The 57,671-nt window shown below is 39.9% G+C and carries 49 protein-coding genes and 1 tRNA gene (2 of these 50 only partly in view); 25 read left to right on the top strand and 25 right to left on the bottom strand.

The genetic code is table 11. The features are described from left to right. On the bottom strand, positions 1-710 hold the 5' portion of the coding sequence (locus D2V08_RS12555) for a DHH family phosphoesterase (protein WP_119608508.1). Its footprint begins 307 nt before the window's first position; only the first 710 of its 1,017 coding nucleotides appear in the window; its start codon is at positions 708-710; its stop codon lies off the left edge, out of view. Positions 711-784: 74 nt separating this feature from the next. Here D2V08_RS12555 and D2V08_RS12560 point away from each other — a divergent pair, with 74 nt between their 5' ends. Next, a complete protein-coding gene (locus D2V08_RS12560) occupies positions 785-1,819 on the top strand; it encodes an alkaline phosphatase D family protein (protein WP_119608509.1) in 1,035 nt (344 codons plus the stop codon). A 49-nt stretch (positions 1,820-1,868) separates the two neighbouring features. Continuing rightward, positions 1,869-2,288 carry a nucleoside-diphosphate kinase gene (locus D2V08_RS12565; RefSeq protein ID WP_119608510.1) on the top strand — a complete coding sequence of 140 codons (420 nt, stop codon included), beginning with the start codon at positions 1,869-1,871 and terminating at the stop codon, positions 2,286-2,288. A 254-nt stretch (positions 2,289-2,542) separates the two neighbouring features. Here D2V08_RS12565 and D2V08_RS12570 read toward each other — a convergent pair whose 3' ends face one another. From D2V08_RS12570 to recF, 3 genes are read right to left on the bottom strand one after another with little or no spacing between them, the layout of a single operon-like run. Further along, on the bottom strand, positions 2,543-2,839 hold the full coding sequence (locus tag D2V08_RS12570; protein ID WP_119608511.1) for a DciA family protein: 297 nt from the start codon (positions 2,837-2,839) through the stop codon (positions 2,543-2,545). Then, a complete protein-coding gene (locus tag D2V08_RS12575) occupies positions 2,839-3,261 on the bottom strand; it encodes a hypothetical protein (protein WP_119608512.1) in 423 nt (140 codons plus the stop codon). The genes D2V08_RS12570 and D2V08_RS12575 overlap by 1 nt, the downstream gene beginning before the upstream one ends. A 4-nt stretch (positions 3,262-3,265) precedes the next feature. Beyond that, positions 3,266-4,345, bottom strand: a complete 1,080-nt coding sequence (recF, locus tag D2V08_RS12580) for a DNA replication/repair protein RecF (RefSeq protein ID WP_119608513.1) — start codon at positions 4,343-4,345, stop codon at positions 3,266-3,268. A 127-nt stretch (positions 4,346-4,472) separates the two neighbouring features. Here recF and D2V08_RS12585 point away from each other — a divergent pair, with 127 nt between their 5' ends. From D2V08_RS12585 to D2V08_RS12615, 7 genes are all read left to right on the top strand, one after another. Then, positions 4,473-5,234, top strand: a complete 762-nt coding sequence (locus D2V08_RS12585; RefSeq protein WP_100815886.1) for a tetratricopeptide repeat protein — start codon at positions 4,473-4,475, stop codon at positions 5,232-5,234. A gap of 3 nt (positions 5,235-5,237) precedes the next feature. Further along, complete coding sequence (gene ribH, locus D2V08_RS12590) at positions 5,238-5,720, top strand: 6,7-dimethyl-8-ribityllumazine synthase (protein WP_119608514.1); 483 nt, start codon at positions 5,238-5,240, stop codon at positions 5,718-5,720. Positions 5,721-5,896: 176 nt separating this feature from the next. Beyond that, a complete protein-coding gene (locus D2V08_RS12595; protein WP_119608515.1) occupies positions 5,897-6,181 on the top strand; it encodes a riboflavin synthase subunit beta in 285 nt (94 codons plus the stop codon). After that, positions 6,181-8,028: a DNA mismatch repair endonuclease MutL gene (gene mutL, locus D2V08_RS12600; protein WP_119608516.1), complete on the top strand. Its 1,848-nt coding sequence runs from the start codon at positions 6,181-6,183 to the stop codon at positions 8,026-8,028. The genes D2V08_RS12595 and mutL overlap by 1 nt, the downstream gene beginning before the upstream one ends. Then, positions 8,029-8,763 (top strand): rhomboid family intramembrane serine protease, encoded by a 735-nt coding sequence (locus D2V08_RS12605; RefSeq protein WP_119608517.1) that lies wholly within the window; start codon positions 8,029-8,031, stop codon positions 8,761-8,763. A gap of 3 nt (positions 8,764-8,766) precedes the next feature. Beyond that, positions 8,767-9,630, top strand: coding sequence for a rhomboid family intramembrane serine protease (locus D2V08_RS12610; RefSeq protein WP_119608518.1), 864 nt, complete (start codon positions 8,767-8,769; stop codon positions 9,628-9,630). Positions 9,631-9,633: 3 nt separating this feature from the next. Next, on the top strand, positions 9,634-10,680 hold the full coding sequence (locus tag D2V08_RS12615; RefSeq protein WP_119608519.1) for an endonuclease/exonuclease/phosphatase family protein: 1,047 nt from the start codon (positions 9,634-9,636) through the stop codon (positions 10,678-10,680). Here D2V08_RS12615 and D2V08_RS17505 read toward each other — a convergent pair. The 11 genes from D2V08_RS17505 to udk form a co-directional block, all read right to left on the bottom strand. Further along, positions 10,669-10,977 carry a DUF6122 family protein gene (locus D2V08_RS17505; RefSeq protein WP_119608520.1) on the bottom strand — a complete coding sequence of 103 codons (309 nt, stop codon included), beginning with the start codon at positions 10,975-10,977 and terminating at the stop codon, positions 10,669-10,671. The two genes, D2V08_RS12615 and D2V08_RS17505, sit on opposite strands and share 12 nt — an antisense overlap. After that, positions 10,970-11,602, bottom strand: coding sequence for a WbqC family protein (locus tag D2V08_RS12625; RefSeq protein ID WP_119608521.1), 633 nt, complete (start codon positions 11,600-11,602; stop codon positions 10,970-10,972). The genes D2V08_RS17505 and D2V08_RS12625 overlap by 8 nt, the downstream gene beginning before the upstream one ends. An 11-nt stretch (positions 11,603-11,613) precedes the next feature. Beyond that, positions 11,614-13,356 carry a signal peptidase I gene (lepB, locus tag D2V08_RS12630; RefSeq protein WP_119608522.1) on the bottom strand — a complete coding sequence of 581 codons (1,743 nt, stop codon included), beginning with the start codon at positions 13,354-13,356 and terminating at the stop codon, positions 11,614-11,616. A gap of 50 nt (positions 13,357-13,406) precedes the next feature. Beyond that, positions 13,407-14,108 carry a 4-hydroxy-tetrahydrodipicolinate reductase gene (dapB, locus tag D2V08_RS12635; protein ID WP_119608523.1) on the bottom strand — a complete coding sequence of 234 codons (702 nt, stop codon included), beginning with the start codon at positions 14,106-14,108 and terminating at the stop codon, positions 13,407-13,409. 3 nt (positions 14,109-14,111) lie between these two features. After that, positions 14,112-14,768, bottom strand: coding sequence for a DUF5683 domain-containing protein (locus tag D2V08_RS12640; RefSeq protein ID WP_245980583.1), 657 nt, complete (start codon positions 14,766-14,768; stop codon positions 14,112-14,114). Next, positions 14,761-15,666: a ParB/RepB/Spo0J family partition protein gene (locus tag D2V08_RS12645; RefSeq protein ID WP_119608524.1), complete on the bottom strand. Its 906-nt coding sequence runs from the start codon at positions 15,664-15,666 to the stop codon at positions 14,761-14,763. Before D2V08_RS12645 ends, D2V08_RS12640 begins: the two co-directional genes overlap by 8 nt. Continuing rightward, the gene (locus D2V08_RS12650) at positions 15,667-16,440 is read right to left on the bottom strand and encodes a ParA family protein (RefSeq protein WP_119608525.1); all 774 of its coding nucleotides are present in this window, start codon (positions 16,438-16,440) and stop codon (positions 15,667-15,669) included. A 134-nt stretch (positions 16,441-16,574) separates the two neighbouring features. After that, a complete protein-coding gene (gene scpA, locus D2V08_RS12655; protein ID WP_439108280.1) occupies positions 16,575-18,623 on the bottom strand; it encodes a methylmalonyl-CoA mutase in 2,049 nt (682 codons plus the stop codon). A gap of 16 nt (positions 18,624-18,639) precedes the next feature. Further along, positions 18,640-20,022 carry a methylmalonyl-CoA mutase subunit beta gene (locus tag D2V08_RS12660; RefSeq protein ID WP_119608527.1) on the bottom strand — a complete coding sequence of 461 codons (1,383 nt, stop codon included), beginning with the start codon at positions 20,020-20,022 and terminating at the stop codon, positions 18,640-18,642. Beyond that, entirely contained in the window at positions 20,015-20,347 is a 333-nt protein-coding gene (locus tag D2V08_RS12665) for an FtsB family cell division protein (protein WP_119608528.1), read from the bottom strand. The genes D2V08_RS12660 and D2V08_RS12665 overlap by 8 nt, the downstream gene beginning before the upstream one ends. A gap of 1 nt (position 20,348) precedes the next feature. Continuing rightward, positions 20,349-20,957 (bottom strand): uridine kinase, encoded by a 609-nt coding sequence (gene udk, locus D2V08_RS12670; RefSeq protein ID WP_119608529.1) that lies wholly within the window; start codon positions 20,955-20,957, stop codon positions 20,349-20,351. A 180-nt stretch (positions 20,958-21,137) separates the two neighbouring features. Here udk and D2V08_RS12675 point away from each other — a divergent pair, with 180 nt between their 5' ends. From D2V08_RS12675 to D2V08_RS12685, 3 genes are read left to right on the top strand one after another with little or no spacing between them, the layout of a single operon-like run. After that, on the top strand, positions 21,138-21,638 hold the full coding sequence (locus D2V08_RS12675) for an acyl-CoA carboxylase biotin carboxyl carrier protein subunit (RefSeq protein ID WP_119608530.1): 501 nt from the start codon (positions 21,138-21,140) through the stop codon (positions 21,636-21,638). A gap of 6 nt (positions 21,639-21,644) precedes the next feature. Further along, entirely contained in the window at positions 21,645-23,087 is a 1,443-nt protein-coding gene (accC, locus tag D2V08_RS12680; RefSeq protein ID WP_119608531.1) for an acetyl-CoA carboxylase biotin carboxylase subunit, read from the top strand. Between the two features lie 5 nt (positions 23,088-23,092). Next, positions 23,093-24,634 carry an acyl-CoA carboxylase subunit beta gene (locus D2V08_RS12685; protein WP_119608532.1) on the top strand — a complete coding sequence of 514 codons (1,542 nt, stop codon included), beginning with the start codon at positions 23,093-23,095 and terminating at the stop codon, positions 24,632-24,634. 306 nt (positions 24,635-24,940) lie between these two features. Here D2V08_RS12685 and D2V08_RS12690 read toward each other — a convergent pair whose 3' ends face one another. Then, the gene (locus tag D2V08_RS12690) at positions 24,941-26,002 is read right to left on the bottom strand and encodes a Gfo/Idh/MocA family protein (RefSeq protein ID WP_119608533.1); all 1,062 of its coding nucleotides are present in this window, start codon (positions 26,000-26,002) and stop codon (positions 24,941-24,943) included. Between the two features lie 176 nt (positions 26,003-26,178). Between D2V08_RS12690 and D2V08_RS12695 the strand changes: the two genes are divergently transcribed. Beyond that, positions 26,179-27,393, top strand: a complete 1,215-nt coding sequence (locus D2V08_RS12695) for a multidrug effflux MFS transporter (RefSeq protein WP_119608534.1) — start codon at positions 26,179-26,181, stop codon at positions 27,391-27,393. Here the strand turns inward: D2V08_RS12695 and D2V08_RS12700 are convergent. The 4 genes from D2V08_RS12700 to nagB all read right to left on the bottom strand — a co-directional run bounded on the left by D2V08_RS12700 (position 27,390) and on the right by nagB (position 33,490). Further along, a complete protein-coding gene (locus D2V08_RS12700) occupies positions 27,390-28,478 on the bottom strand; it encodes an anhydro-N-acetylmuramic acid kinase (RefSeq protein WP_119608535.1) in 1,089 nt (362 codons plus the stop codon). The genes D2V08_RS12695 and D2V08_RS12700 overlap by 4 nt on opposite strands. Continuing rightward, positions 28,475-30,061, bottom strand: coding sequence for a glycoside hydrolase family 3 protein (locus D2V08_RS12705; protein ID WP_119608536.1), 1,587 nt, complete (start codon positions 30,059-30,061; stop codon positions 28,475-28,477). The genes D2V08_RS12700 and D2V08_RS12705 overlap by 4 nt, the downstream gene beginning before the upstream one ends. After that, on the bottom strand, positions 30,054-31,334 hold the full coding sequence (locus D2V08_RS12710; protein WP_119608537.1) for an MFS transporter: 1,281 nt from the start codon (positions 31,332-31,334) through the stop codon (positions 30,054-30,056). Before D2V08_RS12710 ends, D2V08_RS12705 begins: the two co-directional genes overlap by 8 nt. 218 nt (positions 31,335-31,552) lie before the next feature. Beyond that, positions 31,553-33,490, bottom strand: coding sequence for a glucosamine-6-phosphate deaminase (gene nagB, locus D2V08_RS12715; protein WP_119608557.1), 1,938 nt, complete (start codon positions 33,488-33,490; stop codon positions 31,553-31,555). A gap of 184 nt (positions 33,491-33,674) precedes the next feature. Here nagB and D2V08_RS12720 point away from each other — a divergent pair, with 184 nt between their 5' ends. Together D2V08_RS12720 and murQ are read left to right on the top strand one after the other, a co-directional pair. Further along, positions 33,675-34,424: a DeoR/GlpR family DNA-binding transcription regulator gene (locus D2V08_RS12720; protein WP_119608538.1), complete on the top strand. Its 750-nt coding sequence runs from the start codon at positions 33,675-33,677 to the stop codon at positions 34,422-34,424. A 4-nt stretch (positions 34,425-34,428) separates the two neighbouring features. Beyond that, positions 34,429-35,244, top strand: a complete 816-nt coding sequence (gene murQ / locus D2V08_RS12725) for an N-acetylmuramic acid 6-phosphate etherase (protein WP_119608539.1) — start codon at positions 34,429-34,431, stop codon at positions 35,242-35,244. 6 nt (positions 35,245-35,250) lie between these two features. Here murQ and D2V08_RS12730 read toward each other — a convergent pair whose 3' ends face one another. Continuing rightward, positions 35,251-36,369, bottom strand: a complete 1,119-nt coding sequence (locus tag D2V08_RS12730) for a PQQ-dependent sugar dehydrogenase (RefSeq protein WP_119608540.1) — start codon at positions 36,367-36,369, stop codon at positions 35,251-35,253. Between the two features lie 153 nt (positions 36,370-36,522). Between D2V08_RS12730 and D2V08_RS12735 the strand changes: the two genes are divergently transcribed. The 3 genes from D2V08_RS12735 to D2V08_RS12745 all read left to right on the top strand — a co-directional run bounded on the left by D2V08_RS12735 (position 36,523) and on the right by D2V08_RS12745 (position 45,805). Beyond that, positions 36,523-44,829 carry a T9SS type B sorting domain-containing protein gene (locus D2V08_RS12735; RefSeq protein WP_119608541.1) on the top strand — a complete coding sequence of 2,769 codons (8,307 nt, stop codon included), beginning with the start codon at positions 36,523-36,525 and terminating at the stop codon, positions 44,827-44,829. Positions 44,830-45,042: 213 nt separating this feature from the next. Beyond that, positions 45,043-45,552: a nicotinate-nucleotide adenylyltransferase gene (locus D2V08_RS12740; RefSeq protein ID WP_182835538.1), complete on the top strand. Its 510-nt coding sequence runs from the start codon at positions 45,043-45,045 to the stop codon at positions 45,550-45,552. Positions 45,553-45,598: 46 nt separating this feature from the next. Next, positions 45,599-45,805 (top strand): dodecin family protein, encoded by a 207-nt coding sequence (locus D2V08_RS12745; protein ID WP_119608542.1) that lies wholly within the window; start codon positions 45,599-45,601, stop codon positions 45,803-45,805. Between the two features lie 107 nt (positions 45,806-45,912). On the opposite strand, the gene D2V08_RS12750 is transcribed toward D2V08_RS12745, so the two are convergent. Together D2V08_RS12750 and D2V08_RS12755 are read right to left on the bottom strand one after the other, a co-directional pair. After that, positions 45,913-46,548, bottom strand: coding sequence for a phosphoribosyltransferase (locus D2V08_RS12750; RefSeq protein WP_119608543.1), 636 nt, complete (start codon positions 46,546-46,548; stop codon positions 45,913-45,915). Then, positions 46,541-47,191, bottom strand: a complete 651-nt coding sequence (locus D2V08_RS12755) for a dienelactone hydrolase family protein (RefSeq protein ID WP_119608544.1) — start codon at positions 47,189-47,191, stop codon at positions 46,541-46,543. Before D2V08_RS12755 ends, D2V08_RS12750 begins: the two co-directional genes overlap by 8 nt. Before the next feature lie 251 nt (positions 47,192-47,442). Between D2V08_RS12755 and D2V08_RS12760 the strand changes: the two genes are divergently transcribed. The 7 genes from D2V08_RS12760 (at position 47,443) to D2V08_RS12790 (ending at position 55,839) form a co-directional block, all read left to right on the top strand. Beyond that, positions 47,443-47,516 (top strand) — tRNA-Pro (locus tag D2V08_RS12760). Between the two features lie 226 nt (positions 47,517-47,742). Then, positions 47,743-48,990 (top strand): site-specific integrase, encoded by a 1,248-nt coding sequence (locus D2V08_RS12765; RefSeq protein ID WP_119608545.1) that lies wholly within the window; start codon positions 47,743-47,745, stop codon positions 48,988-48,990. A 108-nt stretch (positions 48,991-49,098) separates the two neighbouring features. After that, entirely contained in the window at positions 49,099-50,367 is a 1,269-nt protein-coding gene (locus D2V08_RS12770; protein ID WP_119608546.1) for a DoxX family protein, read from the top strand. A gap of 339 nt (positions 50,368-50,706) precedes the next feature. After that, positions 50,707-51,276, top strand: a complete 570-nt coding sequence (locus tag D2V08_RS12775; protein WP_119608547.1) for a BfmA/BtgA family mobilization protein — start codon at positions 50,707-50,709, stop codon at positions 51,274-51,276. A gap of 528 nt (positions 51,277-51,804) precedes the next feature. Beyond that, positions 51,805-54,108 carry a TonB-dependent receptor gene (locus D2V08_RS12780; RefSeq protein ID WP_119608548.1) on the top strand — a complete coding sequence of 768 codons (2,304 nt, stop codon included), beginning with the start codon at positions 51,805-51,807 and terminating at the stop codon, positions 54,106-54,108. A gap of 4 nt (positions 54,109-54,112) precedes the next feature. Next, a complete protein-coding gene (locus tag D2V08_RS12785) occupies positions 54,113-55,153 on the top strand; it encodes a sensor histidine kinase (RefSeq protein WP_147374111.1) in 1,041 nt (346 codons plus the stop codon). Beyond that, positions 55,150-55,839 (top strand): LytR/AlgR family response regulator transcription factor, encoded by a 690-nt coding sequence (locus D2V08_RS12790; RefSeq protein WP_119608550.1) that lies wholly within the window; start codon positions 55,150-55,152, stop codon positions 55,837-55,839. The genes D2V08_RS12785 and D2V08_RS12790 overlap by 4 nt, the downstream gene beginning before the upstream one ends. A 679-nt stretch (positions 55,840-56,518) precedes the next feature. Here the strand turns inward: D2V08_RS12790 and D2V08_RS12795 are convergent. Together D2V08_RS12795 and D2V08_RS12800 are read right to left on the bottom strand one after the other, a co-directional pair. Then, positions 56,519-57,409 (bottom strand): PorP/SprF family type IX secretion system membrane protein, encoded by an 891-nt coding sequence (locus D2V08_RS12795; RefSeq protein ID WP_119608551.1) that lies wholly within the window; start codon positions 57,407-57,409, stop codon positions 56,519-56,521. A gap of 33 nt (positions 57,410-57,442) precedes the next feature. After that, positions 57,443-57,671, bottom strand: part of the annotated coding region (locus tag D2V08_RS12800; RefSeq protein ID WP_147374113.1) for a T9SS type B sorting domain-containing protein (this coding region is incomplete at its 5' end). 638 nt of the annotated region lie beyond the right edge of the window; 229 of its 867 annotated nt are in view.

Genomic DNA, 57,671 nt, shown 5'->3' on the forward strand with positions numbered 1-57,671 from the left:
GTAATGTATGCTGTTTTATACTCAGGCAGAATCACCATATTACTCAGGGCAACACCTAGCAAATGCAGGCGAGATGGCGAATTGGTATCGAAAACATTTTGATGAATTTCCATATTGTTCGCACCCTTATCAATAAGTTCGGCCACCACGCGATGTGTTTTACTCGATGTTGAACGGTACTTGAAAGACCCTGTATCCGTCAAAATACCTGTGTATAGATTCGTGGCGATATCGGCATCAATAAGACTCGTTTCCTCTAAAAAGTCGATGAAGTTGTACACCATTTCACAGGTGGAGCTCATGGTTACATCAGAATAAGTCACCTTAGCATAATCACCGGGTTGTTGGTGATGGTCTATCATGATAAAATCAGCTGTTGCTTCTTGCAAGGCAGATTCCATTTGTCCAACACGGGAGAGGTCGTTAAAGTCCAAGGTGAAAATTAACGTAGCTTCATTTATGGTTGCTTTTGCTTTAGGGTTTTCCCTTTCAAAATTGATAACGGTATTATTCCATGGCATCCATTTCAGGAATTTAGGATAGTCGTTGGGTGCAACAACCTTAACTGTGTGCCCTTTCGCTTTTAAAAAACCATAGAGCGCCAAACAGGAACCCATAGCATCACCGTCGGGGTTTCTGTGGGGTATAATTGCTATCTTCTGAGGTTGGGAAAGTATCGACTTTACTGTCTTGATATCCGCTGAATTCATGCGGCCAAATATACAATAATATAATATAGAGGTAACTCGGTTTATCCGTATTTTTGACGCAATAATCATACAAGATGAAGCAATTTTACCTATTTCTAGCAACCTTGATTCTGTTTTCCGCCTGTAAAAAGAAGATAGAAAAAACCCAGGAGGTCCCTGTGAAGCCTACTCCCGATTTTGTAGTGGCCTTTGGGTCGTGCAATATGTCGCAAGAACCCAACCCTTTTTGGGATGATATTTTGGCAGAAAGTCCAGATGTCTGGATATGGGGCGGTGATATTGTCTATGCTGATACAGACGATGTTGAAAAATTAAGGGCCATTTATGCCATGCAGGATACGGTTGCCGAATATGCCAAATTGAGGGCCGAAGTACCCATTATCGGAACATGGGACGATCATGATTTTGGTTTAAATGACGGTGGCTCCGACTTTTCCATTAAAGAAGAAAGCCAACAAGTGTTTTTGGATTTTATGGGCATTCCCGAGGATAGCGAAAGAAGAAACCGCGAGGGGGTGTATGCCTCCCACGAATATGAGGTTCCTGCAGGAAAAGTAAAGGTCATTGTTTTAGATACCCGCTACTTTAGAAGTGAACTTGTTAAAGATGAGGGGTCCAAAAAAAGATATAAACCTACAACGGATTCCACCGCCACTGTCCTTGGTGAAGCACAATGGCAATGGTTGGAGAACGAACTCAACCAATCTGATGCTGATTTCAATTTGATTATGTCCAGCATTCAGGTGCTTTCTGGGGAGCATGGTTTTGAAACTTGGGGCAATTTTCCTTTGGAAGTAGATAAATTGGAAAACCTAATAGCCCAATCAGGAGCCAAAGGTGTGATTATTTTATCGGGAGACAGACATATTTCTGAATTCTCTAAGACCAATATTGATGGTCTTTCTTATCCTTTGGTGGATTTTACCAGCAGCGGACTTACCCATTCCTATTTTAGTTTTAGTGGTGAACCCAACCAGCACAGAATTGGGGAGGTGGTTTCTGAGAAAAGTTATGGGGTAATCACCTTCGATTTTGAAAAAAAAGAGGCCGATATGAAGATGAAGGGAGATAATGGTGTGGTGCTACAAGAGTTAAAACAAACCTATTGAGCCTTGTAGCTTGGTTGAAAAAGCTTAAGTTTGCGCAAAATTTAAAAAAATGACTGGAAATAGAACATTTACCATGATTAAGCCTGATGCTGTTGAAAATGGATACATCGGAGCAATTTTGGATAAAATTACGGCTGCTGGTTTTAAGATTGTGGCCATGAAGTACACGCAATTGAGCAAGAGAGATGCCGAAATATTCTATGCCATCCACAATGAGCGTCCATTTTTTGGCGAATTGGTGGAGTTTATGACAAGAGGACCTATTGTGGCAGCTATCCTGGAAAAAGACAATGCTGTGGATGATTTCCGTGCTTTGATCGGTGCTACCAACCCAGAAGAAGCAGCTGAGGGAACCATCAGAAAATTGTACGCTGCCAGTATCGGTGAAAATGCCGTACATGGTTCCGATAGTGATGAAAATGCTGCGATAGAAGGTGCTTTCCACTTTTCAGGAAGGGAAATGTACTAAGTTAGATACAAAAAATTATAAAAAAAGCCACCCGATCGGGTGGCTTTTTTTATTCCGAGCTTGACAATGAATGAGCTACTAAAACAATCTCGATAACTGTCGGGACAGCCTCCGTTAGATTTCTCGTCGCTTTGCTCCGTCGAAATGACGCTTTGTGAAGATTTTGCCATTTTGAGTGAAGCGAAAAATCTCTTTTTGGTTTTCGACCATTCCATTGACTGTGCTCAGGATGACAGCTCTAATTGACATACCGATTACCTTAAAACCAATTTCTTCACCAGTTCTTTACCCAATTCTTCATTGATCATCTTGATGATTTTGGTCTTGCCCAAACTCAATTCTTCACGAAGTACAGAAGAGGAGAGTGAGATAAATAGTGTTTCATTTCTTAGTTCAACGGCTGTAGTGTAGTTGTTTACTCCATTGCCCATTAGTTTTACCCAAGCTTCTCTGGCATCCACCCTGTCCATACCTTTCTGGAGCTTGTTCTCTTGGATAAACTCGTTCAAAGCTTCGCTTAATGGTATATGGGAACTATGTCTCTTTGCCATTATTGTGGAATTTTGATGGGTTCAAAACGTTTGTATTTGTAGGTGACGCCCTCTTCGTTGGTCACTGAAAAAGTTAACGAGTCCAATTGCGCCAGTTTTTCCTCCCATTCACTTAATTCGGTTGAATAGCGTAGAATAATGGTTTCGTTTACGTTGGATACGGTAAAGCCTTCGACATCTTTTGAAGTGTCGTAAGTACCATCATATTTGGGTTTCATTTTTTTTCGATACCCTTTGTCATCTTTCAAGTGAATAAAGTCGATGCTTGGGTTCATACCATACTCCTTGATGGACCCATCAGGAAATTCAACTTCCGATATTTCCCAATATCCATTCAAATAATGCAAATCATCTTGGTTTACAGATGAATCATTGCATGCCCAAAGCATCAAAATCAATAAAAAAGAAAGGATTCGTCTCATGATGCTACAAGTTAAATATTTTATAGCTCTGATGAATATTTTTCACCACATCTTCTGTTCTATCCGCATGGGTGTCACTGATAAAAATTTGTCCAAAATTATCATCCTTCACCAATCCGACGATATGGGAGACCCTGTTTTCGTCCAGTTTATCAAAAATATCATCCAACAATAGAATAGGGGTGGTGTCCGCTAATTTTTTAATAAAATGAAATTGTGCCAGTTTCAGGGCTATCAAAAAGGATTTTTGTTGCCCCTGGCTCCCAAATTTTTTAATGGGGTGTCCCGCAATGGTAAAGCTAAGATCATCCTTGTGCACGCCCACGGAAGTGTATTGTAACGCCCTGTCTTTTTCAATATTTTTTTCCAAGAGATTCAAAAGGCTGTCATCGCTCAATTGACTTTCGTAGGAAAGGTTGATTTGCTCATCTTTCTCAGAGATATTTTGGTACTGCTCCTTAAAAATGGGCAGAAAGGATTCAATAAATTCAATCCTTTTTTGATGAATCGCCGTTCCCAAAGTGTTCATCTGCTCGTTGTAAATGCTAATAGTGTCACGGTCAAAGGTACGGTTGGCGGCAAAATATTTGAGTAAGGAATTCCGCTGCGATACTACCTTGTTGTACTTGATGAGGTTTTGCAGATACACCTTGTCCGATTGGGATATTACCCCATCCATGAACTTTCTTCTCGTCTCGCTTCCTTCCAAAATAAGGTCACGGTCTGAAGGTGAAATAATCACCAAGGGCAAAAAACCGATGTGCTCGGAAAACTTTTCGTAGGGTTTTCCATTACGTTTTATAACTTTTTTGGTTCCTTTTTTAAAGGAGCAAAGTATTTTTTCCGTTCTGTTGAGCTTCTCAAATTCACCCTCGACTACAAAAAAATCAGTACCGTGCATTATATTTTGGGTAGATACAGGATTGAAGTAGCTTTTACCGAAGCACAAATGGTAAATAGCGTCCAAAACATTGGTCTTTCCGACTCCGTTGTCGCCTACCAAACAGTTGATCACAGGGTCGAATTCCAGCGTCTTGGAATCAAAATTCTTGTAATTGACTAAAGATAAATGTCTTAAAAACATAAAATGCTAGAGAAACAATTTGGAATTAAAAGGTAGCCCCTCCAAAAAGGGATTCCAAAAATAACGAATAAATTACCTTTTGGTTTTGGATAAAAACTTTATTTTTGCGCGACCAATTAAATGACGGATGGCAACATACAAGAAGAGAGGCTTTAAGCCAAAAAATAAGGAGGAGGAAGCTCAGATGCAAGAACACGACAGCACAACAGCTGAAGTTTTCAATACTTTGGACGAAAGTGCTTCCAAGACCGAAGAGTGGGTTCAGAAGAACCAAAACTACATTTTGGGCGTTATTGGTGTAATTGCCGTAGGTGTTTTGGCCTACTTGGGTTACCACCAATTCATTCAGAATCCAAAAGAAGCTACTGCTGCAAACGAACTTTTTTACCCACAACAATATTTTGACCAAGCCTTAGCAAGTGAAACAGAGAAGGATTCTTTGTTCACTTTGGCATTGAATGGTGCTCAAGGTAAATATGGTTTCTTGGATATTATTGAGGAATACAGTGGTACCAAAGCAGCTAACTTGGCCCAATATTCAGCAGGAATGACCTATTTGAATTTGAAGCAATATGATCAGGCTGTTGCTCATTTAGAAGATTTTTCTTCTGATGATGACATTATGGGAGCTATGGCCAAAGGAGGAATAGGAGATGCTTTTTCACAATTGAACCAGCAAGAAGATGCTTTGGATTATTACGAAAAAGCCATTGCACATAGTGATAACGAATTCACAGCACCAAGATTTTTGTACAAAGCCGGTGTAGTTGCCTTGGAGTTAGGTGATAAAAGCAAAGCTTTGGGGTACTTTGAAAGAATCAAAGAAGAATATCCCAATTCACAAGAAGCCAATGGTGTTGACGCCTTGATTGGATTGGCGCAAAACTAAAACATGGCCACAGAGAACAAAAACTTATCCGTTTACGATAAAAATACAATCCCAAACGCGAAGAATCTTCGGTTTGGGATTGTTGTTTCTGAATGGAACGGCGAAATTACAGAAGCCCTTTCCAAAGGTGCTGAAGATGCCCTTTTGGACTGTGGAGCGTTACCCGAAAATGTAATTCGATGGAATGTTCCAGGAAGTTTCGAGCTCACTTTCGGTTGCAAAAAAATGATTCAAACGGAAAAAGTGGATGCTATTGTAGCCATTGGTAGCGTTATCCGCGGAGAAACCAGTCATTTTGACTTCGTTTGCAGCGCAACTGCACAAGGCATCAAAGATTTGAATGTTGCTTACGATGTTCCCGTTGTTTTTTGTGTTTTGACGGATGACAACATTGAGCAGTCCAGAGCCAGGAGTGGCGGAAAACACGGCAACAAAGGAACTGAAGCTGCCATAGCTGCCATTCAAATGGCGGTTTTGGGTAAGTAAGTTAACAGGCTCAAGTTCAAAACTTCGAACAATCCAACCATCCAAGAATTTGGCATTCCAGTAATCCCATTATCTAGTTATCCAGCCACCCTACGTTTGTTAACATTTTTTGGGAGGATCGTCCAACCCTTTTTTTCTATTTTGAGTACCTTTGAGGCTACAGCGATAAGGATACCATGCGAAACCCTTTAAAACTTAGGAAAAATAGGAGCTATGATTACACCCCTAGATATTACAAGGGCGAGGGTAATCCTTATAAAATTGAGCACAAACTGGATAAATTTCGAACTACGGCGCACTCCACAAAGGGGCTCAAGAACAAGTTCACCTCTGCAATGGATGATTTACAAACCGAAGGAGATAAAAATTTGAAACTTCGATTTTGGATTATTGTTGCCGTGCTGTTGCTGCTGTTCCTTTTTATCATCGATTTTGATTTATCAATATTCGTAAATCCATAATGGCGGACATCATTAAACTTTTACCGGACCATGTCGCTAACCAAATAGCAGCAGGGGAAGTGGTCCAACGACCCGCTTCCGTAGTAAAGGAGCTAATGGAAAACGCTATTGATGCTGGTTCTACTTCCATTAAGTTGATTATAAAGGATGGCGGAAAAACACTTATCCAAGTGGTTGATGATGGAGTGGGAATGAGCGAAACGGATGCTCGATTGTCCTTTGAGCGACATGCTACCTCCAAAATATCATCCGCACAAGATTTATTCAATTTGGAAACCAAAGGTTTTCGGGGAGAGGCGTTGGCATCTATTGCTGCAATTGCCCATGTGGATATGCAGACCCGAACTGCTGATAACGAAGTAGGAATCCATCTTAAAATTGAAGGCAGCAAGATTGTCTCTCAAGATGTGGTGGCCACTCCAAAAGGAACGTCCATTTCCGTAAAGAATCTATTTTTCAATATTCCTGCCAGGAGAAATTTCTTGAAATCAAACCAAGTGGAACTTCGCCACATTACGGATGAGTTCCATCGAGTGGCTATGGTTCATCCTGATATTGAGTTTCATTTTTACAACAACGGTTCGGAAATATTTAATCTACCCAGTACAAAACATCGTCAGCGCATTGTTCACGTTTTTGGGAGTAAAATGGAGCATCGATTGGTGCCGGTTAACGAAGAGACCGAGGTTGTAAAAGTATCTGGATTTATTTGTAAACCTGAGTTTGCCAAAAAGAGCAGGGGGGAACAGTTCTTTTTTGCCAATAATCGATATATCAAAAGTCCATACTTGCATCATGCGGTGGTAGCTGCTTTTGAAGGTTTGATAAAATCCGACACCTATCCCGGATATTTTCTGTTTTTGGATGTAGATCCATCTTCCATCGATATTAACATTCATCCCACTAAAACCGAAGTGAAGTTTGATGATGAAAACACGCTTTATGCTATTTTGAGATCTACCATAAAGCATAGCTTGGGACAGTTCAATGTAGCTCCCGTATTGGATTTTGACCATGACCCCAACTTGGATACGCCTTATTCCTATAAAGAAAAAGGTGCGGTAATTCCAAAGGTGACCGTAGATGCCACTTTTAATCCTTTTCAAGAAACGTCAGCCAGGAAAAGTACGGGAAGTGGTTTCCATAAACAAAGCACCAAAGGTTGGGAAGATTTGTATGAAGGTCTTGGCAACCAAAATGACAATCACGAATTCAGTAGCGTGGTTATTGAGTCTGAGAGCGAGGAACAAGGCACATTGTATACGGGCCAGGATGCAGAGGAGCATATGGCTGGTACGTTTCAATTACGGAGAAAATATGTGGTGAGCACGGTTAAATCAGGGATGTTGGTCATTCATCAAAATAGGGCACACGAACGAATACTTTTTGAAAAGTTTTTGGGTGAGATTACGGTAAAAGAAGGGGTGAGCCAACAATTGCTGTTTCCTTTGGAACTGACCTTCAATAAACAAGAATTAGGGGTGCTTAAAGAAATTAAAGAAAGTCTGACAAACATTGGATTTGCATTCCAAAGTTTGGAAGAAGAAACTGTAAAAGTGACAGGCGTTCCCATGATGGTTCCCGAAAGTGGAATTGGCACGGTATTGGATCGCTTAATTGCAGATTATATGGAGGGTTACGCAGATGGTTCTATTTCGCAGGCTGAAATGTTGGCCAAGGCACTCAGTAGAAATTTGGCTGTAAGAACAGGGGATGTGTTGGACCAAGAATCGCAATTGACTTTGGTGAACAATCTTTTTGCTTGCAAGGAGCCTACATTAAGTCCATTTCAAAAAATAACATATACCATTATCTCCGAAGGAGATATTGATAAAAAATTCAACTAGATGGGTAGAATGACCGAGGCAGTAAAGCATATTTTGATCATTAACGTGATCATGTTTTTTGCCACACAACTTTACGGGGATCAAATGTTCCAATGGATGTCACTTTGGTTTCCTAAAAACCCCAATTTTGAATGGTGGCAGGTGGTTAGCCATATGTTCATGCACGGTAACCTAATGCATATTCTGTTTAATATGTATGCCCTTTGGGCCTTTGGCACTCCTTTAGAGCGTATTTGGGGCAAGAATAAATTCTTGTTTTTCTATTTTTCAGCAGGTTTGGGTTCAGCTGCTTTGCACACGGGAGTGAATTATTTTCTTTTCAACGAGGGAATGAGTGCTTTAGAAGGTGCGGGTATTGCTCGTACACAGATTTTGGATATTTTGGCAAATGGGCAGTATAGCCCAGGTTGGTACGATATCGTTGGGAAAAGTACCGTGGATAGAATGTTAACTGCGTTTAATACCCGGGCTGTCGGGGCATCGGGAGCTATTTATGGTATTTTAGTGGCCTTCGCATTTATGTATTCAGAAGCCAAACTGATGCTTATCTTTTTGCCCGTACCGATAAAAGCGAAATACTTTGTGCCGATTTTAATTGCTGTTGACCTTATTTTTGGAATAGGGAATGTAAATACTGGGATAGCGCATTTTGCACATATTGGAGGTGCATTGATTGGTTTTGTAATGATGTGGTACTGGAAAAAGAACCAGTTTAACAATAAACGTTGGAATTAGACTATGATGAGTGGGGGACTACAATATCAATTTGCTAGGCTAAGTATTGCTGAAAAGCTTATAGCCATCAATGTTCTGATATTTTTATTGGATGGACTTTCCGGTGCATTGTTGGGGCATTCTTTTTCGCAATGGTTTCTATTGCCCAAAGATTTTTTCGAATTTTTGGCCCAACCTTGGTCCTTGGTCACCTATTCTTTTTTCCATGCAGGGTTTGGCCATATTTTTTGGAATATGATCGTGCTGTATTTTGCAAGCCGAATATTTTTAAACCTTTTTGATGCCCAAAGGTTTATCAACGTCTACTTTTTAGGTTTGATGTTGGGGGGATTGGTGTTTCTTCTGAGTTATAACGTTTTTCCAACTTTGGTCAACTCCAATACAGCTTTGGTGGGTGCATCGGCGGGCGTAAATGCTGTCTTAATTTTTGTTTGTACCTATCTGCCAAATCAAGAAGTTCGTGTTATATTCTTCAACATCAAACTATGGTATATTGGTGTCGCTTTGGTGGTGAAAGATTTGGTGTTAATTAGCATGGGTGATAATATAGGTGGGGGTATGGCCCATTTAGGCGGAGCTTCCTTAGGTTATGTGTATGCTCGGCAGTTGTTTAAAGGACACGACCTTGGTGTAGGCTTCACAAAACTTAGGAGTTATATTGTTCAGCTTTTTAAACCCAAGGAGAAGAAAGCTCCCCTGAAGACTGTTTACAAGAAAAAAGCTACTGCAAAAAGCAAAGAAGCATACGATAAACAGGCCAAACAACGAAAAATAGACACTATTTTGGATAAGATCAGTAAATCAGGTTACGAAAGCTTGTCCAAAGAAGAAAAAGACTTTTTGTTTAAGGCTGGTAAGGAAGACTAAACTGTGAAAAACCTTTCTTTTTTCGATAAAATCATCTTTTTTTTAAACACCTTAGTGGCTTTGGTGTTGGTAATTTCATTACTTGTGCCCTATGTTCCAACAAAATTAATATCCTCGCTTTCAGTAGTTAGTTTAATTGTTCCTTTCACAGTAATTGTTAATTTAATTTTTGCTTTTTATTGGATTTTGAAGAGGAAGGGAAATTTTTTGTTATCAGGTTTGCTTTTGTTTTTTTGGTATATACTTTTAGGTCCGTTCTACCAATTTTCTGCGGGTAAAAGTTTTGAAACGAAGGACGAGTCTTTAACGGTAATGTCATTTAATGCTAGAGGATTCAACGCATTTAGGCAGTTAGATGAGGATAATATTGAAAGTAGAATCTATGATTTTGTGACTCAACAAAATCCAGACATAGTATGTTTTCAAGAAACATACTACGCAATGAAACGAAATAACGCCCTAAATCAATATGGTTATAAGTTTATTGATTTTATATATGGGAAACACCATGGAAAGGTAATCCAATCGGTCTACTCTAAATACCCAATAGTAAAAATAGATTCAATTCCGTTTCCTAATAGCTCCAATAATGCTATTTATGCCGATGTTTTAATAAATCGAGATACAATTCGAATTTATAATTTACACCTTCAGTCGTTCAGAATAGTACCTGGTTTGAATACTATCCAGAATGGAAAGTCCTCAAAGCTTTTTGAAAGATCACGCAACGTAATGCTAAAACAATATGAGCAAGCAAGTTTGATTCGTAAAAATATGGATGAGACCAATTATAAGAAAATTGTAGTTGGTGACTTTAATAACACGCAATACTCTAATGTTTACCAAGTGATTAAGGGTAATTTAAACGATTCTTATTTTGAAAAAGGAAAAGGTTTTGGCCGTACCTACGATCTATTAAAGTTTCCTATGAGAATCGATTATATCTTAGCAGACCCTGATTTTGAAATCCTTTCCCATCAAAATTTTGATGTTCAATTATCCGACCATTACCCGGTAATGGCCACTCTGCGATTACAATCACATCAATAAACAATCTACCATATCCGCAAAAATGTGGATAATCAACGCTAATCCAATAATTCTAGTTGTTTTGAAAAAAGGTAATATGCTATACGCCAAAACAGCCCAGTAACTGTGCAATGCATGAAAGCCAATGCTACAACGGTTTGCATCAAAAAGAGGAGTGGCCCAAAGATGGTCTATATCAATAATTATTCCGGCCAGAAGAATTAGGGCAACTTTTACACTCTGACCCTTAAAAAACCAAAATGCAATTAGGATGGGAACCAAAAAATGGATACCGTAATGGAGTAGGTGCCTAAGCATGTTTTAAATCTAAAGATAGACTTTTTAGATAGGTCACTGCATTGGTTCCCTCATTGAACAAAAGGTCCAACACACTTAAATTGGGTATGAATCCATGGCGTTCTTCAAAGACTTGAGGATATGAATTCATTTTCCATTTTTTTTCTTTTTTTGCATTGACCAAAAAACGGGCATCAAAGTAGGCCTCTGTAGCTACCTCGTATTTTTTAGTTTTTTCTGTTGGAATTTGTACCCCTATACAGTCTGTAATGGTCTTTATTGTCTTTAAGTTGAAATCAAAAAGATTATGGTCAGAACCTTCATAAAGCGGTCTAAGCTCGTCCTCATAAAATTCAAAAAAGGGTGAGGTTCTGTAAGCGGTTTCTAAGGTGCGCCAATGCTCTTTTTTCCAATTATAGCTGTTCTCTGTGCTTACATCAGCATATTTTTGCCGCCCTTCATTTCCCCCAATGTGTTGTATGGGAATATTCAGCATATGCTTACCCTTATCCGTTGAAATATAACAGCGGTTTCTATAGGTCTGTTTTTGAAAGTTATCATGTGCTTCCCAAACCACTTCATTTTGCACAATGGCTGCAAAAGTGGCTATGCTTGGGAAATAGGTTGGATGGAGCAGTATTTTCAAAAAACAATAGATTAAGCTTTTTTCTTCTTTTTCTTGCGGAAGAAATCAAAAATGAACCATGCTGCCAAAAGAGCGATAAAATACCAAAAGTAAGATACAGGCTCTCCGCTACCCCCTACAGTGGTAAATACACGATCCCAACGAACTCTCCAATTGGCGATTCCTTGTCTAAAGTTGTCAAAACTCATCCAAAGGAAAACGGGTTTACCAACAATATGGTCCGCTGGAACGTATCCCCAAGTCCTACTATCTTCAGAATGGTCACGGTTGTCACCCATCATCCAGTAGTAGTCTTGTTTAAAGGTGTAAGAGTCTGCTTCCTTACCATTGATGAGTACTTTATTCCCTGTTACCTTTACATCGTTGTATTCGTAATCACGAATTATTTTTTTGTAAAAAGGAATGGTCTTCGAGTTGATTTCTACTGTTGTACCGGCTTTTGGAATATAAATTGGACCAAAGTTATCGTTGTTCCAAGGGTACAGGTTGGGTTTTTGTGGGAATATGTTCCCACCGTACATGCCTTTGGGGTCAATGGTTTTTACAACGGAATCAATAGCAGGATTGTTCTTAAGCCCTGCAACCATTTCATCCGTTAAATTCGCCATACGGGAACGTGGTTTTTCCTCTGTTAGGGAAAGCCTTAATTGACGAATAACATCGGTTGGAATGCCATTTTCCTGTGTGTAGAGCTCAATTTTGCCATCATCTGTCGGTCTACCCCCAGAAATAAAAGGTGCCAAGGCGTTATACTGGGATTCGTTAATGTTGGTGGCAATATATTTTCGAACGTAGTCCGAAGCATCAACATCTTCCAAATACTTACTGGAAACGCCATTTTGAGCATAAATATCATACACATACATGGGTTTTGCCCTATCCGATAGTTGGAGTTGTTCCCCGTTGATATAAACAAATCCATCAATAACTGCAAGGGAATCCCCTGGTGTGCCAACACAGCGCTTAACGTAGTTGGATTTTTTATCAATTGGTTTTATCACTGCTTTCTGGGCCTTGAAGAATTGATACAAAGTATCTGAAGGCAAGCTAAACACAACAATGTCGTTTTTCTTTACTTTCTCAAACCCGGGCAAGCGCATATAAGGTAATTGCAGCTTGTTTATCCAAGACGTTTTGTGGGTCTCAGGGTTGACATCGGCCAAGTATGATCGTGTTTTCAGCATGGGAAGGGTATCATGGACCATAGGTGCGGCCAAAGTAGTCATAGGTACTCTTGCTCCATAATGAAACTTGCTTACAAACAAAAAGTCACCAACGCGTAAAGTACGTTCCAACGATCCAGTGGGAATCACGTAGGGTTGAATAAAATAAGTATGAACAAAAGTGGCAGCCACAATGGCGAATACAATGGAACTTACCCATTCGCCCAATCCAGTTTTTGGTTTTAGGCTGCGGTCTTCGATGTATTGAACGTCTTCAGCATAATTAATGTAATAAATGTAAAAACCAAGCGTAAGGATGACCAACCAAGTATCTACAAGTGAATTTTTACCAAAACTTCGGATAGTTTCCACCCAAACTACAGGAAACATCAATAAATTGATGATGGGGATAAACAGTAGCAGCACCCACCACCATGGTCTATTGATAATTTTCATCAATACAATACCGTTGTAAACAGGTATGGCGGCTTCCCATGCTTTTCTGCCTGCCTTAACGTAAAGTTTCCATGTTCCCAAGAAATGGATAACTTGGATAATCAGGATAAAAATAATCCATTGTATACCGTCCATATAAAAAAGTTTCTTTGTTAGACTCTAGGTCTAAATTCTTGTTACGTTTTTTAGCTTAGGTTTAACACGTCCTTCATAGAAAAAATGCCAACTTTTTCTTGTATCCATTCCGATGCGATTACTGCTCCCAGAGCAAAACCTTCCCTATTATGTGCTTCGTGTTTTATCTCAATCCTGTCCACAGGACTGTCATATGCAATGCTGTGTGTCCCCGGTACCGTTCCTTCCCTAATGGATTTTATCGGTATTATTTTATCGCCGGATTTGTCCAACTCCCATTTTTTGTAAGGTGAATTCTCAATAATTCCTTCAGCAAGGGTTATGGCAGTTCCACTGGGTGCATCCAACTTTTGAGTATGATGGATTTCTTCCATCGAAACTTTGTATTGTTCCAATTCAGCCATCATTGTGGCAAGATGCTTATTGAGTTCAAAGAAAATATTGACTCCTAAACTAAAATTGGAAGCGTAGATAAAAGCACTCTTGTTATCCTCACAAATTTTGATGGCTTCAGAATAGTTGTCCAACCAACCGGTGGTACCACTGATGACGGGTACCTTGTTTCTAAAACAGTTGGTAATGTTGTCAAAAGCGGCTTCTGGCGTACTAAAATCAATGGCAACATCCATTGAGGTGTAATCTGCCTCTTGCGAAGGATCATCTATCTTGGCTACAATGGTATGGCCTCTATCCTGAGCAATTTGCTCAATCATCTTTCCCATTTTGCCATATCCGAACAGACCAATCTTCATACATTAAAATTTTATTACCATGGCCATTCCATAGTTTGGTTGGTTGGTAAATGGGTTTATATCCAAATATGGATTAAAGTCAATGGCCAGATCGTCATCAACATTATATTGTTTTAAATGTGAATCTACATTGGCATCAATGATGTTCAAAGCATAAAGTGCTATTGAGATGACCAAGGCCAAATCCCTATCTCGCTGTGTGTTTTCCTGAGCTTCTTGTAGTGCATCGGAGGAAACATCAGGACCATTCCCATCACCATTTAGATCATAAAACTCGTCATCCGTAAAACCAGCTAGTCTCCGCTTGAATGCGTTTCTAGCCCTACGATATTCTGTGTTGTTATAGGAATATACATAAATGCCAGTTCCTAGGGCTCCCCAAACAATGGGCGCTTTCCAATAACGTTTATTGTATATCTGCCCCAGTCCGGGAAGTATGGCGGAATAAAAGGCAGCTTTACTAGGTGCCAGGGGATTAATGTTTTCCTTTTTTGTGACTTCCTCAAAGGTTACACCTTCCCCCTCCATATTTTGCGCAATGGAATCTACTTCTTTGGTTTGCTGGCGCTGTTCTTTGTTTTTATTTTCCTCTTCTTCCTGAGAAAATCCAGCGTGAAAAAATAAAAAGGCAAAGAACAATAAAAGAAGGTTTTTATTCACCTGTCAATAATTTTTTGATACGTTTAAAATCTTCCTCAGAATGGAAGGGTATCACAATTTTTCCTTTTCCGTTTTTTGATGTGGTAATATCCACCTTAGTCGCCAATCGCTCCTTGATGGAATCCAAACTGTTGGAAACAAACTCGGGAACACCCGAAGTGCTTTTTCTCTGGTCTGAACCAGAAGTTTGTGGTTCTTTCAGAGCTTTTACCAATTGCTCTGTAGCTCTAACGGATAATCCTTCGGATACCACTTTTTCGTAAATGGAAATCTGTTCTTTTTTCTTATCGATGTTGATAAGTGCCCTACCGTGTCCCATACTAATAAAGCCGTCCCGCATTCCCGTTTGGATAATGGGGTCCAGTTTCAACAAGCGTAAATAATTGGTGATAGTGGAGCGTTTTTTACCAACACGGTCACTCAATTTTTCTTGAGTAATTTCAATTTCGTCAATAAGTCGTTGATAGGAAAGTGCTATTTCGATGGGATCAAGATCTTGCCTTTGAATGTTTTCCACCAAAGCCATTTCCAAAGACTCCTGATCATTGGCAATACGGATATAGGCTGGAATAGTCTCCAATCCTACCAGTTTGGAGGCACGGAATCTACGTTCACCAGAAACCAATTGGAATTTATTGAAATCCAGCTTCCTGACCGTTATCGGCTGTATGATGCCCAATTCTCGAATGGAACTGGCCAATTCCTCAAGGGTCTCATCATTGAAATTGGAACGTGGCTGAAAAGGGTTGACCTCAATGGAATTGATATCCAATTCCACCACATTACCTATTACCTTGTCCGCATTTTTATCAGAAACTGACTTAATGTCGTTTTCTGGATCATTTAAAAGAGCGGACAGGCCTCTTCCCAACGCCTGTTTTTTTGTTGCTTTCGCCATCTAAACTTTCTCCTTGTTTTTCTTCAAAATTTCGTTGGCTAAGTTAAGATAATTGGAGGCTCCTTTGCTGCTTGCATCATATTTTATGATGCTTTCGCCATAACTTGGGGCTTCACTTAGCCTAACGTTTCTCTGGATTATGGTGTCAAAAACCATATCAGCGAAGTGTTTCTTCACTTCTTCAACAACTTGGTTGGAAAGACGTAACCTGGAATCGTACATGGTCAACAACATTCCCTCGATGTCCAAATCGTTATTATGTATTTTTTGTACGCTTTTTACAGTGTTTAATAGTTTGCCAAGACCTTCCAAGGCAAAATACTCGCATTGGATGGGTATCATCACGGAATCCGCGGCTGTAAGTGCATTCAATGTCAATAACCCCAAAGATGGGGCACAATCTATCAAAACAAAATCATACTTTTCACCCAAATTTTTAAGGGCTTCTTTCATCATGTACTCCCTATTGTCCTTGTCCACCAATTCAATCTCGATGGCAACGAGGTCAATGTGTGCGGGTACCAAATCCACATTTGGAGAATCTGTGGGAATGGTGACTTCTTCCACACTCATCGTGTGTTCCAGAAGTTGATATGTACCTTTTTCAATAGAGTCAACATCAACACCCAAACCTGATGTTGCATTGGCTTGGGGGTCGGCATCAATCAATAACACCTTTTTTTCCAATACACCTAGGGAGGCCGCAAGGTTAACCGTAGTAGTAGTTTTACCTACACCGCCCTTTTGGTTTGCAATTGCAATAATCTTGCCCATTTCATAGTAAGTTAGGTGCTAAAAATACGATTATTTAGGATGCGATAAAATGTAATTTGTTAACAGGGAGTGAATAACCCCTGCATTCTTCGTTAAAGAAAGTTAAAGTTTTATTTATGAGATTGTTATGGAGGTCAGTCCAATAGGATATTCAGTATTTCCATGGCAGCATCTGCAATTTTGGTACCTGGACCAAAAACCGCAACGGCTCCGTTGTCCAATAAATGCTTATAATCTTGCTTTGGAATTACGCCTCCAACGATGACCATTATGTCTTCCCGACCGTAATTTTTCAATTCTTGAACCACTTCTGGAACCAAGGTTTTATGTCCGCCAGCAAGTGAAGAAACCCCCAAAATATGTACATCGTTTTCCACAGCTTGTTTGGCTACCTCGGCAGGTGTTTGGAACAAGGGGCCAATATCCACATCAAAACCTAGGTCGGCATATCCGGTGGCAACCACTTTGGCACCTCGGTCGTGACCATCTTGGCCCATTTTAGCGACCATGATACGAGGCCTACGCCCTTCTTGTTCTGCAAACTTGTCCGCTAATTTGCGGGCATTTTCAAAGCTTTTATCGTTTTTGATTTCTTTGGAATACACTCCGGTAAAGGATTGAATTTTTGCTCTATATCGTCCAAAGGCACTTTCCATGGCGTCACTAATTTCACCAAGGGTAGCACGCTGTTTGGCCGCTTCTACCGCTAAAGCTAACAAATTTCCACGGTCGGAGTTATTTTCCATGGCCTTTTTAGATGCAACACGGATGTCCTCAAGGGCTTTTTCCACAGCTTTGGAATCCCTAGTGCTTCGGATTTCGTCAAGGCGAGCCATTTGCTGCTTTCGGACCTTGGCATTATCCACTTCCAAAATCTGAAGGTCGTCCTCATTCTCCAGTCTATATTTGTTTACCCCAACGATAATATCCTGGCCACTATCTATGCGAGCTTGCTTCTTGGCAGCCGCTTCTTCAATGCGCATTTTTGGTATGCCTTTTTCAATGGCCTTGGTCATTCCGCCCAATTTTTCTACCTCTTGAATCAATTCCCAAGCATTTTCAGCAATTTCATGGGTCAATTGTTCCACCTTATGGCTTCCAGCCCAAGGATCTACTGTTTTGGTGATATGTGTTTCCTGTTGCAGATAGATTTGCGTGTTTCGTGCTATTCTAGCGGAAAAATCGGTAGGCAAGGCAATGGCTTCGTCCAAAGCATTGGTATGAAGACTTTGCGTGCCTCCAAATGCCGCAGCCATAGCCTCTATGGTAGTTCTGGCAACATTGTTGAAAGGGTCTTGTTCTGTTAAGCTCCATCCACTGGTTTGACTATGGGTTCGGAGCATTAATGATTTTTGATTTTCTGGATTGAATTCTTGTACCAACTTAGCCCAAAGCATACGTCCAGCACGCATTTTGGCAATCTCCGCAAAATGATTCATTCCAATGCCCCAGAAAAATGAAAGTCTTGGGGCAAATTCATCAATTTTTAGACCTGCTTTTATTCCAGTTCGAATATACTCAATACCATCGGCCAAAGTATAGGCCAATTCCATGGATGCAGGGGCTCCTGCTTCATGCATATGGTATCCCGAGATACTGATGCTGTTGAACCGAGGCATATTTTTACTGGTGAACTCAAAAATATCCGCCACAATTTGCATGGAAGGAGTAGGAGGATAGATATAAGTATTCCGCACCATAAATTCCTTCAAAATATCGTTTTGGATGGTTCCTGAAAGTTGTTCCATGGAAACACCCTGCTCTAAACCAGCAACAATATAAAAGGCCATAATTGGGATTACAGCCCCGTTCATGGTCATGGAAACGGACATTTTGTCCAAAGGAATGCCGTTGAACAAGATTTTCATGTCTTCAATGGAATCTATAGCAACTCCAGCTTTGCCCACATCACCGACCACACGGTCATTGTCCGAGTCGTAGCCACGGTGGGTGGGAAGGTCAAAAGCAACGGAAAGTCCTTTTTGTCCCGCTTCCAAGTTTCTTCGGTAAAAGGCGTTACTTTCCTCGGCAGTTGAAAATCCCGCATATTGGCGGATGGTCCAAGGTCTGCGAACGTACATAGTGGAGTAGGGGCCACGTAAAAATGGAGAAATACCTGCGGCAAAATTTTCGTGTCCGTGGTTTTGGGTCTCGACTGCACTCGAACTTGCTGCCAATTCCATATGTTGAAGGTCTTTTCTACTCATCGTTCAATCTTTTTTGTTCAGAAGCTTCGGCCAATCTTTTTTCGATAATGGGCTCAATAATGGTTTTCCGCGCTTTGGTCTTTACAAAGGGGTAAAGTTCCAAATCGTCCTTCATGCGGTCTTGCGGATTTTGGTATTTGTTGGTGCCAAGTGAAACTATCTTTCCTTCATCAAAAAGTTGTTGTTCCTTTTCTGCACTTTCTTTTATCTTTCGTTGAACCATCCCTTTTTTCAAACTGTCCAAAAAACCACCGGCTTTTTCAATCTGCTTAAAAAGTACCAAGGCTTTTTCTGCAAGTTGATTGGTAAGCGATTCAATATAATAAGCACCTTCCGAAATTTGTGATGCTTCGTAAAAGTAGCCCTCTTCTTTCAGTAATAATAATTGGTTACGGGCTATGCGATTCCCAAACTCGTTGTCTTTATGGTAGATGGCATCGTAAGCCAAATTGCAAACGGTGTCTGCTCCACCCAAAACTGCCGACATGCTTTCCGATGTGGTACGCAACATGTTCACATTGTAATCATATAGCGTTTTGTTGCGTTTGGATGGAATTGCTAGGATATTGCACTCGCTTTTGATTCCGTATTCGGCCGCCAAACTTTTCCAAAGCCATCGTAGGGCTTTAATTTTAGCTATTTCAAAGAAATAGTTGCTGCCCACGGCCACTTTAAAGGTGATTGGGAGTGATTTTTCGCCACCTTTTGAAGTTATATGATTTAGATATTCATTGGCATGTGACAAACCATAGGCCAATTGTTGCACCATATTAGCTCCTGAATTTTGATAAAGGGACAGGTCAACTCCAATAATTGATATGTCCGAAGTGCCCAATGAAACCAATTCGGTTAATATCTCGTGGTCCTTTTCCAAATTATGGTACCAGTTGCCATCTTTGGCCAAATGTCCGATGATGTCAATATTCAAAAGGGCTCTTGCCTTTTTATCCTTGAGAAGGGATACCAATTTTTTGATAGGTTCCAAGGCCAAAAAATCAAAATTAAAGTAAAGTTCGATTTCTTCCAGATTTATACCTGAGAACAAAGCCTCAAAATCAATTTCTTCAGTAGGAACCGTGAAAATCAAACTTTCCGCACCTTTGCTCAGTGCTTCTTTTGCGTTGGTATTTGCTTTTGCTGCATCTCCCGCATAAATGGATTGCCCTACAGACCACTCGTGGTCTTTGGATAAAGAAAAAGAAGGAATGTTCGCGATGTCTTCTTTATGGTAAAAGGGTTTAACACTGATACCTTCCAATGATTCCCAAACCAAGGTTTCATTGTAATCGGCACCTTTGAGGTCCATCTGAATTTTTTGTTTCCATTGTTTGGCGGAAACTTCAGGAAACTCTTGAAATAGGTTGGTGTTATTCATCTTGTTTGTTCTTTAGACTATCTTCATATTCAATAAGGAATATTTCTTCATTGTCCTTTTTCATGTAATATTTTTCGCGGGCAAGCTTTTCCAGTTCTTTTTCATCGGACATCTTTTCCAATATTTCCTTGTCCTTGGCGATTTCATTTTTCAGAAAATCTTTTTCCTTTTCCAACTTATCGATTTCGTTCTCCAGTTCCAAATGGATCATTAAGGAGTTCGTGTCAAAAAACGCCATCCAAATCACAAAAATGGTCAGTACCAGTATATATGTATTGGTCATGATTTTGAACCATTTCTTTTTTCTCAACTCCTTTAGGCCCATGTTACGAAAGTTTATTGTTGATAATGGTTCTAACAACATCCACTGCAACCGTGTTATAACGATTGTTCGGTATAATGATGTCCGCAAACTCCTTCGAGGGTTCAATAAATTGAAGGTGCATTGGTTTTACTGCGGTTTGGTACCTCGTGAGTACTTTATTTAAATCATGTCCGCGTTCCTGCGTGTCTCGTTGTAACCTTCTGATCAATCGCTCGTCCGAATCAGCATGCACAAATATTTTTATGTCGAACATATCCCTCAATTTGGGATTGCTCAACACCAAGATGCCTTCCACGATCATTACTTTTCGGGGCATTGTGGAAACAGTTTCCTTCATTCGTGTTTCTTCCACAAACGAATAAATGGGGGTTTCCACGGTCTTTCCTTCCCTCAGCTGATCAATATGCTCGATCAATAAATCAAAATCTATCGAGTTGGGATGATCAAAATTAATTTTTGCCCTTTCCTCCCTACTCATGTGGGAAAGGTCATTATAGTAGGAATCTTGAGATATTACACCTACTTCATCCGTGGGTAATTGCTCCACAATCTGGTTTACTACCGTTGTTTTTCCGCACCCTGTGCCTCCAGCAATCCCTAAGATCAGCATAGTTCAAATTTTGACATCAAAAATAAGCAAATGATTATATCTCCTGCCTATCTTGGATACAACATAATTAATGATTGCAAATAAAGAAATTAATGATCATTGTCATAATTATTCCTGCTCATTAGGTATAGCTTTGTATGGTTTTTAATGCATTAACCTTTATATTTATCAAGCTAACCAATGGAAACTTCTTTTATGGATAATTCTTATTCTGTCAAGGTAGGGGATGACTTTGACTTTAAACTTTCCAAGGACACTATTTCTTCGTTGGATTTAATAAAGACTGGTGATGGAACCTTTCATTTGTTGAAGGACGGAAAATCATACCATGTAAAAATTTTGGATTCCGATTTTAATAAAGGAATCTACACAATCAGTATTGATGGTAGTGAACACCAGGCCTCCATCCAAACTCCCTTGGACGAACTGATTGAGAAAATGGGCTTCGCCACCAATGGCAATAAAAATATAGATTCTATTGCTGCACCTATGCCAGGTTTGATTTTGGATATTTTGGTGGAAGAAGGCCAAGAAGTTAATGAGGAAGACCAATTAGTTATTCTGGAAGCCATGAAAATGGAGAACATTATTACTTCCCCAAGAAACGGTGTGATCAAAAAAATAGGTGTATCCAAAGGTGATGCCGTTGACAAGAAACAATTGTTGATTGAATTTCAGTAAAACATCATGAAAAAAATATTGATCGCCAATCGTGGCGAAATTGCGGTTCGGGTAATGAAAACCGTAAGAAAGATGGGCATTAAGACCGTTGCCGTTTTTTCGGAGGCGGATAGGAACGCCCCCCATGTACAAATTGCTGACGAAGCTGTTTGCATTGGTGAAGCACCTTCCAACCAATCGTATTTACGAGGGGATAAAATTATAGAGGTGGCCAAAGAACTCCATGTTGATGGAATTCACCCCGGATACGGATTTTTAAGTGAAAATGCTGATTTTGCAGAGGCGGTCGAAAAGAGTGGCATCACTTTTATTGGTCCAAAATCCAAGGCCATTCGAATTATGGGAAGCAAATTGGCTGCTAAAGAAGCTGTAAAAGCCTACGATATTCCTATGGTGCCCGGTATTGATGAGGCCATAACCGATGTGGATAAGGCACACGAAATTGCCAATGAGGTCGGATATCCCGTATTGATAAAGGCCTCTGCAGGTGGTGGTGGTAAGGGAATGCGGATTGTAGAGAAAGAAGAAGATCTTGAATCCGGAATGAAGCGTGCCATTAGCGAAGCTACCTCTGCTTTTGGGGATGGTTCCGTTTTTGTGGAAAAATATGTAACATCACCCAGACATATCGAGGTACAGGTAATGGCCGATACACATGGCAATGTCCTCCATTTTTTTGAAAGGGAATGTAGCGTACAAAGACGTCACCAAAAAGTGGTGGAAGAAGCTCCTTCATCTATTTTAACTCCCAAATTACGTAAAGAAATGGGTGTCGCAGCTTGCAAAGTGGCCAAATCTTGTGATTATATTGGTGCGGGAACTGTTGAATTTTTGATGGATGCCGACCACAATTTTTACTTTTTGGAAATGAACACCCGTTTACAGGTGGAACACCCCGTTACCGAATTGGTAACAGGAGTGGACTTGGTGGAATTGCAGATAAATGTGGCCCGGGGCGAAGAACTTCCTATGAAACAGGAAGACCTTACAATCAATGGTCACGCTTTAGAGCTTCGAGTGTATGCCGAAGACCCCTTGAATGATTTTTTGCCCAGTGTAGGGAATTTGGAAACTTATCAATTACCAATTGGAGAAGGGATAAGGGTAGATAATGGTTTTAAGGAAGGAATGGATATCCCCATTTACTACGACCCCATGTTATCCAAGCTAGTTACTTATGGTAAAACCCGCGAAGAGGCCATCGAGCTAATGCTCGATGCCATTCAAAATTATAAAGTGAAAGGGGTACAGACCACGTTGCCTTTTGGTAGTTTCGTGTTTGCCCATGAAGCTTTCCGATCTGGAAATTTTGACACTCATTTCGTGAAGAATTATTATTCTCCAGAGAAAATCAAGGAGCGGACGGCCAACAAAGCAGAAGTTGCTGCAATGATTGCTCTTTATCAATTTCTGGAAGACAAAAAAATAGTACGATTACCTTCAAACTGAATCCTATGGATCCCAAAATAAAAGCACTACAAGAAAAAATAGCAGAAGCCCATTTGGGTGGAGGCAAAAAACGTATTGAAAAGCAACATCAAAAGAAAAAGCTAACGGCCCGCGAAAGAGTCCTTTATTTTTTGGATGAAGGCTCTTTTGAGGAAATGGGTATTTTGGTGACCCATCGTACCACTGATTTTGGTATGGACAGGGAAATGTATTACGGTGATGGGGTGGTGACTGGCTATGGAACCGTAAATGGAAGATTGGTGTATGTATTTGCCCAAGATTTTACAGTTTTCGGAGGTGCCCTTTCCGAGACCCATGCCGAGAAAATTTGCAAGGTTATGGATTTGGCCATGAAGGTCGGTGCTCCTATAATCGGGCTAAACGATTCTGGGGGAGCCCGTATTCAAGAAGGGGTAAAATCTCTTGGAGGATACGCCGATATTTTTTACCGTAATGTACAGGCATCTGGAGTAATTCCACAAATTTCTGCTATTATGGGACCTTGTGCGGGGGGTGCCGTATATTCTCCCGCCATGACTGATTTCATTATTATGGTGGAGGAAACCAGTTACATGTTCGTTACCGGGCCCAATGTGGTAAAAACGGTGACCAACGAAACTGTGACTTCTGAGGAGTTGGGAGGAGCTAGTACCCATGCTGGTAAATCAGGCGTAGCCCATAAAACTTCTAACAATGATGCTACTTGCTTGGATGATATTCGAAATTTATTGGACTATCTGCCCCAAAACAATAAAGAAATTACACCATTATTACCTTATGAGCTTGGTGATGAAACAAGGGAAGCACTGTCTGGTATTGTACCCGACAACCCCAACAAGCCGTACGATATGCATGATGTGATTAATGGCATTATAGATGGCGATTCGTTTTATGAAATCCATAAGGATTATGCGGAAAACATCGTTACTGGTTTCGCTAGATTAGGGGGTAGGAGTATTGGGATTATTGCCAATCAACCCATGTTTTTGGCAGGGGTTTTGGATGTGAACAGCTCCACAAAGGCAGCCCGTTTCACCCGTTTTTGTGATTCTTTCAATATTCCAATATTGGTATTGGTGGATGTCCCTGGATTCTTGCCCGGAACCGACCAGGAATGGAGCGGGATTATTATGCATGGGGCAAAATTGTTGTATGCTTTGAGTGAAGCGACCGTACCAAGAGTTACCGTAATTACCCGTAAAGCTTATGGCGGTGCTTACGACGTAATGAACTCTAAGCATATTGGTGCCGACTTCAACTTTGCCTGGCCAAGTGCCGAAATTGCTGTAATGGGGGCTAAGGGCGCCAGTGAAATTATCTTTAGACGAGAAATCGCCGCTGCCGATGACCCCGAAGCTAAATTAAAGGAGAAAGAAACCGAATATGCCGATAAGTTTGCAAATCCGTACCGAGCCGCTAAACGAGGTTTTATCGATGAGGTGATTCTGCCCAAAGACACACGTAGCAAATTATTAAAGACTTTTGCCATGTTGGAGAAAAAAGAGGTGCAAACCCCTTGGAAGAAACATGGGAATATTCCGTTGTAAGTTGGTGGTAATGGTAAAAGGTCAAAGGACTGATACGAATTCCACTAATTTTCACGAAAATCTGAATCTGAACTAGTTGTGTTATGTCAAGTCGAGCGCTCCCGATAACTATCGGGACGAGATCTCCAAGGAGGAAGTATCATAGGTGCGTATTTAGATTTCTCACACTCCTAACGTCGGTTCGAAATGACACGGTGGCTCAGGTGTCATTCTGAGCGTAGCGAAGAATCTCTTGTGTTTATTATCGCTCAGGTCAAAGGTTTGATACGAGTTGCAGTAAATTTCACTAAAATCTTACTCCTCCTTCTATAAGAATATGGTTTTACCCGTTTTAACGGATTCATCAGCAGCCAATACAATTTTAAGGCTGTTCACCGCATCATTTAAATGATCGGTAAGATCGCGGTCGTTTATAATGGCATCCAGTAGGTATTCCTGTTCCAGTAAACACAGCCCATCATGGTCGGGTTCGTTTGAAGTGCTGATGATTTCATCCTTTTTGGTGAAATTTCCATTAGCATCGAGTTCGCTGTGATGCAATTTTAAGCTACCTGTTTTGGTGTGGCCCTCAATATCTTCAGATCCCCCTTTGTCTGTATCGCTAATGGAAACACAGCCTTTTGGGCCAATTACATCCTTGATGAAAAAAGCCGTTTCGCTCATCATGGGTCCCCAACCTGCTTCGTACCAACCCACGGAACCATCCTCAAATCTAACTTGTAACTGACCGTAATTGTACATATTGGAATCTACTTCGTTTGATAGGTGCGCACCAATAGCGGAAACACTAATGGGCTTGGAATGGGTCATAGAGCACATGATATCCACATAATGAACTCCGCAGTCGACTATGGGTGACATGGACTGCATCAACTGTTTATGGGTGTACCATTGCTCCCCAGAGCTTTGTTGGTTCAAGTTCATTCGCATTACCAAAGGCTTTCCTAAGGTTTGTGCCATTTCGGTAAACTTAGCCCATGTGGGATGAACCCTTAAAATATAGCCCACAACCATTTTCCTTCCTTTTTTTTGGGAAAGGTCTACCAAATTTTGAGCTTCTTCCACGGTTAATGCCAATGGTTTCTCCACAAAAACATGGGCATTGGCTTCCAAGGCCATTTTTACATAATCAAAATGGGTGTCCGGATAGGTGTTTATGGAGACGGCATCGGGTTGGGTCGTTTTAAGTGCACTGGCATAATCTGAAAAGGTTGGTGCCCCATCCAATTCTTTGGAAAGCCGTTCTCGACCATTGGCTCCACGACTTACCAATCCCACAATTTCAAACCCATCCAATTTGTGGTAGGCACGGGCGTGGGAGGTTCCCATGTTGCCACAGCCTACAACCAAAGTCTTTAATCGTCGCATTGTTCTAATAATTTACCACTAAAGATAGTATTATCTGAATTTTTGAATGGATTTGGAAGGTGATGTTCCCTTAAATACTAGGTATAATCTCAAACTACAACGTTAGATATGTTTTCTTATCATTAAACCTTTCTTAAAAGCTTTACTGATACGTTGGGTATGCCTAATTTTGCAGGATGCAAAAAGTAAATCAAAAACCCAATTTCGAGTTTGTGGCCATGATGGCCGCTTTGATGTCTATCGTAGCCTTGGCTATAGATGCCATCTTACCGGCAATTTCGAATATTGGGGCAGCTATTAATAGTACAGACTCCACAGATAATCAATTGTTGGTTACCATGATCTTCTTGGGACTTGGTGTAGGGCAATTGTTTTTTGGGCCCATATCCGACAGTTTTGGGCGCAAGCCCGTGGTTTATATTGGCTTTGTTATCTTTTTGCTGGCAAGTGTAATTTGCTTGTATGCACCATCTTTGGAGATTATGGTCATAGGAAGGATTTTACAAGGGGTCGGACTTTCGGCTCCCCGAACTATTTCAATATCGATTATTCGTGATACTTATGAAGGGGACTATATGGCAAAAATAATGTCGTTTGTAGTAGCGTTCTTTATTTTAGTGCCGGTCGTGGCCCCTGCCATTGGAAAATTGATATTGGATGTTGCCGGTTGGAAATCCATCTTTTATGTGCAAATGGTATTTGTACTTGCAGTTGCAATTTGGTTTTGGAAACGACAAAAGGAAACATTGCATCCAGAGTATAAAATTCCGTTTACCGGACATGTGTTTATTGATGGCGTAAAGGAGTTTGTGAAATACAAAGAGACTGTTGCTTTTACATTGACATCTGGCTTGGTGACCGGGGCATTTTTGGTGTATTTGAGTTCTGCCCAGCATATTTTTGAAGATCAATATGCCTTAAAGGAGATGTTTCCTTACATTTTTGCTGGACTTGCCATCTCTATTGGGCTTTCCACATTTTTGAATGGAACCCTAGTAATGCGTTTTGGGATGAGAAAGCTTTCGTTAATGGCTACCATCGTATTTTGTGTGATTGCCATTGCGTATTCTATTTTGTTTTTGAATTCTCCCAATCCCAGTATTTATATATTGGTTGGATTTTTATCTATCCAGTTTTTCTGCCTTGGATTTATGTGGGGTAATTTCCGTTCCATTGCTATGGAACCTATCGGACATATTGCAGGAATTGGCGCAGCCATCAATGGGTTTGTGTCCACATTGCTTTCCATTCCCATTGCAACCTTTATTGGAGAATTTGTAAAAGATACTGTATGGCCTCTATTTGCAGGCTTGGCCATTTGTGGACTTTGCGCATTGGCTATTTTTCTTTTGGTCAATAAACCCAAAAGAAAACGTGTGGCCACGACTTAATTTTCTTCGGGAAAAAACACCTTGCCGCTGCACGAATCGAAAGTGGCACCTGTAACGGATTTCAATACATTGGTTTTTCCTTCCAAGCGGAGTATTCCCATTAATGCAAATACGAGAGCTTCTTTATAGGCAATCAACGTTTTGTTAGGAACTACAACTTCAATACTTGAGCCCAGTTTATCTTGGAGTGTATCCATAAAGAATTGATTGAGTGCGCCTCCTCCCGTAGCCAACAGCTTACTGTTGGATTTGCTATTGTTCTTATACTTGAGAGCGGCAAATGCAATCTGTTCACAATTATGATGGATGAACGTATGCAATAAATCCTCGTTGGAAATCTTGGAAGCTTCAATCAACGGGACAATCTCGGAAGTGAACCACTCATACCCCGTAGATTTAGGGTAGGGCAGACTGTAATATTTTTGGTTGTTCAGTTTTAGGAGCAGAGAGTGGTCTAATTTTCCCGAACGGGCCAATTTCCCATTTTCATCATAAGCCAACCCCATTTCATGGGTGATATAATTCAATGGCATGTTAGCCATACCAATATCGTAAGCGATTCGTTCACCTTTTTTATCAAAAGAAATATTACTGATCCCTCCCAAATTCAGACAAAAATCATACTCATGAAACAACAATTTGTCGCCGATGGGAACCAAAGGAGCACCTTGTCCATTTAGTGAAACATCTTTGGTTCTAAAATCGCACACCACTTGCATGCCGGAGGTATTTGCCAAGAGCTGTCCATCCCCCAATTGAAAAGTAACGCCATCTTCTGGTCGGTGGTGGGATGTATGACCATGACTAGCTATAAAATCAACTTCTTCGCCCAATTCGTCTATAAATAATTTTGATTGTTGGCCCAACCAAATACCATAATCTTTATGTAATTTTTCATGGTCTTGTTCGGAAAGATGAATGGCATTTTTAAGGTATTCCCGCATTTCATCAGAATAATCGATTTCAGCGGTTTCTTTAATGGAAAAGTTCCATTTCCCATTTTCTTCCCAAATATGACAATAGGCTATGTCCAGCCCATCTAAAGAAGTGCCGGACATGAGTCCCAAGACTTTATAAATTCTCATAGTCCAAAGGTTTTTAATTGGATGTGAAGATTGCCCTTGGCTTCAATTTTGTCCGAGAAATGTTCGAAAGCAACTTCTTGAAACTCTGGAAAGTCTTGATACACCAATACCACATTGGATGATGGCTTCAATTTTAAGATATCCAGTACGTAGGGATTTCCAAAAAGGTAGATCAAGGTGTTTTTTTCTTCCACCAATTTATGGATTGAGGATAATGTTTTCTCATCGAAACCAAATGAGTCCTTAGGTTTTACAGCAGGAGGGAAGATGCTTAGCAACACATTTTGATTATTGGAGTTCAACGCAACATCTAAATCAACGACACTTAAACCGAAATGAGATGAAATCTGTTTTGAAAAGCTGTTGTTCTTTCCAGAACTTACCGAAACATTGAGAAAATTAGATGACTTTATTTGTTCAGCAAATAATGCATCGCCATGCAATTCTGTGATGCTTTTCTCTGCAATTTCCTGGTTTAGTTTAGCGTGAATGTTATTATCAATCTTTTTCAACTGAGCTTCTTCCGTAAACACTTTTTGTTTAAGGGCCCATACTCTTGCAAAACTATCCTGAATTCGTTTTTCTGTAGCACTTTCCAATATTTGATCAATACCTTCCGCTACATTTTCACTAAAACAGAGTACATCCATACCCGCATCAAAAGCAACTTTTTCCAAGGCTCCTTTTTGAGGGAATTTTTTGGATACGGCGTGCATGTTCAAAGCATCCGAAATTATGACTCCATAAAATTGCAATTGTTTTCGAAGTAGTCCAGAAATGATTTTATGGGAGGTGGTGGATGGGTTCTCTTCATCTAACTGGGGCAGGAGCAAATGGCCTACCATCACAGAGTCCACACCGGATTCAATTATTTTCTTGAAGGGATACAGCTCATTTTCCATGAGCTCGTCCATCGATTTATCAATTACGGGTAGTCCCAAATGCGAATCTGTTGCCGTATCGCCATGCCCTGGAAAATGCTTGATAGAGTTTAGGGTTCCACTCTTGGCCATTCCTTTAATGAAAGCCTCTGCCTTGTCAAAAACTCTTTTTCTATCATCTCCAAAAGAACGATATCCAATAACAGGATTCTCAGGATTGTTGTTAATGTCGACCACGGGAGCCAAATTCCATTGTATTCCCGCTTGTTTGCAGTCGTTCCCTATGGCTTCGCCTACTTTAAAAATAAGGTCATTGTTGTTTTCCAATGCACCCAGCGTTATAGCATAAGGGTATTGAGGCGTGTTTTCAATACGCATGGCAAGCCCCCATTCGGCATCGATGGCTACAAGCAAAGGTGTGCTGGCAGCTTTTTGATATCGTGCAATAAGCTCCAACAATCTGTCGTAGCTTTTCTTGTTGTGCACAATTTTGTTCTTCCCTTCAAAATTGGCGGCGGCACTGGCCCTGCTATGGAAAAAACATATGGAACCGACATGGTGTTCCTTGATGAGCTTTTCCATTTTCTGGACTTCCTCCTCTGTATCGTTTATGAATACGGCAGGCATAAATAATTGCCCTACTTTTTGCTTTAGGGTCAGTGTTTCTTTTGGAAGGGTATATTTTTGAAATGTTTTAGTCATTGGATTCAGCTGTTTTTTTACCGTAATCTGCTGGGTATTTTAAATAACGAAGCACCAAAAATGCGGGTAATGCAGCAATAACCACCCAAATAAAGAAACCGTCGTAGCCCAACCATTCCTGAATGTATCCGCTCAGCATACCGGGTAGCATCATACCTAGTGCCATAAATCCTGTGGCAATGGCGTAGTGAGATGTTTTGGAAGCACCTTCGGCCACATAAATAAGGTACATCATAAATGCAGCAAACCCGAACCCATACCCAAATTGTTCAAGTACTACGGTGCCGACGACCGCATATATGCTTGTTGTTTGTGTTACAGCAAGTATGGCATAAAGTGCATTGGGCAGGTTAAGCGCAAGCAACATGGGTAGCATCCATTTTTTAAGTCCGTCCCGGGAAATCAAAATTCCTCCAAGTATGCCTCCAAGTGATAACATAATGACACCTACTGTACCATAAATGGTACCTACGGCTTCTGTGGAATAGGCCAATCCGCCCACTTCCAAATCATCAAGTAAGAAGGGGGAGGCCATTTTTACCAATTGTGATTCTCCCAAACGATACGTCAAAACAAACAAAAGGGCCACACCGATTTGATGTTTTTTAAAAAAAGTGGTGAACACTTCAATAAAACCGGCCGGTTTTTCTTTGGATTCCGAGGCTGACTCTTCAAACTTTGGTGCGGTAAAAAAGTTGGAAACAGTTAGTGCAATCATCAATACTGCAGCACTTATCATAGTTACTGACCACGCTTTGGTGTTGTCTCCGTATTGGTTTTCCAAAAAGCCGGCAAAAATTACTAGTAATCCTTGCCCTGTAACCATGGCCAATCGGTAAAAGGTACTGCGAAGGCCAATAAAAAAGGATTGCTTTTTCTGGGTGAGGCCGATCATGTAATAACCATCAGAAGCAATATCGTTGGTTGCGGAGGCAAAGGCAGCCATCCAAAAGAAAGCCAAAGTGATAACGAAGAATGAGTTTGAGGGCAAAAACAGACCTATGCCCAAAAATGCCAAGGAAATGACCAATTGCATACCCAAAAACCATTTTCTTTTCGTGCCGTTTAAGTCAACAATGGGACTCCACAAGGGTTTAATTACCCATGGTAGATATAACCAACTTGTATACAGCCCGATTTCTGCATTGCCGATGCCCAGGCGTTTGTACATGATCACGGAAACGGTTACCACAAGAATGTATGGAATTCCTTGAGTAAAGTATAAAATGGGAATCCACAGCCAAGCGTTTTTGTCTTTTGGAGCTACATTCATTTATGATGGTTTTATTTATACGGTTAGTTTTTTTATTTGTTGAAATATCGGAAAGTTAATGCTAATCTGGTATTTTTCACTTTAGTCAATGACCAAGGTTTGCATGGCGCTTTAGTGGTCGCACATGAAAGTAAAAAAGGCCTACGTATGCACTAAATGTAGGCCTTTTTACAAGATTAAATTAAACAACTAACAACTTAAAATGAAATGTTGTGTTTTTAGAAATGGTATCGGACAAAACCTTCCATGGCTTCGTATTCTGCCATTCCAAGCGCATTATATCTATTGGCTGTATCTTTATTTCTTTGTTCTGCACGTTGCCAAAACTCCCGTTCGTCGTTTCCAGGGAACATAGCACTATCCTTTTGGGATTGATGTTTAAATATGGCATTGATTTTTCTGTTCATATCTTTTGGGCCAATCGGCACGGCCATTTCCATATCTGCAATATCCCATTCCTGCCAAGCTCCGCGGTATAACCATACGTAACAATTTCGAATCCAATCGGAACCTTCGTCCAATAAGCGCTCTATGGCTTTTAAGATTACTTCCAGGCAAACTCTGTGTGTACCATGTGGGTCAGAAAGATCTCCTGCAGCAAAAATTTGATGTGGCTTTAGTTTGTTCAGCAAATCGTAGGTTATTTGAACATCTTCATCGGAAAGCGGTTTCTTTCTAACGGCACCTGTTTCATAAAATGGCAAGTTTTGAAAGTGTGCATTTTCTTCATTTACACCACAATAGCGACAAGCGGCCAAGGCTTCTCCTTTTCTTATTAATCCTTTAAAATCCTGTACTTCGGGGCTGTCCAATTCTCCTGGCTTTTTGTTGGCCAAAAATTCACGGACCTCTTTGAATTTCTTTTTGAGTTCCTTGTTGTCTTTTTGCACGTCCGTAGCAAAATCTAGGAATCGTATTACTTCATCGTCAAAAACTGCAATATTACCTGAAGTTTGATACGCTACGTGAACATTATGTCCTTGGTCTACGAGTCGCAACAAGGTGCCTCCCATCGAAATCACATCATCATCGGGGTGGGGGCTAAAAATCAAAGATGTTTTTGGGTGGGGTTGTGCTCTTTCGGGTCTTTGACTATCATCGGCATTGGGTTTGCCTCCGGGCCATCCGGTGATTGTTCGTTGCAATTGATTAAATACGGAAAGGTTGATTTGCTCTGCGGAACCCACTTCGGCAATCAGGCTACCCATACCATATTCATTATAATCTTCGTTGGTCAACTTTAATATGGCCTTTCCGAGCTTTTCGGATAGCCAAATCGATGCAGTTTTGATGAGTTTCTCGTCCCAATCGCATTCGGTTACCAACCATGGAGTCTTTATTCTTGTTAGGAAGGATGATGCAGCTCCGTCAAGAACAAAATCACATTTTTTATGATGCTGTAAAAATGTTGCAGGAACAGATTCTTTTATTTCACCTTCTACAGCTTGCTGTACAATAGGGGCTTTTCCTTCTCCCCAAGCCATTATAATAATTCTCTTGGCGTCCATAATGGTGCCGACGCCCATAGTAACTGCTCTTCTTGGAACATTTTCTTCACCGAAAAAATCACTTGCCGCATCAAGGCGTGTAACACGATCTAAACGAACCAATCTGGTCTTGCTATGAAGTGAGGAGCCAGGTTCGTTGAACCCGATATGCCCAGTTCTACCGATTCCGAGAATCTGGATGTCTATGCCTCCGACATTTTTTATTTTTTCCTCATAATCCAAGCAATATTTCCTGATTTCTTCCTTGGGCAAGTTCCCATTTGGGATGTGTACATTATGAGGTTCTATATCGATATGGTCAAACAAATGTTCATTCATAAAACGGACATAACTATGAATGGAATCTGGATCCATTGGGAAGTATTCGTCCAAATTGAAAGTCACTACATTTTTAAAGCTTAGCCTACCTTCTTTATAAAACTGAACTAAATAGTCGTAAACCTTGGTAGGAGTGGACCCTGTAGCCAATCCGAGAACGGCATTTTGACCCTGCTCTTGCTTTTGTTTGATGAGACTGGCTATTTCATTTGCTACATACCACGATGCACTTTGTGAATCTTGGTAAATATGGGTATTAATTTTTTCAAACTTCACGGTTTCGGAATCCAGAGGTTCTTTTTTTAATAGATTGTTGGCTAACTCCTGCATGTTTTTGTCGGGTTTAACAAGTTTTACAGTGCAAATATAATTTAAAAAAGCATAAAATAGCAAAATATTGCAATATATTTGCATTTGTTTGCGGGATTTCGAGAATATTACCATTGTTTTTATAGTAAATATTTTTTTCTGCAATAGTTTTCTACTTTTGATTTTGATAAAAAAGGATGCTTAGATGCTAAAAGAAGAAAGACAGCACTCCATACTTAATGAGGTGGAGTTGCACAATAGGGTACTGCTGACAGATTTGGCGGAGAAACTTGATGTATCCATAGATACGGTGCGGCGAGACGTTAAAGAACTTGATGCGGAGAATTTATTGGTCAAGGTTCATGGGGGTGCAGTTTCTTTAGGGTTTGCCAATCACAGCCCTCAACAGAGTAATGTTTATGCACAAGACAAGAAAATAGCTATTGCTAAAAAGGCGATGGGCCTTCTTAAAAATAATAGTGTCATTTTAATTGATGGAGGAACGACCTGTCTCGAGTTGGCAAGATTATTACCTGTAAATCTAAAGCTTACTTGTTTTACCTTGAGCTTACCGGTAGCTATAGAACTGCTTCGTAAACCTAATGTTGAAACAATATTTATTGGCGGTACACTTTCGAAGGGTTCACAAATAGCTATGGGTTCCAGTACAATTCATGCATTGTCGCAAATTAAAGTAGATTATAGTTTTATTGGGACCGGTTATGTAGATACAGAATTTGGATTAACAGAATTTGATTGGGATGTGGTTCAGACGAAAAAGGCTGTTATCAATGCTTCTAAGAAAGCTGTACTTTTATGTATTTCGGAGAAGTTAAATTCCCAGCATCGCTTTAAAACTTGCGATTTGAATGTGATTAATACCATGATAACAGAGTTGGAACCCTGGGACTCAAAACTTAATGCATTCAAAAATTTAAACATACAAATACTATAAAGTTGTGGTAGAAAAGCACATTAAGATTACTGAGGAACCATCCAACTATGATCGATTGGATGAAATGGATACTTTGGAGATTGTGGCTAACATCAATAATGAAGATAAAAAAATAGCTGATGCTGTCGAATTGGTGTTGCCCCAGGTTGCCAAAGTGGTGGATGAAACCACCACACGTTTTGAAAAAGGAGGTAGATTATTTTATATAGGTGCCGGTACCAGTGGTAGATTGGGTATATTGGATGCCTCCGAGATACCACCAACTTTTGGAATGCCTTATGATAGGGTAATCGGACTCATAGCTGGTGGAGACCATGCTATAAGAAAAGCTGTAGAGTTTGCAGAAGACGATACCGAACAAGCTTGGAAAGATCTTCAGGAATATAATATTAATGATAATGATGTTTTGGTGGGCATCGCTGCTTCAGGCACCACTCCGTATGTTTTGGGAGGTATTGCAGACGCAAGGACCAATGGGATTTTGACAGTGGGGATTACCAATAATCCTGGTTCTCCATTGGCCCAATCCACCGATATTCCAATTGAAGTTAATGTGGGGCCAGAGTTTTTAACCGGAAGTACCCGAATGAAAAGTGGAACTAGTCAAAAATTGGTGCTTAACATGATTTCCACCGCTTTGATGATTCGAGTAGGCAGGGTCAAAGGCAACAAAATGGTAAATATGCAGTTGAGCAATACCAAGTTGGTGGACAGGGGAACCCGCTATATTATGGAGGAATTGGAATTGAATTATGATGATGCGGAAAAAGCACTTAAAAAGTATGGTTCGGTGAAGTTGGCTATTGATGCTTTAAAATAAATCAACTTACTTAGGAACCAAACGGTAAATGCCTTTGCCTTCAATTCCAACATAAATAAATCCATCGGGGCCTTGGCGTACATTCCGAACACGCCCCATACCATCCAGTAATTTTTCGCGGTAGACTACTTTATTGTCATTTAACTCTAATCGTTCCAAGTATTGAAAAGCTAGTGAGCCAACCAATAAATTCCCTTTCCATTTTGGATATTTATTGGAAGTAACAAATGTCATCCCTGATGGTGCAATGGATGGTGTCCACTGATAAAGTGGCTGTTCCATTCCAGGTCTTGAGGTTTCATCGGTAATTTCTGTACCACTGTAATTAATGCCGTAAGTGATTATTGGCCAACCATAGTTTTTTCCTTTTTTAATGATATTGATTTCATCTCCACCTCTGGGGCCATGTTCGTGTTCCCATAAGACTTTTGTTTCTGGATGAAGGGCAAGACCCTGCGGATTCCGGTGTCCATAGCTGTAAATGGCTTTCTTTGCACCAGATTCATCAACAAACGGATTGTCTTTGGGAATGCTGCCATCATCATTTAAACGATATATTTTTCCACCGTCACGGGTTATATCCTGTGGATTCACATCTCTATTTCCTCTTTCACCAATGGAAAAAAATAAGTGCCCGTCTTCATCAAATTCTAATCTGGATCCAAAATGTTGTCCTCGCGTGGAGTTGGGAGAGGCCTTATATAAAATTTGTTTGTCCACAAGTTTGTTATCTGATAATTTGGCTCTCATTACAGCTGTATTGCCTCCTTTTCCTTCACCTTCAGTGGAAGCATAAGACAAGTATATCCAACCATTGTTTTCATAATCGGGGTGTAGTTCAATATCCAATAAACCACCCTGTCCTCTGTTGTAAACTTTTGGAGAATTTTCAACTTCTATTGTGCTTCCCGATGTGCTAAGTAACAGTTTACCAGACTTTTCAGAGATTAAAATTGCATTGTTAGGCAAGAAAACGAAGCCCCAAGGGTTTTGAATATTGCCAACTACGAGTTCCTCAGTAAAATCAAAGGTTTCGGGAAGATTTATGCCTTTATCAGACTTTTGGGCACAAGATGTACTAAGCAGTACAACGAAAAAATATGGTAATAAGAGACTTTTTTGCATAATTTTACGTTGAAATAATAGATTTTATAGATGAACGGCATCTTTTTAGTTGCTGGGTGTAATGAATATAAGCAGAATTTTATAAGAACAGAAAATTACTATTTAGAATATTGAGGTCCCAAATCTGAGTATTCTTCAAACAAGACTTAACCTATGCTCCCACAAAAAACAAGGCATCTGCTATATGCCGTGTTGTTGGTGTTCATATCAATCTTCGGTTCCACGGTATTGGCAAAAACTCATGTTGCTGAGATACTTACAGGTATAGTATCCAGTAAAACAGAGTCCGAGACCCAAAAAGAAACTCCAGATGCAACTCTAGAGGTTGTATCGTCCGAAGAAAACGAACTGTTTGCAACAACCGCTATGTTTGCTACCATAATAAATGGGGCGAACGAGCAAGTGGTATGCCCAAATGATGGAAGTACTTTGGCCAAGTTCTTTTTGTGCGGTACAAGCGATATTAGAACACTTACCCTAAGTCAGTCCGGAAGTTCTTATCAGTGGCAACAGCTAGACCCAAACTCTTGTGCGCCGACCGTAGTGGACGATTGTCCTACTATAAATAATGCCTGTACATGGAATACCGTTGGAACCAATTCAACTTTTAATTTGTCCTCATCAGGAGAGTTTAGAGTTCGTGTTGATTCAGGTCAGTATTATTATTTCAAAGCAACGCTTAACCCATTAGATCCACAATTAATCAAAGACGATATTATTTGCGGTAATCCGGGCAGGGTTGAGGTAACCAATGTGCCTGCAGGATATGAGTATAGTTTGAACAGTTCTGCAGGACCTTACCAAGATGATCCATTTTTTGATATTACGGCCCCGGGGGATTACAGGGTTTATGTGAGATTGAAGAATGTTTCCGCCACAGCCTGTGTATTCCCATCCAATTTAGTCACCATTGATGACTTGGACATCAATGTAGATGTCACCGCAAATGATATTTTGTGCAGTGGGGAGTTGGGAAGTATAGATGTTCAAGTATCGGGTGTTCCTAGTTTTTACACCTATAGACTGGTGAAAAACGGGGTGACTGTTGATACTTTTGGACCCAACGGAGCGGATAACTATACCTTTGCCAACGTAAGCCCCGGAACGTATAGTATTCGGGTAGAAACCAATAGTTGTTCAGAAACCATTACAACCGATATTGATGGCGACCCTATTGTAATCGGAGGAGGGATAAGCCCGTTAGCGGTTTCCTCAACCGCTTCGGATAGTTTTGGTTGTGGTGCCACTTCCGTAGATGTTAATGTAACTACCAGTGGAGGAACTGCGCCTTATCGTTTTAGTGTGGATGGAGGTCCATTTGGTTCAACGTACTCAAATAGCGCTACTTTTTCCGTATCTACTGCGGGAACCTATAACATTTTAGTAGAGGACGCCAACGGATGTCAACGCACTGCGGCGGTAGCTGTGGAAAATATTCCGCCACCCGTATTCAATTTTACTGAGGAAGATGCCAATTGTGGGGGAGCCAACGACGGTAGGATTACGATAAATGTAACTAGTGGATATGGATACGAAATTCTTTACAGTGTTGATAATGGTGCAACTTTTCAAATAAGCAATGTATTTTCCAATTTGGCCCCAGGAAATTACGATGTTGTATTGCGCTACGAGCAGGATTCATTTACTTGTGAAACCACACCTCAAACAGCAACAATCGGTACACCATCTACGATAATGGCTACTGCTTCGCCCGATAGTGTGCCCACCTGCTTAGATGAAAACGGAGGACAAATCACAATATCAGGAGTTGCTGGAGGAACTGCACCATACGAGTACAGCGTGGGAGCTGGCTTTAGCACAAATCCCGTATTTCCAAGTTTGGGAGTTGGAACCTACACTCCTATGATTCGTGATGCCAATGGATGTGTGCAGGCACTTCCAGATATCGTATTTAATACTTTGAACAAACCAACGGATTTGGACTTTAGTATTTCCAGTCTGGATTGTATTACTACCACCGCTTCTTTGGATTTGACCGTCACGGGAGGCTCTGGAACCTATACCTATGAAATTATAGCTCCGGCCGCTAGCGCTGTGAACAATGGAAGCAATAGCACATTTACCGGTTTGGGATTGGGAACCTACACTTTTAGGGTGACGGATAATGAAGGTTGTTCATACGATGAAAATTATGCCATCACCGATATCAGTTCCATTGGAGTACAGGCACAGCAAACCCGAGTGGTTACTTGTGCGGGTGATTCTGATGGAGAAGGGCGATTTTTGGTGGATGGATTCAATACGACCTATAGCTATAGTATCGACGGAGGTCCTGTTTCTGCTGGGCAAAGTAGCAGTATTATTCCTTTTACAGGATTGTCCGCTGGAAGCTATGTGATTTCCGTGACCGATGAAGAAACCAACTGTTCGGATACATCAATTTTGGTGATTGAAGAACCTTCAACGGCCTTTGCGATTTCCGGTTTGGATGTGACCGATATGAGCTGTCAAAATGGAAACATAGGAGCTGTTCGTATCAATACTGTTGGTGGTTGGGGAGGTAACCGATATACCCTGACCCAGCCTGATGGTTCTACAAGAGGCCCAAAGAACGGTAGCACATTCTCCAACCTATCCCAAGATGGATCTTATCAAGTAAGTGTGACCGATGCCAACGGATGTACCTTAACCGATAGTTTTACATTAACTCGTTTAGATGCGCCAACCTTGACCTTGGATAACGGAGCATCAGATTTTTGCTACGATAACTTTACCGCGGCGACCGTAGCTGTAAACGCTTCTGGTGGTTTGGCACCCTATCAGTATAGAATCAATGGGGGAGCATTGGGGGCCAGTAATAGCTTTACCGGACTTACCCCAGGAACCTATACTATTGAAGTAATAGATTCCAATGATTGTAGAGATACCGTAACAGCGACCATAGAGCCTCAGGTTATTGCCAATGCAACCACGATTCAAGAGTTGGACTGTGCAGGCCCTCCCGGTCAGATTCAGGTAAATATTAGCAATGGATACACTTCTTCAGGAGATTATGATATTTATGAAGTGAGCATCAATGGCACTCCATATACTTCAAATAACAACAATATAACAGGAAACTCCTTTGTATATAGTATACCAAATGATGGTTCCATAATTTCAGACACCACCTACCAGTTCATGATTACCGATGCAAATGGATGTACTACGGAAACCAATACAGTAACCATTTCCCCACCAGAGACCATTGCAGGTACCGCGGTGCCAACAGACACGCAATGCGGGGATAATCTAAGTGGAGTTGTGGAGTTGATTCCAGATACCACGCAAGGTATCCCTCCGTATGAATTCAGTAATGATAATGGAGCGACCTTTAGTACACAAAATATATTTTCTGGATACGGTCCAGGAACCCATGGTGGATTTATTATTCGAGATAGTAGAGGGTGCGTGAGCCCAGCATATTCTGTCACCATAGGAGCAAGCTCTCCCTTGGATGCCATAGCAACACCCACGGATGCCGTTTGTTCCATAGGTTCAGTAAACGGTTCTATCTCTGCAACTATAAACAATGGCGTTGCGCCATTTGATTACGTTTTGGTGGATGAATTTGGAGGTGTGATAGCATCATCTACGGGGACTGCAAGTACTACGGTAAACTTCCCCAACTTACCTTTAGGAAACTATACGGTGATTACTACGGATGCACAGGGCTGTGAAGACCGCGACCAAGTGGTCATTGATCAAAACCAGTTGGATTTGATTCCTTTGGACGCAGACCCGGCCATTTGTTCAGATACCTCATTTCCATATCGAGTTCAAGCAACAGGAGGAACAGCGCCATATGAATTTAGATTGGTGGGAGAGCCAACTTTTAATCCTGCTACATCTGGAGGGGATACTTACGATTTCACGGGTCAAGTAGTTCCTGGAGTAACCTATTTTGTTGAGGTAAGGGATGCTAATGGCTGTACCTATATCGAAGAGATTGACCCAATTGGCCCCATTAATCCCGTAGCCGTAGCAGCAACGTCCTTGGCAGCCTCATGTAACGTGGCAGGCAGTGGTGCTATCGATTATGAAGTTTCGGGTATATCAGCGCCGGGTGATTTCACTCTAACATTACAAAACACAGATACTGGTGCAACGGTTTCCGGGCCAACATCATTTACAGGTGAAACCATTCCTTATAATGGAACATTTACAGGATTGGCACCAGGGAACTACCAAATTATTGTTACCGACGACACCAACGGATGTAGTGGGAGTTCTCTAGCTTTTATAGATATCAGTTCAGTTTCCATTGCCATCGATAATTTTGTGGAAGCTACCTGTAATGTGGGCGCTTTGGTGACTGTAAGAGGTTTTGGTAGCACAGGTCCGTATAACTACGCCTATGTGCCAACAGGAAACCCAGCACCGTCAACATTTACATCCGAAACTACGTTTGAGATAGTAGGACCATATCCGGCCGACTATGATTTTTATGTGCAAGATGCCAATGGATGTGCGGCCTTAACAACACTTACCGTCACACAAGAGGCAGGGGTTCCAAATCCAGTAATTGATGTAGTAAACCAATGTACCGCAACAAGTGGCTATCAAATTGATATTGTTTCACCATTATCAACTGGTTCTGGATTGCCAGAAGAAACTTTCCAGTACGATATTGGAAGTGGTTTTCAAACAGGAACTACTTTTATCGTGCCCAACCCGGGAAGCTACGTTATCACCGTTAGAGATGGCAATGGATGCACCAATACGGTAACAGCAGAAGTTTTTGATTTCTTCGCCATCAGTGCAGATGCTACGTCTTATCCAACCTGTAATGCAGGAGATGGAGAGATTACGGTGAACACGACTGGAGGTAGTGGTAATTTTGAATACCAATTGAGAGATGCAGGTACATTGGCCAATATGGGCCCTGCTCAATTCACTAATGTTTTCGTTAATGTATTGCCAGGGGACTACAACATTTTGGTAACCGATTTAGATTCCAACACTGCCCCTTTGTGTTCTGATGAAGCCATTGTAAATGTTTCGACAGTAAATACGCCAGTTATTACGGCTACGCCAAGCAGTGATGTAACCTGTTTTGGGGCTGATAACGGAACTATTTCCATAGAGCTTCAACCAGGAAGTGATACGGATACGCCTATTAACTATGTATTGTATCAAGGTTCAACTTCAAATGTTATTGCAGGGCCACAAGGGTCTCCAGTGTTTGATGATTTGCTACCAGATACCTATCAAGTTGAGGCAGTTTCCGATAGAGGTTGTACCGACCGTTCAGGGGACATCATCATAGATGAACCAAGCGAATTGATGGTAAATGCAATCAATACCGATTTTAGTTGTAATCCATCAAGTAATCAATTCAGTACAGCGACCATTACAATTTATACCGATGATAACGGTGATGGAACAGGAACTCCAACAGGATCAGGTTCATATACTTATAGTATGAATGATGGCACCCCTCAATTTGACGGTACCAATTTCCAGACCAGCAATACCTTTGAGGTGATTGATAATGGAACGGACCAAACCATTGTTCTGACGGCAAGGGACCAAAATGGCTGTGAGGAGACGTCCACCGTAACCATCAATACGCCAACGGACATTACCTTTAGTTACAATGTAAACCAAATTACATGTGATGCTTCAGGAATGGGAGTAAGTCCAGGTTCAATTGATGTTATTGTAAACGAAGGACCCGGAAATTATGAGGTGGAAATTCTGCCTTTGGGCTCCGAACCGGCCCGTAGCTCAGGTGGGAGTGATCGAGTTACTTGGAATATAGCAACACCCGGGGATTATATTTTTGCCGTTACCGATGTGGGCAGTGGAGGTTGTACCTATTTAACTACCACCATCAATGTGCCGGAATACAATAATATAGAAGCAGTTATTGCCGAGGTGGATCCCGTAACCTGTTTTAATGGAAGTGATGGTTCAATAAGTTTGGAAATCAATAATTATAGTGGAGTATATAATTATGAAGTATTTACACGAGATAATGCCGGGGTGGAAACATCAACAGGTGTAACCGGAACTTTTGATACCACCGCACCGATAAACACCCCCGAGATTATTCAAAATGTACCTGCAGGAAACTTAGTGGTACGTATTGAAGCATTGGATTCTCCGTATTGTGATGCCGTTAGTAACGTTACAACGGTTCGCTCACCTGATAGGGCTTTAACGGTAGGTGCGATCCAAACATCACCCGTTACCTGTAACGTACCTGGTTTTGGTGAAATTACAGCTTCTGGTGATGGGGGATGGGGGATCTATGAGTATCAATTGGTAGCTTCAGATGGTACCATTTTGGTCGATTACCCGAATACCAATCCTGTTTTTGAAAATTTATCAACAGATACCTATACCATCAATGTTAGGGATTTGCGCGGATGCGAATCCACTATGGATATAAATCTGCCATTGCCTGTACCAATAACAGCAGACATTCAAGTAGTGAGTCCATTGGCCTGTAATAACGATAACAACGCAATAATTGAAGCCTACAATGTAGCTGGCGGACAAGGTGCAGGAAACTACTTGTATCAATTAAATAGAATTACGGACGGTACCAATAGTGGTCTTCAAACTACAGCAACTTTTGCGAATTTATCTGCAGGAGAATATACCATTACTATTTTTGACGGTTGGAACTGTAGTTTCACCACTATTCCTATTGCGGTTCAGGATCCAGAAATTGTAGTGGCCGAATTGGTTGAGCTGCAGCCACCAGGTTGCGGGGATTTGGGTAGAATGGAACTTACAGTGACCAATCCGGAGCCAGGAGTGGATTATTTCTACCGTAGGTCGGGAACTACCGATCCATTTATGCCTTTTGGAGCCGGTATGACCAGCGTTGAAATTGCGGAAGATATCACCATAGACCCGGGACCTTTCCAATACGATGTGCAGAATTCCAATGGATGTCCTTTTGAAAAATCCAATCAGATTTCCCTCGATCCCGCGGCACCTTTGGTGATTGCCTTGGATTTGACCAACGCAACAATAAACTGTGCCGGAGAGGCAACAGGGATTATACGATCTGAAGCTTTTGGAGGAATTGGTAACTATGTGTACACCTTGGTTAATTCAAATATTTTGCCGCCATCTGCAGCAACAATTGTTCGTCCTGCACAGAGTTCTGGCATTTTTAGAGAGTTGAATCCTGGAACCTATTATGTGTATGCTCAAAGTGGTGGATGCGAGGCTATTTCGGACCCCATCATTATTGAACCCAAAGACCCATTGGTATTGGATTACCTGGAAGCCGTCCCTGTGGTTTGTGCCGGCGATATGAACGGACAAATTATTATTGAAGCGAGCGGTGGAACAGGTCAGATCAGATATTCCATTTCTGATACCTTGAGCGAATTTTTTGAAGGCGACGATCCTGTTAACCCTAATAGAAAAACCTTTAACGACTTGGCACCTAGAACATATGATATCATTATTCAAGATGATTTAGGTTGTACCATAACAAGAACAGTAGAAATTACCCAACCCATGGAGTTGGTGGCCGGAGTAGTGGAAACCACTCCAGAAACCTGTATGGGAGACGCAGATGGAAGCATGATGCTAGAAGTTACAGGTGGAACAGCTCCATATTACACTAGTGTAAATTCAGCCGACGATGCCGATTTTGCACAAAACGATAGTCTTTTCTTCGACAATCTTCAAGGAGGTGAAACCTATGTTGTTTTTGTAAGGGATGCCAATGGTTGTCAAACCAATGTGATAGCAGAAATAGGCATAGGAATAGATATTGTTGCTGAGCCTGTGGTGGAATATGGTTGCGAAGGCATATTCCCCAATAGCACTGCCACAGTAAATATCGAAGATGACGCTCAACTATCCGATTTGTTGTTCTCTTTGGATGTGGATGATATTCAGATGGCTACCAATCAGCGGACATTTGGAGACTTGCCAGCAGGTGAGCACACCGTTTATATTTATCATGCCAACGGATGTGTAACCTTCGTGGAATTTGAAATCGAAGCTTATGAACCTCTTACATTAGAGGCTGTAAAATCAGGTCCTGATGAGGTTACAGCGGTTGCTACAGGTGGATTTGGCGGATATGAATATTTTTTCCAAGGCGAATCCTATGGTGAGGTAAACACGTTCAATGTCAATGTGGACTCCAATATTAATATTATGGTTCGTGATCAAAACGGTTGCGAAGCCACTTTGGTAATGCCCTTTAATTTTGAAGGAATGCCAGAAATGCCGAATTTCTTCACCCCGGATGGAGATAACTTAAACGATTACTGGTATCCTGAAAACAGGGAGTATTTTCCTTTTATCGACGTAATTATTTACGATAGGTATGGTAGGGTAGTGGCTCGTTTGGACCAAGTGAAAAAATGGGACGGAACCTACGAAGGCAAGCCTTTGCCCACTGGTGATTATTGGTATGTGGTAAATGCCAACGATAACGAAAAGCAGCAGTTCGTGGGTCACTTCACATTATATCGATAGGCAATACCTAAATCCAATTCTGAATACATTCTTCAAATTAAAGCAACTTTACTCTCTCCTATATTCAAAAGCCCTAACTAGAAGCTAGATAAAGGTATTTTAACTGATTTAAATCATTGTAAACCAGATATTAGTATGGTATATTAGGTTGCTTGTGAATATTGGAGCTCCAGAATTCCTTTCGTAAGGTTATTAACTTAAAACATTAAGATCATGAAAAAACTATTATTGGTTCTTTTTGTGATGGGATTCATAGTACCAATGCAATCCCAAATCATTAAGACAGAAGAATTATCAGAGGTAGTTGTGTATGCCACAAACTACAAGTATCTGAATAGCATTGATACTCAGGAAGAAGCTTCCATACCAGTAGAAATGCTTAGACGAAAAGTAGCAGCTTTCGATGTAAAGAGCTCAGAGTTTTATCAAGATGACTATGACGTTTACAACATTAATTTCTATATCCCAGAGGGTAAGATTTTAGCTGCGTATGACAAGGACGGAAAAATAATCCGTACTGCTGAAAGATTTAAAAACATTAACCTGCCAAGTTCTGTGAAAACAGCTGTTTTAGACAGATTTCCTGAATGGACCATCACTAAGGATACCTATGTGACACATTATTATGACAAAAAGGGCGTTACAAAAAAATACAAATTGAAATTGGAAAATGGAGATAAGGTATTAAGGGTAAAAGTGGATGAAAAAGGTCACTTTCTTTAGAAGATAGTAGTTGATGTTCGTTTAATGAACTTTTAAATTCATTACTATGTCAGTATTAAAAGTTATTGAAATTTTAGGTAACTCGACCGAGAGTTTTGAAGATGCTATTCAAAATGTTATTGATGAGGCATCAAAATCGGTAAGGAACATTAAATCTGTATACATTCAAGATATGCAGGTTAGCGTTAAGGAAAGTAGGATTTCGGAATATCGTGTCAATGCCAAGGTTACTTTCGGTATTGTTGGTGATTAGGACTTTTGCTTTCAAAGGATATGGTCCAAACATAATTTTGTTTGGACCATATTTTTTGGGTTTTGATTGGTAAGAAAACCATTTTGTTAAAAAGGACATAGTGAGTTTCACGATTTGTAGGCCTTGCGTGTTTTTTCCAATAATTGGATGGCCACTTCGTCGGTAACTTCATTGAACTTATTATAAAACTGACCCACTGCATGAAAGTTATAAGGGGTTTTCAAACAAATTACTTCATCGATATACTTTGACGCTACCATATTTTCAATAGCTCTTGTTGGAGCAACAGGAATGGCCACAATAACTTTTTTAGGGCGTTTTTTATTCACCATTTGAGCTGTTATTTTAATGGTGTTTCCGGTGGCTACGCCGTCATCCACAATGATTACTGTTTTTCCCATTAAATCCAAGGGAGAACTGTTTCGATAGTATTGGTCAAACCTTTTTCTCAGTTTTTGTCTTATTATTTCGGTTTCTCGAGAAATATATGTTTTATCTATATGGGGTAAATCACTTAGAATTATATCGTCCAAACTTACTGCTCCAATAGCATATTCCTTATTGTAAGGATGTCCTATTTTTTTGGAAAGAGCCACATCCAATGGAGCATGGAGGGATTGTGCAACAATGGCCCCCAAAGGAAGTCCACCTCTTGGAATGGCAAGGACCACAACATTCTCATCTTTGAACTGCTGTAAATTGTCCGCCAATTTTAGGCCGGCATCTATTCTATCCTTAAACATATTCTTGTGTTTTTTCGAACCATTTATCAAACCATTCAGCTGCCAAGTAAGCAACGGATTCAAGTTTTCCCGGCTCCTCGAACAAGTGGCTTGCACCGGGAACAATTTCCAATTTCTTTTGACATTCAAGTTGTTCATATGCTTTTTGATTGAGCCAAATTACCTCGGTATCAAGGCCGCCTACAAGTAATAGAGTGGGTGCTTTTACCTCATCAAGTTCATTAAGGGCAAGGTCGGGCCTTCCCCCACGAGAGACAACCGCACTTATGGAGTTTCCAAAAAAAGCTGCGGCCCTAAGTGCAGAAGCGGCTCCTGTACTGGCTCCAAAATATCCTATGGGTAATTTTAAAGTATCATCTTGATGATAGATCCATTGGGTGGTCTCAATAAGCCGTTTGGTTAGTTTATTGATATCAAACCTGTTTTGATAAACGCTATCCTCTCGCTCGGTCAATAGGTCAAAAAGCAAAGTGGCTATTCCCTTGGTTTGTAGAATATTGGCCACAAAGTTATTTCTTGGACTAAATCGACTGCTACCACTTCCATGGGAAAAAATGACCAAACCCTTTGGATTGGCTGGTATGGTAAGGTTGCCTTCCAAAGTAGTATCTTTTACATTAATGTTTATTTCTTTTGTGAACATAGTTCTTTACTTAGAACTTTTTATAGCATATGGAAACTATGAAGTTTCATTGGCTAAAACAATGACGGGAATCATCTAAAGGAATGGAAACGGTGCTGTACGTTAGTGACTTAAGTGATTTTGAGGGCATTCTGCTTGTCAGTATTATAAGCTTTATGGCATGTGAATAAATAAAGAGTTGAAAAACAATAAAAGTTTTATACAGTCTATGTTTAATTGTTGCCAAAATTTATATTTTTGCATTCCCTTTTCGGGATGTGGCGCAGTCTGGTAGCGTACGCGCATGGGGTGCGCGTGGTCGCTGGTTCGAATCCAGTCATCCCGACTTACCTTATTTAAGTAAAATCAAAACACTGTTAATCTTATGATTTTCAGTGTTTTGTGTTTTTGGGTATATCATCTAAAATCAATTAAAACCATCTAAAATCATATAAAGGGTGTTCTTATCGGGAGCAGAATATTACACTTTATGTTGTAATTTTAGATGACTTCTTGAAGCATTTTGCTTGTGTTTTGACTTTCGCAGTATTAACAGTTTAAAACGTTGCAACATGCAGAAAAACAATCGTTTAACAATTAATTTCTTTACTAGGAAACACAGGATTCATTCTGAGAATCTTATTGTTTACTGTAGGATTACCATCGATGGTGAACGCACCGATTTTAGCATAAATCGGGAGATAAAGGCCAATTTATGGGACAATAACCGTAAAAGGGGCAAGGGTTTTTCCAGTTATGTGATTTCCCTGAACAAGTACCTGGACCAAATTTATACAGGACTACATGAGGCCCATAGATTGATGATGGCGGAAGAAAAAGTAATCACTCCACTATCTATCAAAGCAAGATTTTTTGGGGAGGACGAGGGCGGAAAAACATTGAAGCAATTAATTGCTTATCACAATGGAACCATGCACACTTCTTTACGTCCGGGAACCAGAAAGAACTACCATATCACAGAAAGATGTGTAGGCCTATTTTTAAAAGAAGAATATGGGATGGAGGATATAAACCTCAAAAAGTTGAACTATCGTTTTATATCCGACTTTGAACAATATCTTAGAAAGTACAGACCATCTACACGAACCAAGTGTACCAATAACGGGGCCATGAAGCACATGGAAAGGTTAAAGAAAATGTCAAGGTTGGCCGTTCGGATGGATTGGATAGCAAAAGATCCTTTTGAAAACTATAAACTACGTTTTGAAAAAACCGAACGGGAATATTTGACAAAACGGGAAATGAGGTTGATTGAAGAAACTACTTTTAAAAAGGAAGGGGTTGAGAAATGTAAGGATGTTTTTCTTTTCTCGTGCTATACTGGTCTTTCCTATATCGATCTCAAAGCATTGACACCAGACCATGTTCTCAAGGGAATAGACGGAAATGACTGGTTGTTTACCAAAAGAATTAAGACTGACGAGAAACTTAAAATCCCATTACTTCCTCAGGCAAAGGAAATCATCAAGAAATATGAAGATTCGGCCGAAAGGAGGATAACGAAAGTCCTATTGCCTGTTTATAGCAATCAAAAGGTCAATTATTACTTAAAGGAAATCTGCAAAGCTTGTAAAATTTACAAGAAAGTGACATTCCATACTGCTAGACACACCTTCGCCACAACGGTAACATTGTCCAATGGAGTCCCGATAGAAACAGTCTCCAAAATGCTTGGACATACCAAACTGTCTACTACCCAGATCTATGCAAGGGTATTGGAACACAAGATAGGGGAGGATATGCAGAACCTTATTTATCATATGGAAAAAAATGTGCAAAAAGATTCTACAGGAAGCTAATAGTAATCTCCAGTAATGATGTTTAAACTAATTGTTTAGTTATAACTATATTTGAGAAGATAGTTTCCCCAATTTAATAACAGTTTAGCCATCAATGACCATAAAACTATGAAGAGGATATTTGATAATTTTACCTTTTGGGGAACACTATTTCTAATTACCTATTTCTTTTTATACATCTTTCCGTTTCCTTTGGAATGGCTACCGTTCAAAGTTGGAGAAAGCATTTCATCTTATGTAGATAAATTTTGGCAGTGGTTAGTTTTGTTATTGGTAAAGGACGGTTTTGGCTATCATGGTGATATTGCTACACGTGTCAATGGTAGTGGGGATACGAGCTACCATTTTTTTAAACTCCTTGTGCAAGGAGCAATTTCGGCGATTGTAGCGACGATTTGGCTTATTCTTGATAGAGCAAAGAATTTCTTTGGAAAAATTAAGAAGTTTACCGCGGTTTATATCCGTTATTATTTGGCATTCAAAATGTTGACCTATGGTCTTGCCAAAGTGTTTCCTAATCAATTTTGGGAACCTGGTCTTACCGATATGTTAAGACCATTTGGTGAAATTTCTCCAATGGGTTTACTATGGAAGTTTATGGGGTATTCTGTTCCCTATATCATTTTCACTGGTGTAATGGAGGTAATGGCAGGCGTACTTCTTTTTTTCAGAAAGACCACTAGACTTGGAGCAATTTTAGCCTTTGGAATAATGCTTAATGTTTTTGTTTTGAACATGAGTTACGATGTGCCTGTAAAGCTCTTCTCATTTCATTTGGTATTACTTTCCATAATTATACTATCAAAGGATATTACGGGACTTTTGAATTTTTTCGTTTTGAACAAGCCGGTTCCCGCTGATAAAATAGAACCGTACTTTAAAAACAAGAGATATGTAAAACTCGGTTTTCTTGTGAAAGGTTTTATCATTCTCTTCATCACTTCGGTAATGGTTGTAAATAATTATAGTAACCAATGGAAGTACGGGAGAAAAGCAAAGATGCCAAGTCTATACGGAATTTACGAAGTTGAAACTTTTATTGTGAACAATGATACAATTGAACCGTTGTTGACCGATGAAAATAGATGGCGAAGATTTATAGTCGATAGGTACAGTTCCAATATAACCAAAATGAATGGCGATATTCTTTATGCTGAAAGTGTGGTGGATACCATCAACACCACGATTCAAATAAAACCATTCAAAGAATCTTCAACATTTAACTTCCAATACGAGTTAAGGGACAGTGTTTTGGTTTTTAATGGAACCAAAGGTAAAGATAGCATTAGGATAGATTTTAAGATAAAGGATAAGAATGAGTTTTATCTTATGAAAAGAGGTTTTCATTGGATTAACGAATTCCCGAACAATAGATAAAGTACAATATTTTATCATGTGTTTTTAAACACTTATTAGTACGGCACATATTTGATTTGACTTTCCAAAAGTCCGTACGAATCAATATAAAATTAAAGGGCAGCTGATTTCCAATCATGCTGTATTTATTCGGTCCCGCTTGCGGGACGAAGGAATAGCAAGAGGATAGCGCGCAAGCACGGCGCTATGGATTTATTTTCCTTCGGAAAAGCCCAGATTATATAGGTTTTTGGAATTTTCTGATTTTAGGAATTACGGCAGTGATTGTAACAAAAATGCTGCCAGTACCCTTAAACCTTGAACAGAATTGTAACAATTGTAGTCTTAAAACATGTAAATATGGATGATTTTAGAGCAGTACGGATAAAAAAAAAGACATTGTCAAGATTTAAGGTTTTTTCAAAAAAAGTGGGTAAGAGTTATTCCCATACCTTGGATTTGGTCATAGATTTTTTTGAGTGGCATGGGTTTTTGCCATCTGAAAGATTTGAGAAGAGTATTGGTCAGGAAATCATAAAGAACAGAAAACGGACGGATGCTGTCATTGCCATTATCAGGGACATTGAAAAGAACCAGACACTTCCCACCATTGGTATGATGCAGGCTTTGTTCAACCAAGAATTGGACAATGAAGAAGAAGAGGATGATTTTCTTGAGGATATGATAGAAAAGAATCCCCCAAAGCCATATCCAAAATACGAAGGTGAGGTAATGGTTCCTCGAATCAAGTATGAACATTTGGAGGAAAAGGCAGCCTCACTTCAAACAGATTTAAAGGATATCCTTGAAAAGGTCAAGGTGGTCAAGAGCAGTTTTGGGAAAAGCTATCTGAAGCTTGAAATCACAGAAGGGAGGCTGGAACGATATAAACTTGAAGCAAACAGACCTTTAGATTCCCAAGCACTATGAGAATAACATATCCAGTCAATAGATAAAGTGACCTCGCTCAGTAGTATTAGTTAAGGGTAAGTTTTGGGACGCTTGCAGCACGAAACTTTGTTTCGCTCGCTAATTCGAATAAATATTTACAATAGTGTTCTCATACCATCAACACGAATATTTAAGTGCTAGGTGAACACGTTTATTCTTAATTTAAATGGCACTTATTTCAATAAGATATCACTTTTGATTTATTTTTTACGATTGGCCTGTCTCTGTAGAAAATTAATCATTAATCGAATAACTGTTCCAATTTTGTTTGAATTAAAACCTTTTGCTGATTTCGAGTTTAACCTTTTTTAAATATATAATAACTAATTCTGCGGGTTCATCATATCTGATTTTTAGGAGGCAGGGCTCTTCAATTCATACCTTTCCCAATCAATATTCACCTTATCCCAGTCTTGTTCACAGAGCAATAATCCAGATTCACAGATAAAAATATAATAGGCTAGGATCAGAATTCATCTTTGACCAGAATTTTAATAAGATGTATAGATGAATCCAAAACAATTTTTCCTTTTACTGCTTTTTACGGCCGGTCAATTGGGAATAGCTCAAGAGCAACGATTAAAAGGAATGGTTTATGACACCCAGAGTCAAGAACCTTTACCATTTGCTACCGTTGTAATTTTCAATGGCGATGAACTGATCGAGGGGAGAGTGACAAATGACAATGGGGAGTTTGAAATCATAATTCCGATAGTTTTCAGCCATTTAGAAATAAGTTCATTGGGATATATGGTGGCCGAAATACCGTCAAGCGATATTGATGTTAACACAAAGCTCCTTATTGGACTAACCCCTCAGGTAGAAAACCTTGATGAAGTGGTCCTAAAAACAGAGCGGACAACTACCCAACAAAAACTAGATCGAAAAATCATCAATCTTGGCAGTGACCTTCAACAGGCCGGTGTAAATGCCTTGGAGTCGTTTGACCAGATTCCAGAGGTGCAGGTGGATTTGGCCAATGGAACTGTTGCTCTTAGGGGCAGTGATAATATACGGATTTTGGTGAATGGAAAATTGACATCACAATTGGCCACAGAACTTTTACAGCAGATTCCTGCATCCCAGATTGATCGAGTAGAGATCATTACGGCCCCATCATCAAAATATAGAGCTGATGGCCTTTCCGGTCTTATTAATATTATACTCAAAGAAAAATTGGACCGAGGACTTAACTTAAATTTAAATTCAACAGCGGGTACACATAGGTACTCTTTCGGTATGGATGCAAATTATAATTTATCCTTTTTAAATTTTAGGCTTAACGCCTCCAGGTCCAATCTAAAGACCATTAATGACCAAACTATAGAACGAAATTTTAGTAATGGAAATAGGGAAACCATTTATACACCAAATATATTCGACGGAGATATTTATAGAATAAGTGGTGGATTTGATGTCTTCTTGAAGGATGGACATGAGTTTTCCATTACCATTGATCACACTAACGATTCCCATGATTATTTAAGTAAATCGCTATATACCGAAGTTACCGATAGGGATGACTTTGATTTTTTGCGTGTAAGTGACCATTTCCACTTTATCAATGTACTCAATGCCAACTATAGATTGAACTTTGACAAGGATGACCATTATATTGAACTTGACTACAACCTTAATTCCAGTAACAATGATTACCCCTTGGCCGATTTTGAGGATGGTATTTTGGTGAACGATCAGTCATTGACTGAAAATTTTGATTTGCAATCCTTGGCTTTGGACCACAACCTGCCCATAAGTGACAAACTATCCCTTGAAACCGGTTTTAGCAGAAATACCCAAAAGCTTGATAGTAAAAGATTGCAGGCACCTGAAACAATACCAGACCGTTTTACTTACCGCGAAACCTTATGGGGTATTTACAGTTCTTTGAGAATGGGTTTGGGAAAATTTCAACTTCAGACTGGTTTACGCTGGGAGCAATTTAAGTCCGAATCTATCAATGCCGAAACAAACTTATTTGTAAACCGGGATTATTCGAACATCTTTCCTTCAGTACACCTTTCGTATCCTCTCACAAATGGAAGTCTATCGATGGGGTATAATAAGCGTATTTCAAGACCTAATTTCCATCACATTAATGCTTTTCAGATAGTTAACCCATTATATGTTTGGGAGTTCAACCCGAATATCACACCGGAATACAGTCATAATATTGAATTCAATTATCTAAAAAGGTTGGATAATATGGGATGGGGATTGACCACATTTTACAGAAAAAGACAAGATGTCATTCTTTGGACGGAACAATCCACGGCGGACCAACAGGTTTTTCGATATGAAAATTCAGGGGATTTTAATTCCTACGGTCTGGAGGCCTTTATTGATTTTAAGTTCTTTCCTTTTTGGGACACCAGTGTTAGTTTGAACCATTATGTTACCAATATTGACCAATCTGAGTCGGTAACATGGGACAGAACCTTTGCCACAAGATTTCAGCTGAAGAATACCATGAATTTATCTAAAAAGATTACTTTGGACATTACCTATTTTTATAATCCAAAACAACAGAACCCCTTTAATTATATCCAACCTAGGAGCAGATTTGATGTGGCGATCAGAACTAGATTATTGCATAATCGATTATCCTTAAATTTAAGGGCGGTAGATATCTTCAATCAAAATATCTCGGAGCGTTATAGCAGGACATCCAATTTAATGCAAAAAACAACTTGGGATATTCAGTTACAGACAAGGAATATTCTGATAAGTGCTAATTACAAGCTGTTTGAGAATAAAAAGCAGAGCAGAAATAGAAAGAAAAGAAACTACAATACGGTCCCAATTGAGTAAAACTGTGAAAATAGGTAAAAGCAAAGAACAGAGTAGCATATTTATCCGGTTGATAAAGAATGAACCTGTTGTTCATGCGTTATTTTGGTCAATCTATTTCGTATTTCCCATCTTAAAATCACTAGGGCCCAACAATTATCCTTTTAATCTATACAGCCAGTTGAACGACCTTTTCTTTGGAATGGCGGTATTTTATATTTCCTACTTGGTTTTCTTACCATCAAAGAGGGGTTCTTTGCAAATACCCATCCTATTGATGTCATTTTGTTTATTGGCATATGCGGATTTTAAGATACATGATTGGTTGTTTGGCGGAACTCATAAGGAAGTATTTTTCATATACATTTTTAGCTACGTTACCACCTATGGGTTACTTTTCTTGTTTGCTTATGCCCTTTTTTCCATCAAGGAAATTTATAAAAAACAAAGAGCGTTGGAAGTAGCCAATCGAGAGAAAAAAATGGCCGAGCTAAGAGGTTTAAAGGCACAAATTAACCCCCATTTTCTCTTCAATACGTTGAACGCCATTTATTCAATTGCATTGAAAAAGGATGATCGAACGGCGGATTTGATCATGAAATTGTCAGACAATTTTAGGTATATACTCTTTGCCGAACAAGAGGATTATGTGTCCCTTAAAAATGAAATTGACTATATGAAGGACTATGTTTCCTTGCAATCGGCAAGGTTGGCTGATAAGTTGGAAGCCATTATGACCTTTGATGTAGAGGACAGTGGCAAGCCAATCGCACCGCTTTTGATGATGCCCTTTATAGAGAACGCATTTAAGTATTCCAGTTCTTTACGAGGCAAGGGTCATAAAATGACTATAAAAGTTTCTTTAAAAGAAGGACAATTCAATTTTTATTGTTCTAACCCTTTTGGTGATTTTAATACAGAAGGTATGGACCATCAATGGCAAAGTAGTGGGATCGGTATTTCGAATGCCAAAAGAAGATTGGAAACATTGTACCCTAATCGGCATAACCTTAGAATTCAAAACAATTTGGATACCTTCATCGTGGATTTAACCATAACATTATGACAAAGTGCCTGATCATAGAGGATGAAAAGGAAGCACAGGACATGCTGCTCGGGTATATTCAAAAAACACCATTTTTGGAATGCGTTGGTGTATTTGAAAGTGGTTTGGATGTTCCCCGAAATTTAATGCTTAAAACGCAGGTCATGTTTCTGGATATTCAGCTTCCAGGTCTTAATGGATTATCATATTTGAGAACTTTGAATATCCCTCCAAAAGTAATTATCACAACGGCTTTTCAAAATTACGCTGTTGAGGCATTTGATTGTCAGGTCTCAGATTATCTGCTAAAACCTTTTTCCTACGAACGTTTTTTAAAAGCTGTAAATCGGACTATAAGTATTAAAAAGGTAATTGATTTGGCACCTGTTAGAAGCCTTTTTATTTATTCAGATAAGGTCTATCACAATCTCAATATTGATGACATTCTATTTGTGAAAGCGGAGGTAGATTATGTAAAAGTAATTACAGCAAAGAAAAATTACTTAGTGCTTGATAGTTTGTCCAATTGGCAAACAAAATTGGAGCCGTTCAATTTTTATCGCGTACATAGATCTTTTTTGGTCCCAACTTCAAAAATTGAAAGAATCGAAGGGAATAGGATTGCAATACATGATTTTACAATACCAATTGGGAATAAGTATAAGGACGATTTGATTTCTAGAATAATTAATAAGGGGAATAGATAATTATATATTTTATCTATGATGGGCTAAATAAGTTAGCCTGTTGTTTTGTTTGCTCTAAAGGTTGGTTTTTCCTCTGTCATATTTTTAATTGTGCTTTCAATTTGAAGCTAAATTATTCTAAAAGGTACGACTTAAAGATAAAATTTCACCACTTATAAGCTATAGACGATACTTTGCAACACCATGTTTTGATTTTTGAAAGATTTGTTAATGTGGTGTTCTTAAAAAGTATCTGGTAGTACTTTGTTAGTATTTCTAAGTTCTTTTTGAAAAAAACTCTTTATTAAAGGCTTCTTAGATACCTTTCTTTTACTATAATTGGATATTCCTGTAATCTAACCATTAGGAGCAAATTTTCTTAATAATCAAGCTGTGCTTTTAAATAGATCGATTGATTATCCATGGTTAATGGACTGGTGTTTTCTTGCATTCTAAAACAAACAGATTTTTTTCAATTATATTGAACCGATATTCACTATTTTTATCATAACAAAACACATAACATTTGTGTTCAAAAGTTGATTTTTGTTTTCCGTGTTCTTAACGGGAATACCCTCAAGACTGCAGTGATAAAACGACGATTTTCAATAGTTTAAAATTTTGTCGATGATTAATTCATAATCACAAAAAAGCCCCTTAAATAAAAGGGGCTTTTTATTTCATTACTAAAATTAGGAGCCTACATTTTCAAGCGCATAAAAAGCTCATGGGTGTTATTGTCCAATCCATCAATCGGGTTTTGAATGGATGTTTCATAGGCATATCCCAAGTTGAATCCGTTACTTATATTAAAGAGGAACAGTCCACTGAGGCTTTCGTCATACCTATAACTGGCACCAAACTCAAAACGTTCACCAAAGTCTAAAATACCTGTTAACTCTAAAGATACGGGCGAGGAATCTACATAGCGCAACATCCCCATGGTCTTTAGATCCAAGGTTTTTCCCAAAAGAAAAGTATAGCCACCACTGAGGTAAGCATGCATGCGGTCTGTACCTAGATAGGCATTACCATCACGCTCTTGCAAGCGATCGGGGGTCAATAACTTGGGAGCTGATATGGATGCAAAGTACCTATCATGCTTAAGAAATACCCCCGCACCGACATTGGGTGTAAAACGGCTATCGTAATCCAATAGGGCTCCATCTTGACCCACACCATAAGTCACCAAACCTTGGGTATTGGCATCGTAGGAGTTGGCACTTCCTTTAATCCCAAAATATAGCATGTGCTCATCATCCAATTGAATGTTGTAAGAAACATCAATGGCCACCCATGTTTGTTGCTCAATAAAGGTTTTATCGTTTAGAATGGAGACTCCGAGCCCCACGTTTCTGCCCACTGGCATACCGAAGATGGCACTCTGACTTTCTGGAGCACCTTCGATTCCCGCCCATTGGCTGCGAATTCCCAAGGAGAATTCGGCAGCCTCTGAACTTCCTGCAAATGCCGGGTTGTAAATGTTCATGTTATAACGGTAAAAGGTGTAGTTGGGGTCCTGTTGGGCACTTGCCGAGAAGGAAAGTGCTAGGAACATAACGAGTATCTGTATTTTATTGATAAGTTTCATCTGTATTGTATTGTATTGTGTTTTTTGTTGACATTAATAGTTGATGAATATCCAGCCTTGAAGCGGTGCGCTTCCATCGCCAAGGTTTATGATATACATATAGGATCCAGCTGGTAATTTTTCGTTTCTATTTTTGTAGAAACCTTCCCAGTTGTTTCGGTAGGACCTTGTTCCGAACACTTCGTGGCCCCATCGGTTGTATACTTTGACCACGTTGTTGGGGTAGTTGTCTATTCCTGGTATGACCCAAGCATCGTTGTTG

The organism is Flagellimonas lutimaris (genome assembly GCF_003581615.1).
Classification (GTDB): domain Bacteria; phylum Bacteroidota; class Bacteroidia; order Flavobacteriales; family Flavobacteriaceae; genus Flagellimonas; species Flagellimonas lutimaris.

What these genes read in the sequence shown, in the direction of transcription:
- D2V08_RS12560 (WP_119608509.1), top strand. Translation starts at nt 785, where the DNA reads ATGAAGCAATTTTACCTATTTCTAGCAACCTTGATTCTGTTTTCCGCC.
- D2V08_RS12565 (WP_119608510.1), top strand. Translation starts at nt 1,869, where the DNA reads ATGACTGGAAATAGAACATTTACCATGATTAAGCCTGATGCTGTTGAA.
- D2V08_RS12570 (WP_119608511.1), bottom strand. Translation starts at nt 2,839, where the DNA reads ATGGCAAAGAGACATAGTTCCCATATACCATTAAGCGAAGCTTTGAAC.
- D2V08_RS12575 (WP_119608512.1), bottom strand. Translation starts at nt 3,261, where the DNA reads ATGAGACGAATCCTTTCTTTTTTATTGATTTTGATGCTTTGGGCATGC.
- recF (WP_119608513.1), bottom strand. Translation starts at nt 4,345, where the DNA reads ATGTTTTTAAGACATTTATCTTTAGTCAATTACAAGAATTTTGATTCC.
- D2V08_RS12585 (WP_100815886.1), top strand. Translation starts at nt 4,473, where the DNA reads ATGGCAACATACAAGAAGAGAGGCTTTAAGCCAAAAAATAAGGAGGAG.
- ribH (WP_119608514.1), top strand. Translation starts at nt 5,238, where the DNA reads ATGGCCACAGAGAACAAAAACTTATCCGTTTACGATAAAAATACAATC.
- D2V08_RS12595 (WP_119608515.1), top strand. Translation starts at nt 5,897, where the DNA reads ATGCGAAACCCTTTAAAACTTAGGAAAAATAGGAGCTATGATTACACC.
- mutL (WP_119608516.1), top strand. Translation starts at nt 6,181, where the DNA reads ATGGCGGACATCATTAAACTTTTACCGGACCATGTCGCTAACCAAATA.
- D2V08_RS12605 (WP_119608517.1), top strand. Translation starts at nt 8,029, where the DNA reads ATGGGTAGAATGACCGAGGCAGTAAAGCATATTTTGATCATTAACGTG.
- D2V08_RS12610 (WP_119608518.1), top strand. Translation starts at nt 8,767, where the DNA reads ATGATGAGTGGGGGACTACAATATCAATTTGCTAGGCTAAGTATTGCT.
- D2V08_RS17505 (WP_119608520.1), bottom strand. Translation starts at nt 10,977, where the DNA reads ATGCTTAGGCACCTACTCCATTACGGTATCCATTTTTTGGTTCCCATC.
- lepB (WP_119608522.1), bottom strand. Translation starts at nt 13,356, where the DNA reads ATGGACGGTATACAATGGATTATTTTTATCCTGATTATCCAAGTTATC.
- dapB (WP_119608523.1), bottom strand. Translation starts at nt 14,108, where the DNA reads ATGAAGATTGGTCTGTTCGGATATGGCAAAATGGGAAAGATGATTGAG.
- D2V08_RS12645 (WP_119608524.1), bottom strand. Translation starts at nt 15,666, where the DNA reads ATGGCGAAAGCAACAAAAAAACAGGCGTTGGGAAGAGGCCTGTCCGCT.
- D2V08_RS12650 (WP_119608525.1), bottom strand. Translation starts at nt 16,440, where the DNA reads ATGGGCAAGATTATTGCAATTGCAAACCAAAAGGGCGGTGTAGGTAAA.
- scpA (WP_439108280.1), bottom strand. Translation starts at nt 18,623, where the DNA reads ATGGAATTGGCAGCAAGTTCGAGTGCAGTCGAGACCCAAAACCACGGA.
- D2V08_RS12660 (WP_119608527.1), bottom strand. Translation starts at nt 20,022, where the DNA reads ATGAATAACACCAACCTATTTCAAGAGTTTCCTGAAGTTTCCGCCAAA.
- D2V08_RS12665 (WP_119608528.1), bottom strand. Translation starts at nt 20,347, where the DNA reads ATGGGCCTAAAGGAGTTGAGAAAAAAGAAATGGTTCAAAATCATGACC.
- udk (WP_119608529.1), bottom strand. Translation starts at nt 20,957, where the DNA reads ATGCTGATCTTAGGGATTGCTGGAGGCACAGGGTGCGGAAAAACAACG.
- D2V08_RS12675 (WP_119608530.1), top strand. Translation starts at nt 21,138, where the DNA reads ATGGAAACTTCTTTTATGGATAATTCTTATTCTGTCAAGGTAGGGGAT.
- accC (WP_119608531.1), top strand. Translation starts at nt 21,645, where the DNA reads ATGAAAAAAATATTGATCGCCAATCGTGGCGAAATTGCGGTTCGGGTA.
- D2V08_RS12685 (WP_119608532.1), top strand. Translation starts at nt 23,093, where the DNA reads ATGGATCCCAAAATAAAAGCACTACAAGAAAAAATAGCAGAAGCCCAT.
- D2V08_RS12690 (WP_119608533.1), bottom strand. Translation starts at nt 26,002, where the DNA reads ATGCGACGATTAAAGACTTTGGTTGTAGGCTGTGGCAACATGGGAACC.
- D2V08_RS12695 (WP_119608534.1), top strand. Translation starts at nt 26,179, where the DNA reads ATGCAAAAAGTAAATCAAAAACCCAATTTCGAGTTTGTGGCCATGATG.
- D2V08_RS12700 (WP_119608535.1), bottom strand. Translation starts at nt 28,478, where the DNA reads ATGAGAATTTATAAAGTCTTGGGACTCATGTCCGGCACTTCTTTAGAT.
- D2V08_RS12705 (WP_119608536.1), bottom strand. Translation starts at nt 30,061, where the DNA reads ATGACTAAAACATTTCAAAAATATACCCTTCCAAAAGAAACACTGACC.
- D2V08_RS12710 (WP_119608537.1), bottom strand. Translation starts at nt 31,334, where the DNA reads ATGAATGTAGCTCCAAAAGACAAAAACGCTTGGCTGTGGATTCCCATT.
- nagB (WP_119608557.1), bottom strand. Translation starts at nt 33,490, where the DNA reads ATGCAGGAGTTAGCCAACAATCTATTAAAAAAAGAACCTCTGGATTCC.
- D2V08_RS12720 (WP_119608538.1), top strand. Translation starts at nt 33,675, where the DNA reads ATGCTAAAAGAAGAAAGACAGCACTCCATACTTAATGAGGTGGAGTTG.
- D2V08_RS12730 (WP_119608540.1), bottom strand. Translation starts at nt 36,369, where the DNA reads ATGCAAAAAAGTCTCTTATTACCATATTTTTTCGTTGTACTGCTTAGT.
- D2V08_RS12735 (WP_119608541.1), top strand. Translation starts at nt 36,523, where the DNA reads ATGCTCCCACAAAAAACAAGGCATCTGCTATATGCCGTGTTGTTGGTG.
- D2V08_RS12740 (WP_182835538.1), top strand. Translation starts at nt 45,043, where the DNA reads ATGAAAAAACTATTATTGGTTCTTTTTGTGATGGGATTCATAGTACCA.
- D2V08_RS12745 (WP_119608542.1), top strand. Translation starts at nt 45,599, where the DNA reads ATGTCAGTATTAAAAGTTATTGAAATTTTAGGTAACTCGACCGAGAGT.
- D2V08_RS12750 (WP_119608543.1), bottom strand. Translation starts at nt 46,548, where the DNA reads ATGTTTAAGGATAGAATAGATGCCGGCCTAAAATTGGCGGACAATTTA.
- D2V08_RS12755 (WP_119608544.1), bottom strand. Translation starts at nt 47,191, where the DNA reads ATGTTCACAAAAGAAATAAACATTAATGTAAAAGATACTACTTTGGAA.
- D2V08_RS12765 (WP_119608545.1), top strand. Translation starts at nt 47,743, where the DNA reads ATGCAGAAAAACAATCGTTTAACAATTAATTTCTTTACTAGGAAACAC.
- D2V08_RS12770 (WP_119608546.1), top strand. Translation starts at nt 49,099, where the DNA reads ATGAAGAGGATATTTGATAATTTTACCTTTTGGGGAACACTATTTCTA.
- D2V08_RS12775 (WP_119608547.1), top strand. Translation starts at nt 50,707, where the DNA reads ATGGATGATTTTAGAGCAGTACGGATAAAAAAAAAGACATTGTCAAGA.
- D2V08_RS12780 (WP_119608548.1), top strand. Translation starts at nt 51,805, where the DNA reads ATGAATCCAAAACAATTTTTCCTTTTACTGCTTTTTACGGCCGGTCAA.
- D2V08_RS12790 (WP_119608550.1), top strand. Translation starts at nt 55,150, where the DNA reads ATGACAAAGTGCCTGATCATAGAGGATGAAAAGGAAGCACAGGACATG.
- D2V08_RS12795 (WP_119608551.1), bottom strand. Translation starts at nt 57,409, where the DNA reads ATGAAACTTATCAATAAAATACAGATACTCGTTATGTTCCTAGCACTT.